This is a genomic window from Yoonia maritima, assembly GCF_003003285.1.
In the GTDB taxonomy this organism is placed as follows: Bacteria; Pseudomonadota; Alphaproteobacteria; order Rhodobacterales; family Rhodobacteraceae; genus Yoonia; species Yoonia maritima.
Genome location: NZ_PVTP01000003.1, coordinates 341,961 through 392,399, shown reverse-complemented (window position 1 = coordinate 392,399; position 50,439 = coordinate 341,961). Strand labels below are relative to the sequence as shown.

The 50,439-nt window shown below is 54.2% G+C and carries 51 protein-coding genes, 3 tRNA genes and 2 pseudogenes; 28 read left to right on the top strand and 28 right to left on the bottom strand.

The annotated features are described in order from the left end of the window. A pseudogene (locus tag CLV80_RS06630) lies at positions 1 to 227 on the bottom strand (IS66 family transposase); the annotation flags it as partial. On the opposite strand from CLV80_RS06630, the gene CLV80_RS06625 reads away from it, so the two are divergent. Next, on the top strand, positions 201 to 479 hold the full coding sequence (locus CLV80_RS06625) for a recombinase family protein (protein WP_243394451.1): 279 nt from the start codon (positions 201 to 203) through the stop codon (positions 477 to 479). The pseudogene CLV80_RS06630 and the gene CLV80_RS06625 overlap by 27 nt on opposite strands. Here CLV80_RS06625 and CLV80_RS18425 read toward each other — a convergent pair. The 3 genes from CLV80_RS18425 to CLV80_RS06615 all read right to left on the bottom strand — a co-directional run bounded on the left by CLV80_RS18425 (position 403) and on the right by CLV80_RS06615 (position 2,764). Next, entirely contained in the window at positions 403 to 588 is a 186-nt protein-coding gene (locus CLV80_RS18425; RefSeq protein ID WP_165793323.1) for a hypothetical protein, read from the bottom strand. The two genes, CLV80_RS06625 and CLV80_RS18425, sit on opposite strands and share 77 nt — an antisense overlap. Positions 589 to 772: 184 nt before the next feature. Further along, the gene (locus tag CLV80_RS06620) at positions 773 to 1,462 is read right to left on the bottom strand and encodes a hypothetical protein (protein ID WP_106356121.1); all 690 of its coding nucleotides are present in this window, start codon (positions 1,460 to 1,462) and stop codon (positions 773 to 775) included. Positions 1,463 to 1,828: 366 nt separating this feature from the next. After that, a complete protein-coding gene (locus CLV80_RS06615; protein WP_106356119.1) occupies positions 1,829 to 2,764 on the bottom strand; it encodes an alpha/beta fold hydrolase in 936 nt (311 codons plus the stop codon). A gap of 87 nt (positions 2,765 to 2,851) precedes the next feature. Here CLV80_RS06615 and CLV80_RS06610 point away from each other — a divergent pair, with 87 nt between their 5' ends. The 3 genes from CLV80_RS06610 to CLV80_RS06600 all read left to right on the top strand — a co-directional run bounded on the left by CLV80_RS06610 (position 2,852) and on the right by CLV80_RS06600 (position 7,017). Next, positions 2,852 to 3,565, top strand: coding sequence for a helix-turn-helix transcriptional regulator (locus CLV80_RS06610; protein WP_106356117.1), 714 nt, complete (start codon positions 2,852 to 2,854; stop codon positions 3,563 to 3,565). Positions 3,566 to 3,891: 326 nt separating this feature from the next. After that, positions 3,892 to 5,841 carry an RNA ligase family protein gene (locus CLV80_RS18640; protein WP_106356115.1) on the top strand — a complete coding sequence of 650 codons (1,950 nt, stop codon included), beginning with the start codon at positions 3,892 to 3,894 and terminating at the stop codon, positions 5,839 to 5,841. A gap of 156 nt (positions 5,842 to 5,997) precedes the next feature. Beyond that, positions 5,998 to 7,017 carry a tyrosine-type recombinase/integrase gene (locus tag CLV80_RS06600; RefSeq protein WP_106356113.1) on the top strand — a complete coding sequence of 340 codons (1,020 nt, stop codon included), beginning with the start codon at positions 5,998 to 6,000 and terminating at the stop codon, positions 7,015 to 7,017. 100 nt (positions 7,018 to 7,117) lie between these two features. Here CLV80_RS06600 and CLV80_RS18420 read toward each other — a convergent pair. Further along, positions 7,118 to 7,201 (bottom strand) — tRNA-Tyr (locus CLV80_RS18420). A gap of 132 nt (positions 7,202 to 7,333) precedes the next feature. On the opposite strand from CLV80_RS18420, the gene rlmB reads away from it, so the two are divergent. From rlmB to CLV80_RS06585, 3 genes are all read left to right on the top strand, one after another. Next, positions 7,334 to 8,110, top strand: a complete 777-nt coding sequence (rlmB, locus tag CLV80_RS06595) for a 23S rRNA (guanosine(2251)-2'-O)-methyltransferase RlmB (protein ID WP_106356111.1) — start codon at positions 7,334 to 7,336, stop codon at positions 8,108 to 8,110. A gap of 9 nt (positions 8,111 to 8,119) precedes the next feature. Further along, on the top strand, positions 8,120 to 8,419 hold the full coding sequence (locus CLV80_RS06590; protein ID WP_106356109.1) for a hypothetical protein: 300 nt from the start codon (positions 8,120 to 8,122) through the stop codon (positions 8,417 to 8,419). Positions 8,420 to 8,600: 181 nt separating this feature from the next. Continuing rightward, a complete protein-coding gene (locus CLV80_RS06585) occupies positions 8,601 to 9,020 on the top strand; it encodes a CoA-binding protein (protein ID WP_106356107.1) in 420 nt (139 codons plus the stop codon). Between the two features lie 12 nt (positions 9,021 to 9,032). Here CLV80_RS06585 and CLV80_RS06580 read toward each other — a convergent pair whose 3' ends face one another. Together CLV80_RS06580 and hisF are read right to left on the bottom strand one after the other, a co-directional pair. Then, positions 9,033 to 9,341 carry a phosphoribosyl-ATP diphosphatase gene (locus CLV80_RS06580; protein WP_106356105.1) on the bottom strand — a complete coding sequence of 103 codons (309 nt, stop codon included), beginning with the start codon at positions 9,339 to 9,341 and terminating at the stop codon, positions 9,033 to 9,035. Further along, complete coding sequence (hisF, locus tag CLV80_RS06575) at positions 9,338 to 10,096, bottom strand: imidazole glycerol phosphate synthase subunit HisF (protein WP_106356103.1); 759 nt, start codon at positions 10,094 to 10,096, stop codon at positions 9,338 to 9,340. The genes CLV80_RS06580 and hisF overlap by 4 nt, the downstream gene beginning before the upstream one ends. 102 nt (positions 10,097 to 10,198) lie before the next feature. Here hisF and CLV80_RS06570 point away from each other — a divergent pair, with 102 nt between their 5' ends. Further along, complete coding sequence (locus CLV80_RS06570; protein ID WP_106356181.1) at positions 10,199 to 10,642, top strand: DUF302 domain-containing protein; 444 nt, start codon at positions 10,199 to 10,201, stop codon at positions 10,640 to 10,642. A 1-nt stretch (position 10,643) separates the two neighbouring features. Here CLV80_RS06570 and hisA read toward each other — a convergent pair whose 3' ends face one another. Continuing rightward, entirely contained in the window at positions 10,644 to 11,363 is a 720-nt protein-coding gene (hisA, locus tag CLV80_RS06565) for a 1-(5-phosphoribosyl)-5-[(5-phosphoribosylamino)methylideneamino]imidazole-4-carboxamide isomerase (RefSeq protein WP_106356101.1), read from the bottom strand. 137 nt (positions 11,364 to 11,500) lie between these two features. Here hisA and CLV80_RS06560 point away from each other — a divergent pair, with 137 nt between their 5' ends. After that, on the top strand, positions 11,501 to 11,890 hold the full coding sequence (locus tag CLV80_RS06560; RefSeq protein WP_106356099.1) for a DUF2147 domain-containing protein: 390 nt from the start codon (positions 11,501 to 11,503) through the stop codon (positions 11,888 to 11,890). Positions 11,891 to 11,944: 54 nt separating this feature from the next. Here CLV80_RS06560 and CLV80_RS06555 read toward each other — a convergent pair whose 3' ends face one another. From CLV80_RS06555 to hisB, 3 genes are read right to left on the bottom strand one after another with little or no spacing between them, the layout of a single operon-like run. Then, the gene (locus CLV80_RS06555) at positions 11,945 to 12,415 is read right to left on the bottom strand and encodes a lytic transglycosylase domain-containing protein (RefSeq protein ID WP_106356097.1); all 471 of its coding nucleotides are present in this window, start codon (positions 12,413 to 12,415) and stop codon (positions 11,945 to 11,947) included. Positions 12,416 to 12,431: 16 nt separating this feature from the next. Further along, complete coding sequence (gene hisH / locus CLV80_RS06550) at positions 12,432 to 13,070, bottom strand: imidazole glycerol phosphate synthase subunit HisH (RefSeq protein WP_106356095.1); 639 nt, start codon at positions 13,068 to 13,070, stop codon at positions 12,432 to 12,434. Next, on the bottom strand, positions 13,067 to 13,654 hold the full coding sequence (gene hisB, locus CLV80_RS06545) for an imidazoleglycerol-phosphate dehydratase HisB (RefSeq protein ID WP_106356093.1): 588 nt from the start codon (positions 13,652 to 13,654) through the stop codon (positions 13,067 to 13,069). The genes hisH and hisB overlap by 4 nt, the downstream gene beginning before the upstream one ends. 147 nt (positions 13,655 to 13,801) lie before the next feature. Here hisB and CLV80_RS06540 point away from each other — a divergent pair, with 147 nt between their 5' ends. Next, on the top strand, positions 13,802 to 14,476 hold the full coding sequence (locus tag CLV80_RS06540) for an imidazoleglycerol-phosphate dehydratase (RefSeq protein WP_106356091.1): 675 nt from the start codon (positions 13,802 to 13,804) through the stop codon (positions 14,474 to 14,476). Positions 14,477 to 14,548: 72 nt separating this feature from the next. Here the strand turns inward: CLV80_RS06540 and CLV80_RS06535 are convergent. The 3 genes from CLV80_RS06535 to CLV80_RS06525 all read right to left on the bottom strand — a co-directional run bounded on the left by CLV80_RS06535 (position 14,549) and on the right by CLV80_RS06525 (position 15,392). Beyond that, positions 14,549 to 14,623: transfer RNA gene (locus CLV80_RS06535), tRNA-Gly, on the bottom strand. A gap of 134 nt (positions 14,624 to 14,757) precedes the next feature. Continuing rightward, positions 14,758 to 14,832 (bottom strand) — tRNA-Gly (locus CLV80_RS06530). A 101-nt stretch (positions 14,833 to 14,933) separates the two neighbouring features. Next, positions 14,934 to 15,392: an Lrp/AsnC family transcriptional regulator gene (locus tag CLV80_RS06525; protein WP_106356089.1), complete on the bottom strand. Its 459-nt coding sequence runs from the start codon at positions 15,390 to 15,392 to the stop codon at positions 14,934 to 14,936. A 116-nt stretch (positions 15,393 to 15,508) separates the two neighbouring features. On the opposite strand from CLV80_RS06525, the gene doeA reads away from it, so the two are divergent. From doeA to CLV80_RS06510, 3 genes are read left to right on the top strand one after another with little or no spacing between them, the layout of a single operon-like run. Then, positions 15,509 to 16,684 carry an ectoine hydrolase DoeA gene (gene doeA / locus CLV80_RS06520; protein WP_106356087.1) on the top strand — a complete coding sequence of 392 codons (1,176 nt, stop codon included), beginning with the start codon at positions 15,509 to 15,511 and terminating at the stop codon, positions 16,682 to 16,684. Between the two features lie 3 nt (positions 16,685 to 16,687). Then, on the top strand, positions 16,688 to 17,683 hold the full coding sequence (doeB, locus tag CLV80_RS06515) for a N(2)-acetyl-L-2,4-diaminobutanoate deacetylase DoeB (RefSeq protein ID WP_106356085.1): 996 nt from the start codon (positions 16,688 to 16,690) through the stop codon (positions 17,681 to 17,683). Positions 17,684 to 17,703: 20 nt separating this feature from the next. Next, positions 17,704 to 19,074, top strand: coding sequence for an aspartate aminotransferase family protein (locus tag CLV80_RS06510; RefSeq protein WP_106356083.1), 1,371 nt, complete (start codon positions 17,704 to 17,706; stop codon positions 19,072 to 19,074). Here CLV80_RS06510 and CLV80_RS06505 read toward each other — a convergent pair. The 5 genes and pseudogenes from CLV80_RS06505 to CLV80_RS06485 all read right to left on the bottom strand — a co-directional run bounded on the left by CLV80_RS06505 (position 19,055) and on the right by CLV80_RS06485 (position 25,264). Further along, a pseudogene (locus CLV80_RS06505) lies at positions 19,055 to 19,449 on the bottom strand (VOC family protein). The gene CLV80_RS06510 and the pseudogene CLV80_RS06505 overlap by 20 nt on opposite strands. Beyond that, positions 19,450 to 19,836, bottom strand: a complete 387-nt coding sequence (locus CLV80_RS06500; protein WP_106356081.1) for an MAPEG family protein — start codon at positions 19,834 to 19,836, stop codon at positions 19,450 to 19,452. A 66-nt stretch (positions 19,837 to 19,902) separates the two neighbouring features. Beyond that, complete coding sequence (gene pyc, locus CLV80_RS06495) at positions 19,903 to 23,346, bottom strand: pyruvate carboxylase (protein ID WP_106356079.1); 3,444 nt, start codon at positions 23,344 to 23,346, stop codon at positions 19,903 to 19,905. An 81-nt stretch (positions 23,347 to 23,427) separates the two neighbouring features. After that, on the bottom strand, positions 23,428 to 24,558 hold the full coding sequence (locus tag CLV80_RS06490) for an alpha-hydroxy acid oxidase (RefSeq protein ID WP_106356077.1): 1,131 nt from the start codon (positions 24,556 to 24,558) through the stop codon (positions 23,428 to 23,430). A gap of 4 nt (positions 24,559 to 24,562) precedes the next feature. After that, entirely contained in the window at positions 24,563 to 25,264 is a 702-nt protein-coding gene (locus tag CLV80_RS06485; RefSeq protein ID WP_106356075.1) for a ZIP family metal transporter, read from the bottom strand. A 96-nt stretch (positions 25,265 to 25,360) separates the two neighbouring features. On the opposite strand from CLV80_RS06485, the gene CLV80_RS06480 reads away from it, so the two are divergent. Next, the gene (locus tag CLV80_RS06480) at positions 25,361 to 27,829 is read left to right on the top strand and encodes an ATP-dependent helicase (RefSeq protein ID WP_106356179.1); all 2,469 of its coding nucleotides are present in this window, start codon (positions 25,361 to 25,363) and stop codon (positions 27,827 to 27,829) included. Here CLV80_RS06480 and CLV80_RS06475 read toward each other — a convergent pair. Then, complete coding sequence (locus CLV80_RS06475; protein WP_106356073.1) at positions 27,826 to 28,425, bottom strand: LysE family translocator; 600 nt, start codon at positions 28,423 to 28,425, stop codon at positions 27,826 to 27,828. The two genes, CLV80_RS06480 and CLV80_RS06475, sit on opposite strands and share 4 nt — an antisense overlap. An 81-nt stretch (positions 28,426 to 28,506) precedes the next feature. On the opposite strand from CLV80_RS06475, the gene CLV80_RS06470 reads away from it, so the two are divergent. Continuing rightward, on the top strand, positions 28,507 to 28,950 hold the full coding sequence (locus CLV80_RS06470) for an Lrp/AsnC family transcriptional regulator (protein ID WP_106356071.1): 444 nt from the start codon (positions 28,507 to 28,509) through the stop codon (positions 28,948 to 28,950). On the opposite strand, the gene CLV80_RS06465 is transcribed toward CLV80_RS06470, so the two are convergent. After that, positions 28,947 to 29,339 carry a group III truncated hemoglobin gene (locus tag CLV80_RS06465; protein WP_106356069.1) on the bottom strand — a complete coding sequence of 131 codons (393 nt, stop codon included), beginning with the start codon at positions 29,337 to 29,339 and terminating at the stop codon, positions 28,947 to 28,949. The two genes, CLV80_RS06470 and CLV80_RS06465, sit on opposite strands and share 4 nt — an antisense overlap. 365 nt (positions 29,340 to 29,704) lie before the next feature. Then, entirely contained in the window at positions 29,705 to 29,920 is a 216-nt protein-coding gene (locus tag CLV80_RS06460; RefSeq protein ID WP_106356067.1) for a DUF1127 domain-containing protein, read from the bottom strand. 253 nt (positions 29,921 to 30,173) lie between these two features. On the opposite strand from CLV80_RS06460, the gene CLV80_RS06455 reads away from it, so the two are divergent. The 8 genes from CLV80_RS06455 to mraY all read left to right on the top strand — a co-directional run bounded on the left by CLV80_RS06455 (position 30,174) and on the right by mraY (position 39,602). Next, positions 30,174 to 31,247 (top strand): Mrp/NBP35 family ATP-binding protein, encoded by a 1,074-nt coding sequence (locus CLV80_RS06455; RefSeq protein WP_106356065.1) that lies wholly within the window; start codon positions 30,174 to 30,176, stop codon positions 31,245 to 31,247. Between the two features lie 710 nt (positions 31,248 to 31,957). After that, positions 31,958 to 32,452 carry a division/cell wall cluster transcriptional repressor MraZ gene (locus CLV80_RS06450; RefSeq protein ID WP_106356064.1) on the top strand — a complete coding sequence of 165 codons (495 nt, stop codon included), beginning with the start codon at positions 31,958 to 31,960 and terminating at the stop codon, positions 32,450 to 32,452. Between the two features lie 9 nt (positions 32,453 to 32,461). Further along, positions 32,462 to 33,445: a 16S rRNA (cytosine(1402)-N(4))-methyltransferase RsmH gene (gene rsmH / locus CLV80_RS06445; protein ID WP_106356062.1), complete on the top strand. Its 984-nt coding sequence runs from the start codon at positions 32,462 to 32,464 to the stop codon at positions 33,443 to 33,445. Then, positions 33,446 to 33,805, top strand: a complete 360-nt coding sequence (ftsL, locus tag CLV80_RS06440) for a cell division protein FtsL (RefSeq protein ID WP_106356060.1) — start codon at positions 33,446 to 33,448, stop codon at positions 33,803 to 33,805. Beyond that, the gene (locus tag CLV80_RS06435; protein ID WP_106356058.1) at positions 33,802 to 35,586 is read left to right on the top strand and encodes a peptidoglycan D,D-transpeptidase FtsI family protein; all 1,785 of its coding nucleotides are present in this window, start codon (positions 33,802 to 33,804) and stop codon (positions 35,584 to 35,586) included. Before ftsL ends, CLV80_RS06435 begins: the two co-directional genes overlap by 4 nt. Before the next feature lie 12 nt (positions 35,587 to 35,598). After that, positions 35,599 to 37,086 carry a UDP-N-acetylmuramoyl-L-alanyl-D-glutamate--2,6-diaminopimelate ligase gene (locus tag CLV80_RS06430; RefSeq protein ID WP_106356055.1) on the top strand — a complete coding sequence of 496 codons (1,488 nt, stop codon included), beginning with the start codon at positions 35,599 to 35,601 and terminating at the stop codon, positions 37,084 to 37,086. Next, complete coding sequence (locus tag CLV80_RS06425) at positions 37,083 to 38,510, top strand: UDP-N-acetylmuramoyl-tripeptide--D-alanyl-D-alanine ligase (RefSeq protein ID WP_106356052.1); 1,428 nt, start codon at positions 37,083 to 37,085, stop codon at positions 38,508 to 38,510. The genes CLV80_RS06430 and CLV80_RS06425 overlap by 4 nt, the downstream gene beginning before the upstream one ends. 9 nt (positions 38,511 to 38,519) lie before the next feature. After that, a complete protein-coding gene (mraY, locus tag CLV80_RS06420; protein ID WP_106356050.1) occupies positions 38,520 to 39,602 on the top strand; it encodes a phospho-N-acetylmuramoyl-pentapeptide-transferase in 1,083 nt (360 codons plus the stop codon). A 409-nt stretch (positions 39,603 to 40,011) separates the two neighbouring features. On the opposite strand, the gene CLV80_RS06410 is transcribed toward mraY, so the two are convergent. The 4 genes from CLV80_RS06410 to CLV80_RS06395 form a co-directional block, all read right to left on the bottom strand. Beyond that, a complete protein-coding gene (locus tag CLV80_RS06410; RefSeq protein ID WP_106356046.1) occupies positions 40,012 to 40,494 on the bottom strand; it encodes a GNAT family N-acetyltransferase in 483 nt (160 codons plus the stop codon). Then, a complete protein-coding gene (locus tag CLV80_RS06405) occupies positions 40,491 to 42,308 on the bottom strand; it encodes a M3 family oligoendopeptidase (RefSeq protein WP_106356044.1) in 1,818 nt (605 codons plus the stop codon). Before CLV80_RS06405 ends, CLV80_RS06410 begins: the two co-directional genes overlap by 4 nt. An 86-nt stretch (positions 42,309 to 42,394) precedes the next feature. Beyond that, a complete protein-coding gene (locus CLV80_RS06400; RefSeq protein WP_106356042.1) occupies positions 42,395 to 43,351 on the bottom strand; it encodes an alpha/beta hydrolase in 957 nt (318 codons plus the stop codon). 2 nt (positions 43,352 to 43,353) lie between these two features. Further along, a complete protein-coding gene (locus tag CLV80_RS06395) occupies positions 43,354 to 43,644 on the bottom strand; it encodes an SCP2 sterol-binding domain-containing protein (RefSeq protein ID WP_106356039.1) in 291 nt (96 codons plus the stop codon). 167 nt (positions 43,645 to 43,811) lie between these two features. On the opposite strand from CLV80_RS06395, the gene CLV80_RS06390 reads away from it, so the two are divergent. From CLV80_RS06390 to CLV80_RS06370, 5 genes are all read left to right on the top strand, one after another. Continuing rightward, complete coding sequence (locus CLV80_RS06390) at positions 43,812 to 44,279, top strand: tetratricopeptide repeat protein (protein ID WP_243394448.1); 468 nt, start codon at positions 43,812 to 43,814, stop codon at positions 44,277 to 44,279. 26 nt (positions 44,280 to 44,305) lie between these two features. Further along, positions 44,306 to 46,999, top strand: a complete 2,694-nt coding sequence (locus CLV80_RS06385) for a helicase-related protein (protein ID WP_106356035.1) — start codon at positions 44,306 to 44,308, stop codon at positions 46,997 to 46,999. Further along, complete coding sequence (locus tag CLV80_RS06380; protein ID WP_106356033.1) at positions 46,996 to 47,385, top strand: Hsp15 family ribosome-associated heat shock protein; 390 nt, start codon at positions 46,996 to 46,998, stop codon at positions 47,383 to 47,385. Before CLV80_RS06385 ends, CLV80_RS06380 begins: the two co-directional genes overlap by 4 nt. A gap of 49 nt (positions 47,386 to 47,434) precedes the next feature. Beyond that, a complete protein-coding gene (fdxA, locus tag CLV80_RS06375; RefSeq protein WP_106356031.1) occupies positions 47,435 to 47,770 on the top strand; it encodes a ferredoxin FdxA in 336 nt (111 codons plus the stop codon). A 215-nt stretch (positions 47,771 to 47,985) separates the two neighbouring features. Continuing rightward, positions 47,986 to 48,492, top strand: a complete 507-nt coding sequence (locus CLV80_RS06370) for a CarD family transcriptional regulator (RefSeq protein ID WP_106356029.1) — start codon at positions 47,986 to 47,988, stop codon at positions 48,490 to 48,492. A 48-nt stretch (positions 48,493 to 48,540) separates the two neighbouring features. Here CLV80_RS06370 and CLV80_RS06365 read toward each other — a convergent pair whose 3' ends face one another. Both CLV80_RS06365 and purD read right to left on the bottom strand, forming a co-directional pair. Continuing rightward, positions 48,541 to 49,005: a hypothetical protein gene (locus CLV80_RS06365; protein WP_207766524.1), complete on the bottom strand. Its 465-nt coding sequence runs from the start codon at positions 49,003 to 49,005 to the stop codon at positions 48,541 to 48,543. A gap of 154 nt (positions 49,006 to 49,159) precedes the next feature. After that, on the bottom strand, positions 49,160 to 50,422 hold the full coding sequence (gene purD / locus CLV80_RS06360) for a phosphoribosylamine--glycine ligase (RefSeq protein ID WP_106356025.1): 1,263 nt from the start codon (positions 50,420 to 50,422) through the stop codon (positions 49,160 to 49,162). Between the last annotated feature and the right edge of the window lie 17 nt (positions 50,423 to 50,439).

The window sequence follows — 50,439 nt, the reverse complement described above, 5'->3', positions numbered from 1 at the left end:
AGGGCAGCGATCTGCTTGAGGCCCTCCTCGGCGATGGGTGCCACATTGTTATGGGTCAGCTCATAAAGTTTACGTCGTGCATGTGCCCAGCAATATGCCAGTTGGATCGGGGCATTGTCCCGCAAATCAAGCACGCGGTTGTATCCGGCATAGCCGTCGACCTGCAGGATGCCCTCAAAGCCCTGTAAAATCTCAACCGCATGTTTGCCCGACCGACCCGGCGCGTATCCACTGATGACCAAGCAACCGCGGTCCAACTCGAAGCGTTACGCACGGCTGATTGTGGTCGCGTTTTCGAGGAACGCGCTTCTGGCGGTCGGTGGGATCGACCGGAACTACACCGCATGCTCGACCAACTCCGCAATGGCGACGTTGTGATCGTCTGGAAACTCGATCGGCTATTCACGTCGTGGCGAGCAATTTTCTTAGTGCTGCTACGATCTCGTCCTCAACCTGCGCAAGAGGCAAACCCCGGTTGAGGGTCAGTTCTCGGACCAAGTTTTCAATATCTGCGTTTTTAGGCCCATAAAGAAACCAATCGTCTACGGCACGTTGATCAGGATGCCCCACATCCTTGTCCGATTTCACATGTCTTCTCCCACGCTTGCTCTGCAACCATCCAAGTCAAACTCTGTCCTGCTGTAAACCCGGACCAGCGCGCCCCCACAGGGGATTTCTGACCCAGACCGGACCTCCATCGCTGGCTACGCCAAAGATCAAGTCGCAGGACTTAGCCGACCATGCCGTTCGGGTGGCCAACGACCGCTTCCGATCAATACGGGAAGATTGTGCTAAACGCCGCTGCGAAAACCAAGCTTACACTATGGCTATATCGCGTCTCGATTGTTTCGGGCTCTATCAACACACAGCTCGAATAATAGCGTTTAGGTGTTGGCATAAACGGCAACAGGCCGAGAAACTCAACAAGTTCACTCCTGCCATCCTGATCCGACATATAGGTGATACCGTTGGTGGCATATTGATCGCCATTGCTTGGTGGAACAGCCATAAATCGCGATCCGTCAAAGGGTACTGCAGTCAAAAGAATTTCGCAGGACCAAAACCCATCAGGCTCAGACGTCAACACCACAAAGCCGGACCTATCTGGGTCCTGAAATGCACGAACTTTGGCTGTCGCATGCTCATATGGATCAAGGTGCAATATTTCGGACAACTCGTCGATACGCGCGTCCCAGTCACCTTTTGTATCTTCACCAAAGGCAACCGAGTTCCCAAAATTATTCATGACACTGTGATCTTGGCCAAGCTTTTTTAGTTCGGGTGTCGGGCTTGTTTCCGCCCACCCTACCGCCAGAATTCGATCTGCTACAACCTCACCACTGACGTTCATATCTACAGCACAGGCTTTAAAAATCGGAAGGTCTGGATGTGCCAACGTCATCGCCATTGCCGGGCTTGCGCCAAACAATGCGGCCAGAATCCCCAAAATCCGTGATGACATTACAGCAATGTTCCTTTTGTCGGTTGAATGAATAAGTGCCTTAGTAATCGTCGGTGCAAAACTGCATTGATCGCGCCGCAAAAACAATGGTCTCGATCATCAAATTGTTCGGATGAAATCGGCAAAGCGGACACTAGCTGCAACGCAGAAAATTGGTAAAGTGGGCTCACTCTGGCCATTCGCTGCACCGAACGCAAAGGTCGGCTGTGCGGACGGAGCCGGCGTCCACGGAATTCAATTGAAGGTCTGCTATCGCGTTTATGGTGCGCTTTCATGCCGATTATACCACTAACGTTGAGCCGGCATCAGCGAAGCATGCGGCCCTCCAAGACCATCGGAGAGCCCTACTAGGCAAGCCTATGCAACCTAAAGAACCTTTAGCCAATCTAAGATCGCATGAGTGGTCTCATGCGGCTTTTCCTGCTGAATCCAATGGCCGCAGTCGAGGCTCAGCACCTCCACATTCGGGACATAGTCCGCGAGATTTTCCGAAGGTGGGATTATGTCCCGGGTACCATATACCATCAGCGTAGGTTGCTGGACGACAGGATCGACATCCGCCAAGATATGCCAGTTGCGATCCATGTTCCGGTACCAATTGATACTCCCGGTGAACCCGGTCTTCTCGAATGACGCAGTGAAGACGGCAAGATCGTCGTCGCCCATGATAGGGTGGCCCAAAGGCGCCGGAGCTGTGGCTACATTGATCATCATCATCCCAGGCTCCTGTGGTACGGGCGGCACATTCTTTCGGAACAGGTTCCGCAGGAAACGGCCCGTTTGCGCGTCTAAAACCGCGTCCGCGACACCAGGCTTCCGATTGAAATGGACGAAATAGTTGTCCTCTCCGAACAAAGCTTCCATGAACTCAATCCAAGGGACAGGCGTGCGGGCTTGATAGGGAAGCGCGAGGTTGATTATCTTCTTCACGCGGGTCGGATGCAAAAGCGCCATGCTCCACACGACATTTGCGCCCCAGTCATGGCCGACAAATACCGCATCATCATAGCCGAAGTGATCCAGAAGCGCAGCAAGATCACCTGTCAGATGGGCGATGTCGTACTCTGCCACTACCTCCGGGCAGGAAGAGTTTCCATACCCCCGCTGGTTTGGAACGATGACGTGGTAACCCGCCTCCGCGAGGGCGGGCATCTGATGGCGCCAGGAATACGCGTGCTCGGGCCATCCGTGGCACAGCACAATCGGGTTGCCTTTGTTCTCCTGCCCCGCCTCAAAAACCTCTAGTTCGATGCCATTGAGCGCAATGAGCCTAGGTGTAGGAAAATTGGCGATGGTGGTCATATCAGTGTCTCCTGTTTGGTTGGTTCGACACTCACCTATGTCGAAAAGGTATCAAAATATGATACCTTTGTGTGTTAGGATCGAAAAATGAACAGCCGGTCCCGCCAAGACGCCATCATCCGAAGCCTCCGCCGCAACGGAGCGATCACCATCAGATCCTTGAGTGGAGAGGTGGGCGCATCGCGCAGTACAGTCCTGCGCGACCTTTCTGCCCTACGTGATCAGGGCTACGTGATCCATGCCGAACAAGGCCGCGGTGGCGGGCTCTATCTAGACCCAGGCTCAGTGCAAACGACCGCCAAACTCTCTGTCGCCGAAGTCTTTGCATTGATACTTGGCATATCGAGCATGCGGGCCGCCGGATCGCTCCCGTTCTCGGGCCTCGCCGATAGTGGGCTCGCCAAGATCGAGAAGGCGTTGCCATCCGACAAGCTGCGCGACCTTCGTCGGCTGTTGGAATGCCTCTACGTTGGGCCACTGGCCCCGCAAGTTGATGTCTCCAATGTCGGAGAAATGGACGACGAACTGCTCCCCGCTTTTGAGCGGGCGTTTCTCGAACGCCTGCGGCTGACATTTGACTACTGCGACGCAAAGGGCGTCAATTCAAAACGCCGTGTCGAACCTCAGGCCATGTTGATTTTGCCCCCGCTTTGGTACTTGGTCGCATGGGACCCAAGTCGCGAGAACTTCCGGCATTTTCGAATGGACAGGATCCGCCGCCCCGAAGTCATTGAAGGTCAGGCATTTCGACAGCGGCGTATTGTATTCGAAGCGGGCGTGCAAGCCGCACGATACGCTTAGCGGGCATTCAAGCTAGGTGAAGAAATAGACACATTGGGCTCTTCTGGGTCCTTCGCTGCGTTGGTCACCGATGACCGGTTCAGGAGTGCCCGCCGTTCGCTGCAACACGCCTGAACTGATACACTGCGGGACAAACCGGACAATTCAAAAACGCCTTTAAAAGTCCGCTGTTGATTTTTTTGCTTGTCAACGTTAATTGGGACTCCTGTCTCAATCCTGAACCCCACGGAAGTCCGATGTAATCGCAGCGCACATAATCAATCCAACACCTCGGTAAATCCTACCGAGTGTTTTTGTGCGACCAATAGATACATCATGAGACTGTTATGAATATCCAGAAATACCCGCGTACGCGGCACATTGAAGGTTCTCGCCTTCAGGTGGGCGATATGGCGGATGACAAACTGATCAAAGATCTTTCAGGCCAGCCCCTTATTGTCGAAGAAAAGCTCGACGGGGCCAACTCCGCCGTGTCCTTCGACGTGGATGGCAACCTGCTGCTGCAAAGCCGTGGGCACTATCTGACGGGCGGTGGCCGCGAACGTCACTTCTCTTTGCTCAAGACCTGGGCTGCGGCTCATGCACATGTCCTGCACCGAGTGCTGGGCCATCGTTTCATCATGTATGGCGAATGGATGTATGCTAAACACACTGTGTTCTATGACCGGCTGCCTCACTACTTCATGGAGTTTGACATTCTGGATCGAGACAATGGTGTGTTTCTCAGCACAGCGGCCCGTCGGGCCTTGCTGACAGGATTGCCGATCATGCCGGTGCCGGTCGTTCATACTGGAGAGATCAAGTCAGTTGACCAACTGGTCAACCTGACCCGGCCATCGCCGTACAAATCGAAAGAATGGCGCGATGTGTTGTCAGTGGCGGCAAACCGGTCTGGCAGTCGCCCTGATTTGGTAGACCAGCAGACCGAGGATAGTGATCTGGCCGAAGGGCTGTATCTGAAACAGGAAAACGCAGACCACGTAGAAGATCGGTTCAAGTTCGTCCGTGCAGATTTCTTACAGGCGATTGAGGCAGCTGACGGGCATTGGCACGACCGTCCGATCCTGCCGAATGGTTTGCTGATGGTGTCGATATCTTTGCACCTACGTTGGGTGTGGAGGGGGCCTACGATGCGTAAGCCCATCAACCACGCCGCCACACATGAAAACCTGCTTGCCTTGGTACCAACTGGTCCAGATTGGCGGGTAGGCTGGGACGCGATTTGGTCGCTTTGGCCGGAGCTTGCTACCCTCGATACATGCCCGCAGGACCCGATCCATCATGCTGAGGGCGATGTCGGGACGCACACGCGAATGGTCGTCGAGTCTCTGGTGGCGGACCCAGACTGGCAAGGTCTTCCCGATCTGGACCGAACGAACCTGTTCTGGGCCGCTGTCTTGCATGATGTCGGCAAGCCCGCCGTCACAAAGCAAGAGGATGACGGACGCATATCTTCCCGTGGTCATTCCCGTGTCGGTGCATCCATTGCACGGGAACTGCTGTGGAATGCAGGGTCTCCGTTTGCCTGGCGTGAAGCCCTGTGCAGGATCATCGCCCACCATCAACTGCCGTTTTGGCTGATCGAGCGACCTGATCCCAATCGCTTGGCCATTGAAACATCGTGGCGGTGCAGGCCGGATCACCTATGCATTCACGCCAAAGCCGACGCGTTGGGTCGGACATGTCAGGACCAGCGGGCTATCCTGGAAAGTGTCAGCCTCGCTGCACTAACCTTCAAAGAGGCCGGTTGCTGGGATCATCCATTCGCCTTCGCCAACGATGAAAGCCGGGTAGCCTTTTTTGAACTGGAGGATCGTGATCCGCACTATGCGGCTCATGAGGCGTTCCCATGCACGGTCACCGTCATGTCCGGCCTCCCTGGTGCAGGGAAGGATACATGGATAGCCAAGCACCGCCCGGAACATCCCGTGGTCAGCTTGGATGTCATCCGGGGCGATCTAGGTGTTTGTGCCACCGATAACCAGGGCCAGCTCATCCAGGCGGCACATGAACGGGCAAGAGAGCACCTGAGGGCCAAACGTGATTTTGTTTGGAATACGACCAATGTGACACGGCAGAACCGATCTCGGGTTCTGCGGCTCTTGCGTGACTACGGTGCTCGGCTCGAGATCGTCTATCTCGAGCCAAGCCCAGACCAACTGCGCCGTCAAAATCGGGATCGACCAGATGCTGTCCCCGATGCTGTGATTACGCATCTGTCCAAAAAGCTAGAGCCGCCGCTGTTGTGGGAGGCTCATGGGGTAAATCTGGTATAGCAACACTTCGCGAATGCGGACATTCAAGCGTGACGCAGCATTGGTGAGTCTGGGCTTATTTTGTTGAAAAACTCCAATACCGGGCGTTCCATGCAAAATTATCGGAATAATATTCTGAATTTATAAAATTTTTCCGACATTTCTGGACGTGATTTGATGAACAGAGAACAACTTCCTAGTTTCATAAAATTTGCAGACGCAGCAAAGAGTTTTTCAACAAAATCGGCTCTTTCCAGTCCTTCGCTGCATGTTAGACGAGCGGCAGCTATGATCCACTTATCGATCATGCAAATGAGACGCGGTTATTGGAAATGTGAAGCCGGACGGCATCTTGGGCAAATTGTTCCGAATAAATACACATGGCGCGACTGTATCGAGGCATGGCGTGCAGACGCACAAATTCAGATCCGTCTGGCTGAAAGCACCAAAAAATCATACCGCCCCCCCATGGATTACATTCTATTGAAGAATGGAGCCATGGCGATGAAAGCTACCGGACGACAAGACCTGCGCGCCGCCCATCAGTCGCATGCTGCTACACCCAAAAAGGCCGACCGCTTTTTACAAACAGTCTCATTGCTCTGGAACTTCGCGGCCGAACAACTTGACTGGCCGTTGGGGCCGAATCCGGCCAAGGGTATCAAGCACTTCGGGAAACAACGCGAATTCGAGCCATGGCCAGAATGGATGGTTGCGGCGCTTCAGGAAGCCCCGTTTAGAGTAAAGGTGCTGGCGAACCTGATTTTGGGAACCGGGCAGAGACCTGGGGCTGCTGTCGCCATGCGGCATGATCAATTTCGGGGAGAGTGGATGACTGTTCGAGACGAGAAGGGCAAGCAGGACCTGGAGGTCTATTGTCCTCACCAGCTTCGTGATTTCATTGCTGGCATCCCGAAAAAAGGTCAGCACTTGTTGTCGAAGAATCTAACAGAGCCGCTGACTTATCACGCGGCCGAGAAGTCATTCAGCGAATGGCGGCGCTCTTTGGGGCGAGATGCGAAGGCATATACCCTTCATGGACTTCGCAAGCTCTCCATTATTCAACTTGCCGAAGCTGGCGCGAGTGACGCAGAAATCCAAGCAATCACCGGTCAAAGTGCTGAGATGGTTGCTTACTACCGAAGGAAGGCAAACCGTAAAATGCTTTCAAAGTCTGGCCAAGAACGTAGAGAATAGAACAAGAACCGAATAGGTATTGGGACCAGGCATTGGGACCAGCCTGTTTTCTGGCCTAGCCCAAGTCTGTCGCTGTCACCGTAAGTGTCTGATAAATAAGTGGTGGGCGACCCTGGAATCGAACCAGGCGTGCGTCTCCGCGAGGGAGTTACAGTCCCCTGCCACACCTTGCGGCCTGTCGCCCACTGGGGGGCTGATTACCTGTGGCCCCATGCCCCGTCAACCGCAAAAGTGTCGGTTTTTGCGACAAGTCTTCACAGAGTTCATTTTGTCGGGTATCGCCCCTTTGAAACAGTGTCAGGAACGGAAAAATAAAATGAAAAAGCCAAAGTGGGTCATTGCGAAAGAGCAGGGTAAGCGCGCTGCCGCAAACGAAACCGTTTGGCTATTTGGCCTGCATGCGGTTCGGGATGCCCTAGAGAATCCTAATCGCGTCAAACTTCGCCTTGTTGTGACGCGTAACGCGGTTGAGCGTTTGGGCGAAGCCGTAGGGAAGGGGGGCATTGAGCCCGAAATCTCCGATCCACGTAAATTTGCAGCGCCGCTTGATCCACAATCTGTGCACCAAGGGGCCGCGCTTGAGGTGAAACCACTGGATTGGGGATCGCTTGAAGACGTCGCGTTGGGGGATGGTCCACAGCCGCCACGCATCGTTTTGCTGGATCGCGTGACAGATCCGCATAACGTCGGTGCGATTCTACGTTCTGCCGAAGTCTTTGGTGCGCGTGCCGTTGTCGCCATGCAGCGTCATGCGGCCCCTGAAACAGGTGCGCTCGCGAAAACGGCGAGCGGTGCGCTTGAGCGCCAGCCTTACTTGCGCGTGCGCAATCTGGCAGACGCGATCGTCGCATTGCAGGGGATGGGTTATCTTGTGCTGGGGTTAGACGGCGAAGCACAAGACACCATCGAGACTGCCGTCGAAGGCAAACGCGACCGCGCGGTGGCGCTGGTCATGGGGGCCGAAGGGCCGGGATTGCGCGAGAAGACCCGCGAAACCTGTGATCAATTGGTAAAGATTGATGCGGCGGCTGAATTTGGGTCGCTGAACGTTTCTAATGCTGCCGCTGTAGCACTTTATGCGGCCAAAGCCTAAGTAACACTTATGCCCGCGAATAAGATTGCGACCTGTTGTTATTGTGGAACCCGCGCAGCATTGCGTCTGCGCGGCAAGCAGCGGCATGAGCTGAGCTGTTCAAACTGTGGGGCGCCATTGCGAGCGCTTAAGAACATGCCAGTTGCTGCGGTCCAGTCGACCGCGCCTACGGCGACGCCCGCCCGCCCCACCAAACGCGCCATTGCGCCTAAACGCAAAGACAAGCGCAGAGCTGCATCGTTTGTTCGTAAGATGATTGCAGAGCTGTGGGATGAGATCGAAGACGTTTTCGACGATCTATTCGACTAATCGCGATGTGATCACATTATGCGGAGCACCCCTTTTAGGGGGAGTAATCGGACATATGTTGATATGCGAAGGCGCGTTCTTGGAACCGACGTGCCTCTTATCACTGTCCCTCGTTCCAAACTTTGCGCCCGGGTCATTCCGGGCGCTTTTTTTCTGACAAATGGCTGGGTAGGGTGGCTTTATGGAATATTCTGATGAACATCTGCGCGCGGTTCTGACGCGCACCAAGACAATTGCTTTGGTCGGAGCCTCTGCCAACCCCGCGCGCCCTAGTCGCCGCGTTGGTGAGTATCTGGCAGCCCAGGGCTATCGCGTGATTGGCGTTAACCCAGGGCTGGCTGGGCAAATGCTATTTGGTGAGATGGTCTATGCCGATCTGACCTCTATCCCCTTCGACGTGGACATGGTGGATATTTTCCGCGCGAGCGATGCTGTACCGGGTATTGTCGATGCAGCGCTTGCTCGTTGGCCAGGTCTACAGACGATTTGGATGCAATTGGGTGTTCACAGTCCCGATGCTGCGGCAAAGGCAGAAGCACGCGGCGTTGATGTCATTCAGGATCGCTGTCCAAAGATTGAAATGCCGCGGTTGGGACTTTGAAGCGCGAATAGATCAGTCGCGGTTTGCTTTTTCGGTGATTCCCGATGTGCCTTGGCGACGAGAGAGCTCTGCTACCACGTCGTTCAGGCTTACGTCACGCGCAGCAAGCATAACCAGCAAGTGATAGATCACGTCTGCGGCTTCTGAGGTTAGCTTTTCTTTGTCGCCTTTGACGGCCTCAATAATGGCTTCAATCGCCTCTTCACCGAATTTTTCAGCGCATTTTTCAGGGCCTTTTGCGAACAGCTTTGCTGTCCAGCTGGTTTCAGGGTCAGCCCCTTTGCGCGAGGCGATCAATGTTGCGAGATCATCAAGTTTCATAGTCGTACCGGAATGCCTGCGGCAGCCATATGAGATTTGGCTTCGACGATTGTGTAAGTACCAAAGTGAAAGATCGAAGCGGCAAGAACTGCCGATGCACCGCCCTCTGTCACGCCTTCGACAAGGTGATCCAATGTGCCAACGCCCCCAGAGGCGATGACGGGAACATGCACCGCGTCTGATATCGCGCGTGTCAGTGGCAGGTTGAACCCTGCTTTCGTGCCGTCGCGGTCCATTGAGGTTAGTAGAATTTCCCCGGCACCTTTTTCAACGACAGTCCGCGCAAATTCGACGGCGTCGATGCCGGTAGATTTGCGTCCGCCGTGCGTAAAAATTTCCCATTTGCCGGGTGCGACTGTTTTGGCATCAATTGCCACGACAATGCATTGGCTGCCAAAACGCAATGCTGCTTCGGCGACGACATTGGGATCAGCGACAGCGGCAGAGTTAAAGCTGACCTTGTCTGCACCAGCAAGCAACAGATCACGCACATCGTGGTGTGTACGTACACCGCCGCCAATTGTCAGCGGCATAAAGCACTGTTCAGCCGTACGCGTAGCGAGGTCAAACATCGTGCCACGGTTTTCGTGGGTTGCTTTGATATCAAGAAACACCAGCTCGTCTGCGCCGGCGGCGTTATAAGCTATGGCCTGTTCAACGGGGTCGCCCGCGTCAATCAGATCGACAAAGTTCACGCCTTTCACTGTGCGCCCTTCGGCGACATCGAGGCAGGGGATGATCCGTGTTTTCAACATGCTGTGATCTCTAGGAGGATTTAGGCGAAATTGGAAGAGGGAGGTGATAGCAATACGCAAGCCGTGCCCGTGAAGGCGGTGATCCTGAATCAGGAGAATTTCATGAAGACATTTATCGCCGCCGCCCTGATCGGGCTTTCGACAACAGCAATGGCCGAAGACATGATGAAAACGTCACCACTTTCTGTCACCGAAACAATTGACGCATTGGAGGCTGCCGTAACCGGGGCCGGGGCGACAGTATTTGCACGTATTGATCATGCTGCCGGGGCGCAAAGCGTTGGAAAGTCGCTGCCCGATGCGCAGCTTCTTATATTCGGGAATCCTGCCTTGGGTTCACTGGCAATGGAGGAAGACATTCGGGCGGGGCTGGTGCTGCCCTTGCGTGTGCTTGCCTATGCAGACGCTGACGGAACAACACAGCTGACGTGGACGCCAGCTGAGGATTTGTTTGCAGGGCTTGATATCAGCGCTGACGCCGAAGTTATCGCCAAGATGAATGGTGCCTTGGCGGCACTGACAGCTAAGGCTGTTGGCGCAGAGTGACCTAGGCCTTGAGGTGCTTGAGCGCCGCAGCAAGATCAATTGCACCATCATAAAGCGCACGTCCAGAGATCGCACCCGAGATGACACCAGTGTCCTTGAGCGCGGTCAGGTCAGCCATCGAAGATACACCGCCGGAGGCAATGACCGGAATATCGACGGCGCGCGCCAGCGCTGCGGTAGCGTCGATGTTCGGCCCCTTCATCGCGCCATCGCGTAGGATGTCGGTGTAGATGATTGCAGCGATCCCGGCATCTTCAAACGATTTGGCAAGGTCGGTCACCATCACGTCTGTTTCTTCGGCCCAGCCGCGTGTTGCGACGCGGCCATTGCGGGCATCAAGCCCGACGGCGACTTTGCCAGGGAATGCTTTGGCTGCTTCGCGTACCAAATCAGGGTTTTCGACAGCGACAGTTCCTAGAATTACGCGGGCAAGGCCCTTGTCCAGCCAGCGTTCAATCGTGGCCATGTCACGGATACCGCCACCCAGTTGGGCAGGGACCGGGCAGGCCTTGAGGATTGCCTCAACCGGGGCGGCGTTAACAGGTTCGCCTGCGAATGCGCCGTTCAGATCGACAAGGTGCAACCATTCGCAGCCAGCCTCTACAAAGGTGCGGGCTTGGGCCGCAGGATCGTCGTTGAAAACCGTTGTCTGATCCATGTCCCCATGCACCAATCGCACAGCATTACCGTCTTTGAGGTCGATAGCAGGGTAGAGGATCATCGGGCGGCCTTTCATAACTGTTGGCGCGTTTATGCACGGCGCTTGCGGAAATGCAACGCGTGGCGCAACCTTACGTCATGCTTGATCGGAATCACGGATCGCAGGCATGCTCACTGCAGATCTAGGGAGGAATAGATATGAAAACTCGGATTATCGCGATTGCGGCTGCTTTGGCATTTGGTAGCGCGGCACAAGCCCAAGATGCGGCTGTTGGCGTTTGGCAGACAGAAGTCGACGACGGCGCATACGCGCATGTGACTGTTGCGCCATGTGGGGCGGCTGTTTGCGGCACGATTAGCCGCACCTTCAATGGCAGCGGTGAATACCAGTCACCCAACCTTGGCCGTCAGATCGTGATCGATATGGTGCCACAGGGTGGTGGTGCTTATGAGGGCCAAGTTTGGCGTCCGTCGAACAACAAGATGTACATCGGCAAGATGGACGTTTCCGGTAATGCACTGCGTCTGCGTGGTTGCGTCGCAGGTGGCCTGATTTGCGCAAGCCAAAACTGGACACGCGTGAACTAAAGCGGGCAACAAGCTAATGAATAAGGCCCTCGCATTTGCGGGGGCCTTTCGTGTTTAGCCACGGCGCAATCCCGTTTCGACTAACATGCCGCGCTTTTTGGCTTCGTAATAATATCCGCGGGCGTACCAGCCTACTGCGGTTTCTTCGTCGCCGTAGGACAATAGCCAAGCCCCACGCAGGTATTTGCCCGCATATCTGAGGTTTGTTTCCGCATCCAATAATTCGGTCGCCGGGCCTTTGTGGCCCATCGTGCGTGCGGTCTGTGGTAGGATTTGCATCAACCCGTAGTAGGGGCCATTTCGTGCGGCCGGGTTATGGGTGCTTTCACGGACGATAACCCGGTGCAATAGGGTGACTGGAATGTCGTGAACATCAGCGTATTTGTTGATCAACCGCCGTAGTTCAGGCGTTTCATTCGGGTAAAGCGGGATAGATCGCGATGACGTTTCATCCCTGCGATTTCGGCGACCGCAGCCAGCAAGGCTGCTTGCTGCCGCGATTATCAACGTACGACGTGTGAGCATGAGGGGATTCCGTTTGTTACGGGGTCCACGTTAGGAAATTGCCGATCATACGCAAGCCCGCGTCTTGGCTTTTTTCGGGGTGGAACTGCATTCCGATGATCGTATCTCGCCCGATAATCGCGGTGACATCGCCGCCGTAATCGACGTGGGCCAATCGTTCGTTCGGGTTTGCGACGTCCATCGCGTAGGAGTGTACGAAATAAGCGTGGTCGCCCGTTTTGATCCCAGCCAACACGGGGTGTGGATGGTCGATCACAAGATCATTCCAGCCCATATGTGGCACCTTCAGCGCAGGGTCCGCAGGTTTGATTTTGCGGATGTCGCCTGCAATCCAGCCAAAGCCGGGTGTTTCTTCGTATTCGTGGCCAGTCGTTGCCAGCATTTGCATGCCGACGCAGATACCCAAGAATGGGCGCGCGTTGACTGTAACCGCCTCAACAATCGCCTCAGCAAGACCCGTGCGCGCGAAAAGCTCTGCACGGCAATGTGGGAACGCGCCATCGCCGGGCAGAACAATACGATCAGCTTGGGCCACGACGCCAGGGTCAGCGGTCACGATAATCTCGCCACCGTTGACTTCTTTTGCCATGCGTTCGAACGCCTTTTGCGCCGAGTGCAGGTTGCCGCTGTCGTAATCAATAAGGGCGGTGATCATAGGCTGCCCTTGGTTGACGGGATTGCATCAGTCTTGCGTGGGTCGGTTTCAACCGCATCACGAAGCGCACGTGCGACTGCTTTGAACGCCGCTTCTGCGATGTGGTGAGCGTTAAAGCCGTGTAGCTTATCGATGTGCAGCGTGATGCCGCCATGTGTGCTAAGTGCCTGAAAGAACTCGCGTACCAGTTCGGTATCGAATGCGCCGATTTTGCCGAACGGCAGATCGAGGTTGCAGATCAGGTAGGGACGCGCGGACAGGTCAAGCGCACAGCGCACCTGTGCGTCATCCATCGCAAGGTGGCAGCTGCCGTAACGGCGGATGCCGCGTTTGTCGCCCAAGGCTTCGGTCAGTGCCTGACCTAAAGCAATACCCACATCTTCTACAGTATGGTGATCATCAATGTGCAGATCGCCGGTTGCCCGAACGGTCATATCAATCAACGCGTGACGCGAAAGCTGGTCCAGCATGTGGTCAAAAAAACCAACGCCGGTCTGATTATCATAAACCCCTGAACCATCAAGGTTCACGGTAACCGAGATGTCAGTCTCGGCGGTTTTGCGTGTGATCGTTGCTGTCCGCATAATGCGCGTCCTTCATTGTTTGGGTGTTTCTATAGGGTGAACGGGGGCAGGGGCCAAGCCTATGCAAGAAATGTTGCCCGTTTTCAGCAATATTTAAGGGTTCGATTCGTAACTTGATGGAAATTGCTCATATGTCAGGAGAATCCGATGAAAGCTTTAATTATGCGCAGCGATCCCGCTGCGGCAGCGGCAACTGCCCGCGTGTTTGTTGATAAAGGATTTCAAATCCTCTGTATGGACCGTCATGATGTTGCCTGTGCACTCGTGAAGATGGACTTGATCGATTTATTGGTGATGGATGAGGAGGTTGAAGGGAAACTGACCCATTCGGTTGCCCTATCGGGGGAACGGCATAACCCGTTTATTAGCACCATCTTGCTAACTGATCGTGTCGGTTCTGACATGGATGAATTGTACGAACTCATCCCTTGCCTTCACGCACTGGTTGGTCAGCAAACACCGGCAACATTGCTCGGGCAGCTCGCTGTCGCTTCCGTGAGCAACAAGGACTTTCTTGCTGTGCGCGCTGCAAGAAGCGCGCAGCTGGATGTTGCTGAACAGGCCGAGCCCGAATTGACGTGGGCGGAGTTTGATTTGGATACGCAAGACGTTGCCATAAACGACGCTGATATCCCGACATTTGCTGATGTCGCTGCATTTACGCCCGCATTAGCAGATCCCGCCATCGTGCTGGACGGCGACCACTTGCCCCGGTTCAGTAGATTTGAACAGTTCGATAACAGCATTACCCTGCCGGCACATGTTGCTCATGTCAGCATCATCGGAGGTGGTCGCCCGTCTACGGGTGCTGGGATTCAATAGATGTAATGTCTGTTCGTAGTCTATGAGATAACAAAAGGCCGCCTTAACAGGCGGCCTTTTCGTTTGACTAACTGGAGCGGGCGAAGAGATTCGAACTCTCGACCCTAACCTTGGCAAGGTTATGCTCTACCCCTGAGCTACGCCCGCATCCGTTAGTGAGCCGTGATCTACAAAGAGTCGGCGCGGGGCGCAAGGGCTGAAATTAGAAAAATGTAAGTCATTTGATTTATTGGGTGCTAAAAACAAACAAGGCCCCTCGTTGCCGAGAGGCCTTGTTTTGTTGGAGCGGGCGAAGAGATTCGAACTCTCGACCCTAACCTTGGCAAGGTTATGCTCTACCCCTGAGCTACGCCCGCACTCCGTTAGTGGGCGTGATCTATAAAGCAATCGGTCAGGGCGCAAGTGAAAAAAGACATGCCCTTACGTATTTTTGCGATTTCAGTACGGCGCGTAATTATCACTCAATGGGGAGTTCGAAAGATGCTTTGATACGATCCATCACAACGGTCGTTTTGAACCCTTTAATATCTTGGTTGTTGTAAAAGAAATCGCGTGTGAATGCCTCGTAATCGGCCATGTCTATTGCTGTGACCGTCAGAACAAAGTCAGTCTCGCCGGTTACGTAGTAGGCGCTTTGGACTTTGGAGCAGTCACGGACCGATTTTTTGAACCGATCAATAATATCCGAACGCTCGCGTTCTAATTCTACAGACACCAGCATTGTTAACGGGCGCCCGATTGCTGCTGTTGAAACAACGGCAATGTCACGTTCAATGATTTTTTGGTCGCGTAGCCGGTGTAACCGACGCTGCACCGATGTTGGCGATAGCCCGACGCGCTCTGATAGCTCTGCGCTTGTCAGTTGGTTGTTGCGCTGTACATGTTGCAGTATTTTTTTGTCAATTTCGTCAATCATGGTTTATTTCTTAGGCAGTTTCTAAATTTCGCGAAATTTATGCGAATAATTTATATGTTTGCAGATAAACGGCTTAAGATAAAGCTAATATCACCCCTGAGATACTGGAGATCTGAATGCCTCAATTGCCCTTTGGTGCGGATGAATACGCTGTACGTGTACGTAAAACGCGTCAGGAAATGTCGGCGCGCGGGCTTGATGCGATATTTGTTACGGACCCGTCGAATATGGCGTGGCTTACCGGCTATGATGGTTGGTCATTTTATGTACACCAAGGGGTGTTACTAACCCTTGAGGGTGAACCTGTATGGTGGGGTCGGGCTATGGATGCCATAGGTGCACAGCGTACGACCTACCTACAGCATGATAATATTGTCGGGTACGACGATACATATGTGCAAAACCCAAGCAAACACCCGATGGAGACGCTTGTCAGTATGATGGCTGATCGCGGCGTTGTGGCCGGCCGAATCGGGTTTGAGTTGGACAACTACTATTTCACGGCTGCGGCGTTCATGGCGCTTCAATCTGGATTGAAACAGGCTGATCTGGTGGACGTGACGGGGCTGGTAAACTGGCAGCGGGCGGTGAAGTCTGAGACTGAGATCAGTTATATACGTGCGGCGGCACGGATTGTGGAAAAGATGCATACCGTGGTGCGTGAAACTGCGGAACCGGGGATGCGCAAGAACGATCTGATTGCAGATTTATATCATGCGTCGATTACGGGGGTGGATGAGTATTGGGGGGACTATCCCGCGATTGTACCGATGGCGCCATCTGGCATGGATGCGACTGCTCCACATCTGTCGTGGGATGATAGCCCCTTGAAAACAGGTGAAAGCACGTTTTTCGAAATTGCGGGGGCGTATCGCCGCTATCAGTGTCCGCAATCACGCACACTGTTCCTTGGGAAGGTACCACAAAAGTACATTGATGCAGAAAAAGCCGTTCTAGAAGCAGTAGAAGCGGGGCTCGCGCAGGCCCGGCCGGGAAATCTGTGCGAAGATATTGCCACCGCGTTTAACGGCACGTTGAACAAACTAGGCTTCGAAAAGGATAGCCGCTGTGGCTATGCCATCGGGCTTTCTTATCCGCCTGATTGGGGGGAACGTACGATGTCATTCCGCGCTGGTGATAAAACAGTATTGGAACCGGGTATGACGTTCCATTTCATGCCCGCGCTTTGGCTGGACGACGGCGGATTAGAGATTACAGAACCGATCTTGATCACTGAAACAGGCGCTGAATGCCTATGTACGACCCCCCGTGAACTTGTGATTAAAGACTGACCCATGCGTGACAATCCAATATCCCCGACCGTGAATTTTGGTGCTGATGGTGTGCAGCATGGATATCTACGGCTGCCTTATAGCCGAAACGATAGTGCATGGGGTTCGATACAGATCCCAATCACCGTGGTTAAAAATGGCGAAGGCCCGCGTGCTTTGCTGACAGGTGCCAATCATGGGGATGAATACGAAGGGCCGCTTGCTCTTGTTTCATTGGCACAGACGCTCAGGGCCGACGATGTTACGGGGACTGTGATAATCGTGCCGTTTATGAACCACCCCGCATTTCTGGCGGGTGCGCGCGTGTCGCCATTGGATGATGTGAACATGAACCGGGTGTTTCCGGGCAAGCCTGATGGTAGCCCCACGGAAAAGATCGCTGATTACTTTCAACGTGTGCTGCTGCCGATGGCTGATATCGTTGTTGATTTTCATTCGGGGGGCAAGACGTTGGATTTCTTGCCATTCGCGGCTTCGCATGTCTTAGATGATGTTGAACAGCAGGCGCGGTGCAGTGCGGCGCGCGATGCGTTCAATGCGCCCTTTAGTATTGAAATGCGTGAAATAGATGCGCTGGGCATGTATGACGATGCGGCTGAAACGCTGGGCAAAACATTTGTCACCACCGAACTAGGTGGAGGTGGCACGACAACCCCAAAAACCGTGCAAATCGCCCGCAAAGGCATTCGCAATGTGCTTATTCATGCAGGCATCATGCAAGGGGAGCTTGATGTTTCACCTACACGTATGCTGACCCAACCAGATGATACATGTTTTCATTTTGCCGATGATGGCGGGCTGGTCGCATTCACCGCTGCGCTTGGTGACATGGTCCGCGAGGGCGATGACCTCGCGCAGATCTGGGACACCCAACATACGGGACGTGCCCCTCAGGCTGTCAAAGCACAGATGGATGGCATTCTGACTGCGCGACACTTTCCCGGTTTGATCCAGCCGGGCGATTGTCTGGCTGTGCTGGCCGTTGAAATCACGGCTTAGGCCACAACAAAGGAAGTACGATGTTAAAGAACGACCCGCTTGAACAATGGGACCGCGACAATTTTTTTCACGCCTCGACGCATCTGGCGATGCATGCGCGGGGTGAAACACCAACGCGCGTGATCTCTGGTGCCAAAGGCGTTCATATACAAGATCGTGACGGAAATCAGTTTTTGGACGCATTTGCGGGGCTTTACTGCGTGAACGTTGGATACGGTCATCCCGAAATTGCGGATGCAATCGCGGCCCAGGCCAAAGAATTGGCCTATTACCATTCATACGTGGGTCATGGGACAGAGGCATCAATTACGCTTTCTAAGATGATCATGGACCGTGCGCCGGATCATATGTCGAAGGTGTATTTTGGGCTGTCTGGGTCGGACGCCAATGAGACCAACATCAAGCTGATTTGGTATTACAACAATATTCTTGGTCGGCCCGAGAAGAAAAAGATCATCTCGCGGTGGCGGGGGTATCATGGGTCGGGTTTGATGACTGGGTCTCTGACCGGGCTAGAGCTGTTTCATAAGAAATTTGACCTTCCGCTCGCGCAGGTGATCCACACCGAGGCACCATATTATTTCCGCCGTACCGATCAGAGTATGACTGAAGAACAGTTTTCAGCACATTGCGCTGTAGAACTTGAGGCGCAAATCGAACGCGAAGGTGCAGATACGATTGCTGCGTTTATCGGTGAGCCTGTGTTGGGAACCGGTGGTATCGTGCCTCCGCCTGCGGGTTACTGGGCCGCCATCCAAGCCGTTTTGGATAAGCACGATATTCTTTTGGTCGCGGATGAAGTGGTAACTGGCTTTGGGCGCTTGGGCACGATGTTTGGTTCTGAATATTATGGAATGAAGCCGGATCTGATCACGATCGCCAAGGGCCTGACATCTGCCTATGCGCCACTGTCCGGGTCAATCGTGTCTGACAAAATGTGGAAGGTGTTAGAGCAAGGCGCCGATGAGAACGGCCCCATTGGACACGGCTGGACCTATTCGGCGCATCCTATCTGTGCGGCTGCTGGTGTTGCAAACCTAAAGCTAATTGATGATTTGAATTTGGTCGCAAATGCGGGGCGGATGGGTACCTATTTGAATGCAGCGATGCGTGATGCGCTGGGCGATCATGTGAACATGGGCGAAATACGCGGTGACGGTTTGTTGTGCGGGGTGGAGTTGGTAAAAAACCAAGACACTAAACAGGCTTTTGAGGCTGCTGATAAGATATGCCCAACGATTGTGGGCGCGATGGCCGAGCAGGGCGTTATTGCACGTGCGATGCCACAAGGCGATATCATCGGCTTTGCACCGCCGTTCTGCATCTCTGAGGCTGAGATCGACAAAGTTGTCGATGTCACTAAAAAGGCAATTACGCAGGTTCTGGGTTAAACTGAACGAGGTCCCATCGGTTGCCGAAGGGATCGTTAATACTGCCACGCGGCCATATGGTTCGCCGCGTGGCTGTTCTTCGAAATACACGCCTTTGGCCAGCATGTGGGCATGGTCACGATCAAAGTCGTCAGTCTGCAAAAACAGCCAAACGCGCCCACCGCCTTGATTGCCTATGGCAGCGACCTGTTTGTCGCCGACTGCACGGGCCAAAAGAAACGCAGTTTCCGCACCCTTCGGGGCAACCCGCACCCAGCGCTTGCCGCCGCCTAGATCGGTGTCTTCTAGTAGCTCAAATCCCATGACATCAACGAAAAATGCAATTCCCGCGTCGTAGTCGGGGACCACCAACGATAGCAGGGCCAGGCGCTGCAATTAGAATAACGCGCTGATAAGGATTACAAGTGAAGCGAGCGCAAGTTGCACCATAGTCAGCAACATCCCCAGTTGGCGCAGTGGAAAGCTCATCGGGTGTTTCCAGAATGCGGCTGCGTGTGCAACGCGGCCCAAGATGACCATCAATCCCAACAGATGGACAAGCCAAGTTGCGCCGCCATTCAGTTCGACAAGGCCAAGAAGGATAATCCCCATCGGCGCATATTCCGCGCAGTTTGCGTGGGCACGAATGTGCTGGCGCATTGCGGGGTTGTCTTTGTCACCCAGTGAAATTTTCAATGTCCGTCGTTGACCGATCACGCGGATCGTCAAGGTTAGGTAAACCAGTGCAGTCAAAGCACCGTAGATCGCCGTAATGGGTAACATGGTGTCTCCAAAATTACTGCTCTGGTTTATCCTTTGGGCGACGCTTGCCGCCCAAAGGAGTGTGGCTTACTCAAGCTCGATCAACAGATCCTTGGCGTCGATCTGGCTGCCAGCGTGCACATGCACTGCCTTAATCACGGCATCGCGTTCTGCGTGGATGCCAGTTTCCATTTTCATCGCTTCAATCGTCAAAAGTAGATCGCCTTCTTTGACTTCTTTCCCGGCGACAGCAGCAACAGTTGCCACGACGCCCGGCATGGGCGCGCCAATGTGGTCAGGGTTACCAGCTTCGGCTTTGGGGCGTGAAACCTTTTCGGCGGCGGCTAGGCGGTTCATCACACGGATCGCACGTGGCTGGCCGTTAAGTTCAAAGAACACTTTTACCTCACCATCTTCGTTCATTTCAGACACGGCTTGGAGACGAATTTCCAGCGTTTTGCCGGGGTCTATTTCGGCTGAAATCTCTTCACCGGGTTCCATGCCATAAAAGAACGTCCGCGTGGGCAGGGTACGCACAGGGCCATAGTTTTTGTGACGGCCCATGTAATCAAGGAACACCTTAGGATACATCAGGTAACCGTTCAGGTCTTCATCATCGACGCTGGCACCATCAAGTTGCTTTGACAGGTCCGCACGCGTCGCTTCCAGATCAACAGGGGGCAAGGATTTACCCGGGCGCTCTGTGATTGGCTTTTCACCTTTCAGGATCTTCTTTTGAATGCCTTCGGGCCATCCACCCGGAGGCTGGCCAAGGCTACCGCGCATCATGTCCACAACGCTGTCAGGAAAGACGACGTCAACCTTTGGATCTTCGACTTGGGCGCGTGTCAGGTTTTGTGAAACCATCATCAGGGCCATATCGCCGACAACTTTGGATGAAGGCGTCACTTTGACGATATCACCAAACATCTGGTTCACATCTGCATAGGTCTGCGCGACCTCGTGCCAACGCTCTTCTAGGCCAAGGCTACGTGCTTGGGCCTTGAGGTTGGTAAACTGCCCGCCGGGCATTTCGTGCAGGTAGACTTCGGAGGCAGGGGCCTGAAGACCGGATTCGAACGCAGTATAGTGTTCGCGGACCTGCTCAAAATAGTTGCTGATCTCACGGATCGCTTTGATGTTCAGGCCGGTGTCACGGGCATCGCCGCGCAGCGATTCAACAATAGAACCAAGCGTCGGCTGTGATGTATTCCCCGAGAATGAATCCATCGCTGCATCCACACAATCCACGCCAGCAGCCGAAGCCGCCAGTACAGTCGCGATTGATGCGCCTGATGTGTCATGTGTGTGGAAGTGGATCGGCAGGCCGACTTCTTCTTTGAGTGCAAGGATCAACGTCTTGGCCGCGGCTGGCTTCATCAAGCCAGCCATGTCTTTAAGACCCAGTACATGTGCACCAGCCGCTTCGAGCTCACGTGCCATGCCGACATAGTATTTCAAGTCGTATTTTGCGCGATTTGGATCACGTACATCGCCCGTATAACAAATCGTACCTTCGATCACTTTGCCTGCGTTGCCAACGGCATCCATTGCGACACGCATGTTTTCAACCCAGTTTAGGCTGTCGAACACGCGGAACACGTCGACGCCGGACTCGGCGGCTTGCGCAACAAAGCTTTGAACGACGTTGTCAGGATAGTTGGTGTAGCCCACGCCGTTTGATGCACGGAGCAACATCTGTGTCATGATGTTTGGCATAGCCGCCCGAATGTCGCGCAGGCGTTGCCATGGGCATTCCTGCAAGAAACGATAGGCCACATCGAATGTCGCGCCGCCCCAGCATTCAACGCTGAACAATTGGTTCATCTTCGCCGCATATGCAGGGGCCGCATTGATCATATCAATTGACCGCATCCGCGTTGCCAGCAACGACTGGTGACCGTCACGCATTGTGGTGTCGGTGATCAGCAGTTGTTTTTGATCGCGCATCCAATCGGCCACTGCCTCTGGTCCGAAATCATCAAGGATATTGCGTGTGCCGGGGGTTACATCTGTGGTTGGTTTCACCGGTGGTTTCGGTGGCTTCACATCCGCTGCAGGACGCGCACGACCAGCTGTTTCTGGGTGACCGTTCACGGTGATGTCTGCGATATAGGTCAGGATCTTTGTGGCACGGTCCCGACGCTTAGAAAAGTTAAACAGATCAGGTGTCTGGTCGATGAATTTTGTGTGGTATTCGTTGTTCAGGAACGTCGGGTGCTTAAGCAGGTTTTCCACAAACGCGATGTTGGTGGAGACGCCGCGAATACGGAATTCGCGCAAGGCGCGGTCCATACGTGCGATTGCCATTTCTGGTGTAGGTGCACGCGCAGTAACTTTCGTCAGCAAACTATCGTAATAACGCGTAATGACCGCACCGGAATAGGCGGTGCCGCCGTCGAGACGGATGCCCGGGCCTGTCGCCGAGCGGTACATCTGGATGCGACCGTAATCGGGGATAAAGTTGTTTTGCGGGTCTTCTGTGGTGACACGACACTGCAGTGCGTGACCGTCCAGTTTGACGTCGTACTGGGATGCGCAGCCTGTTGCCTCGACCAATGATTTACCTTCGGCGATCAGGATTTGCGCACGTACGATGTCGATACCTGTGACCTCTTCGGTGACAGTGTGTTCGACCTGAACGCGGGGGTTAACTTCGATGAAATAGAATTCACCGCTGTCCATATCCATCAGGAATTCGACAGTACCGGCACACTCATAATTCACATGCTGGCAGATTTTCTTGCCCAAATTACACAGTTGTTCACGCTGTGTGCCTGACAGATATGGGGCAGGGGCGCGTTCAACGACCTTTTGGTTACGTCGTTGCACAGAACAATCGCGTTCCCATAGGTGGTACATTTGACCATGTGTATCGCCCAAAATTTGCACTTCGACGTGGCGAGCTTTGATGATCATCTTTTCCAGATAACCTTCGCCGTTACCAAAAGCAGCTTCGGCTTCGCGGCGGCCTTCAAGCACTTTTTCCTCAAGTTCGTCTTCGGACATGATCGGGCGCATACCGCGACCACCACCACCCCATGACGCCTTGAGCATCAGCGGATAGCCGACTTCGGCTGCTTGTTTCTTGATCTTGGCCATATCGTCGCCAAGAACTTCGGTTGCTGGGATGACGGGCACGCCAGCTTCGATCGCAACCCGACGGGCGCTGGCCTTGTCGCCCAGCTGGCGCATGGTTGCGGCCTTGGGGCCGATGAACGTGATGCCGTTTGCTTCGCAAGCATCTACAAATTCAGGGTTTTCGGACAAAAGCCCGTAACCGGGGTGGATCGCGTCAGCGCCAGACATTTTGGCGACGCGAATGATTTCTTCGATGGAAAGGTAAGCAGCAACCGGCCCCATGCCTTCACCGATACGGTAAGCTTCGTCCGCTTTGAAGCGGTGCAGGCCAAGTTTGTCTTCTTCGGCGTAGACCGCGACGGTCTTTTTGCCCATCTCGTTTGCTGCCCGCATGATCCGGATGGCGATTTCACCACGGTTTGCGATCAAAATCTTGTTAAACTCAGCCATTGCTCTCCCCTTCGCAGTTGCAGCATTGTCGGGTGCGGATCAGGAATTGTCCAGCCCTAATGTTAGCGCTAACGTGTTGTATTAAAGTCTTGCCCGGTGAATTTCCGTAAGGTTACGCGCACTGATCTGTCCCATGTTGCTGATCATATCCTGACGCAAAATGTCCAACACATGCGCCGCGCCAGGTTCACCTAGTGCGGCCAACCCATAATGGAACGCGCGTCCCAGCATCACGAAGTCAGCGCCAAGTGCGAGGGCGCGCAATACATCAAGACCGCCCTCGATGCCGCTGTCAAAGATAAGCGGCAAGGTGGTTGCAGCGCGGATGCCGGGAAGGACATCGATCGTTGCAGGTGCGCCGTCAAATTGGCGGCCCGCGTGATTGCTGACCCAGATTGCATCGACGCCTTCATCGGCCAGCCGTGCCGCATCGTCCGGGTTTCCGACACCTTTTACGATCAGTGGTCCATCCCAATGATCGCGCAGCCATTTTAGATAGTCCCAATCAGGCGAGGTCCGTAGCAAATACCCGATATGCTGGGTCGACGGCAGGGCGGTCTTGATGTTGGAATAGCTTTCCATCAAGCGCAAACGCGGCATCCCCGTTTTGCGAATGCCGTTCAACCATGCAGGGCATTGGGCCGCTTGCATTGCCAGACGCGGTGTTAGCTTAGGCGGGTTTGTCATGCCGCCGCGTGTCTGTCGCTCGCGCCGAGATGCGACGGGCACGTCAACGGTTAGAACCAGCGTGTGGAAGCCGGAGTTTTCGGCGCGGTTCAAGATGTCTTTGCGGATTTCTGGATCGCGGGGCGGGTATAGCTGAAACCATCCCTGATCGCCCGCATGTGGGCCAACGTCTTCGGGCAGTTGGCTGGCGACCGTAGATAGTGTGTAGGGAATACCCTCTTTCGCTGCGGTGCGGGCGAGCATTTGTTCTGCGCCGGGCCAAACCAAGCCAGACATGCCCACCGGCGCAATCCCGATCGGCAATGGATACTCTTTGCCAAGAAACGTGGTGCGAAGGTCGGGTTCGAACTCGCCGTGTAGGATTGAGGGTTTGAGTAGGACTTGATCAAGCGATGACCGATTGCGCTTTTGCGTCGCTTCAGTTCCCGTCGCGCTATCCAGATATTCCCATACAAAATGCGGGATACGTTTTCTTGCTCGCGTCTTTAGATCGGCAATGGCTGGGTATTTCGTATGTAGTGACAATTAGCTATCCAATCAACAGGTGGCCGGTCAGGCCCAGTAGAAAACCCGCAACAGCCCCAAGCGCGGGACCGTGCCGGTTTGCCAGTTTTGCTTGCGGCGCGATGTCCTGAAAAATCAGGTACAAAATAGCGCCAGCCGCAGTCAGCATAATTGCCCCTGTGACTTGGGGGAAATCAGCAAGAAGCAGAAAGCCAGCAAGCGCAGCGATTGGGCCTATCAGTGAGAGGCCGACAAAATTACGCAATATTCGCCCCGTTTTTGCACCTGAATCACGCTGTTCACGAAACGCGTTAAAGCCTTCGGGCAGGTTTTGCAGGGCGATCATCATGGCGAGCAGTAGGCCCGAACTCTCTCCGCTTGCGATTACGGCCCCGAGTGCCACGGCTTCCGGGATAAAATCCGACAGCATCGCGACAAGCTGTGCACGGTGCGATCCACGGCGTGAAAGGCGCGCGTCGACAGCCGCCATCAATATCGCACCTGCGGCAATCCAGCCAATGACAGCGAATGTGTTAAGCGCCTTTTCACCGTCGGGGATCAGTACAAAGGCCACGGCACTCAGCAGCGCACCGCCGCCAAAGGCAACAACGCTGTGCCGAAATTCGTTGCGCAGCCAGTAACGCTGAATGTTTTCATTGGCGGCGATCAGGCCCCCAAGGGGGATCATCGCGCCTGCAAGGCTTCCGAGAAGAATGACCTGAAACATATGCAATGCGTAGCCGAACAATTTCGGCAAGGGAAGCTGGGAACATTATGTGAACAAGGCTTTTCCTGCCTGCGGTTTGCGGGTATCGTGTCCAGCATGAATGATTTTTCCGAAGAAGACGCCTTTGAGGCTGCTGCCGTCCCGCTTAGCCAACGTGCAATGTCTGCGCGTCCGATGCCATATTTGGACAGCTTGAACCCAGCACAGCGCGAAGCGGTCGAGACGTTGAACGGTCCTGTCTTGATGTTGGCGGGTGCTGGCACGGGGAAGACAAAGGCGCTGACGACACGGATTGCGCATCTTTTGGCGACCGGAACGGCGCGGCCGCATGAAATCCTCGCGGTGACATTCACCAATAAGGCGGCCCGCGAAATGAAGTCGCGGATTGGGTCATTGATGGGCGAGGCTGTTGAGGGCATGCCTTGGCTTGGCACGTTCCACTCTGTCTGTGCAAAACTGCTGCGCCGTCATGCGGAATTAGTTGGGTTAAAGTCGAACTTTACCATTCTTGATACTGACGATCAGATTCGCCTGATGAAGCAGTTAATCGAGGCCGCTGGCATTGACGCAAAGCGTTGGCCGCCCCGCATGCTGTCCGGCATTATCGACAATTGGAAAAACAAGGCATGGACGCCTGATAACGTGCCTGTCGCAGATAGCGCTGCTTTTGATCATCAGGGTATCGCGCTTTACACGGCCTATCAGAAGCGCTTGCGCGACCTGAATGCTGTCGATTTCGGCGACATTCTTTTGCACATGGTCACGATCTTCCAAAAACACGAAGACGTGCTGGATCAATACCAACGCTGGTTCCGCTATATTCTGGTGGACGAGTATCAAGATACGAACGTTGCCCAATACCTGTGGCTGCGCCTGCTCGCGAGCAAGCATAAAAACATTTGCTGCGTCGGTGATGATGACCAGTCGATCTATGGTTGGCGCGGTGCCGAGGTGGGAAACATCCTACGGTTTGAAACTGACTTTCCGGGCGCGCATGTTGTGCGGCTTGAAGAAAATTATCGGTCTACGCCGCATATTCTGGCTGCTGCCTCTGGTGTGATTGCAGCAAACAAGGGGCGTCTGGGTAAGACGCTGTTTACGTCTCGTGAAGATGGAGAAAAGGTTCGCCTGATAGGTCATTGGGACGGCGAAGAAGAATCCCGCTGGGTTGGCGAAGAGATTGAAGCGATGCAGCGCGGCACGCGTGGCATGTCGCCACTCGGTTTGGATAGTATGGCGATCCTTGTCCGTGCGTCGCACCAGATGCGCGCCTTTGAGGATCGTTTTCTAAGCATCGGTTTGCCGTACCGCGTCATCGGTGGCCCGCGTTTCTATGAACGTATGGAGATCCGCGATGCGATGGCCTATTTCCGGCTCGCGGTCAGTCACGATGATGATCTCGCGTTTGAGCGGATCGTGAACACCCCAAAACGTGGACTAGGCGATAAGGCTGTTCAGACCATCCAACGCACGGCACGCGACAATGACGTGTCTTTGGTCGAAGGTGCGCGGCTTGTTTGCCAAGGTAAATTGCTGGGCGGCAAGGGCCTGAAAGAATTGACGATTTTGGTCGATGGGCTTGACCGTTGGCGTTCCGTCACGCGTGGGCCTGCGATGCCTGTGATCGATGACGATGCGGTTCTGGATGACGGTCTGGTTGATGCCGGGTTTGGCACGGAAGCTGCCGATTATAACCACGTTGAACTGGCCGAGATGATTTTGGACGAATCTGGCTACACCGGGTTTTGGCAAAACGATAAAACGCCAGAGGCGCCGGGGCGGCTCGAAAACCTAAAAGAATTGGTTAAAGCGCTTGAGAATTTTGAGAACCTGCAAGGGTTCCTCGAACATGTCAGCCTGATCATGGACAATGAAACAGAAGAACAGGGCGAGAAGGTCAGCATCATGACGCTTCACGCGGCTAAGGGTCTTGAGTTTCCAGCGGTGTTTTTGCCCGGTTGGGAAGACGGATTGTTCCCGTCCCAGCGGTCAATGGATGAAAGCGGGCTAAAGGGATTAGAGGAAGAACGGCGGCTAGCCTATGTCGGTATCACGCGGGCCGAGGAATTATGCACGATTTCCTTCGCCGCTAACCGACGGGTCTACGGGCAGTGGCAATCGCAGCTGCCGTCGCGCTTCATCGACGAATTACCAGAGCAACATGTAGAGGTGCTGACGCCTCCGGGGTTGTACGGTGGGAATTATGGTGCGGCGGGCATGTCTGCCAGCGCGTCCCCGGCAATTGCTGGCGCGGCGAAGTCGACGCTGCACGAGAAAGCCCATTCCGCTGACGTCTACGATTCGCCCGGTTGGAAGCGCCTTCAAAGCCGCAGCCAACAGCGCGGAACGTCCGCGACGCCGCGGGCGCAAAGCGTCACCATTGATCTTGAGGCTGTCAGTGCCTTTACGGTCGGTGATCGCGTGTTCCATCAGAAATTCGGCTATGGTGAATTGATGGGGATCGAGGGCGATAAGCTGGTGATCGAATTCGATAAGGCCGGGTCAAAGCACGTCGTCGCACGTTTTATCGTGGCGGCTGATCAGGCGGATGACATTCCGTTTTAATGGGTCAGAATCGGATAGAGCGACGCGACCAGTAACAGTGCCATCGTGATGTTAAAGAAACGGAGTCTGGTTGAGGTGCCGAGCCAGCGTCTGACCTGAACGCCCATCCATGCCCAGACCGAAACCGAGGGTAGGTTGGTTGCCGCAAAAACGCAGGCTACAATGAGCGAGCCAAAGAAAATGCCGCGATCTTGTGGTGCGTACCCGCTGATTGCGGTGATCGCCATCGACCATGCCTTTGGGTTTACCCATTGAAATGCTGCGGCTTGCAGGAAGGTAAAGGGCTTACCAGTAGGGGCTTTGTCGCTTGGCGGTGCCGCGTTCGCGATTTTCCATGCCAGCCAAAGCATATAGCCCACGCTCAGCACCTTTAGAATCGTATTGAGCACAGGGAATTGTTCAAAAAGCTGCAAAAGAACCAGCCCAACGACCACGACCATAAACGCATGACCCAGCGAAATGCCGAACATATGCGGTAAGGTGCGCCGCAAGCCGTAATTTGCGCCTGACGCCATCAGCATCAGGTTGTTTGGACCGGGGGTGATTGACGTCGCAAAGGCAAAGCCAATCAGGGCTGTTAAGATTTCGTAATTCATCGCACAATAATGCACGAAGAATCACGCAATGAAATTTCTTATTGTTTGTAGTTTGCATATTTGCAGCAATGAATGGCGTAGATGGATCCGATTAACGACAAGATATTGCGCGTATTGTCCCGCGATGGTCGCATTAGCAATCTGCAGCTCGCTGATCAGGTCGGGCGGTCGCCTTCTGCTTGCTTGCGGCGCGTACAAGAATTGGAGCGTACCGGCGTGATTCAGGGATACCGCGCCAGATTCGATCCGGCCCAAACCGGGCGGGCCTATGTGGTTTATGTCGCCGTTGGATTGGCCGAGCATACGAAGGCCGCGCAAGATGGGTTTGAGCAGGCCATGGAAAACGCAGATCAGGTGGTTGAATGCCACAATGTCGCTGGTGCGTTTGAATATATGCTGCGTGTCGAGGTCGCCGATTTGCCTGCCTATAAGGCGTTTCACACGGAAATCTTGGGAACTGTGCCGCATGTGCGTTCGATCACGAGCTATATGGTGATGGGCTCGCCAAAGGATACGCGCGCCTAGGTCAGGGTGGGCGGTCCTTCGGTTGGCTCAACGCCGTAACGCAACCCGCGGCCGATACGGTGGGCTAGTGTCGACCATGATGCAGCTGTGTCGGTGGGTAGATTTTTGGCCAGAATCGTATCGAACAGTCCCAACCAAATATCAAAATGTTCGGGGCGCACATTTCCTGCACGCATATGTGCCTGCATCGGATTGCCGTCATAGCTCCGTTCAAACAGAATCGCATTGCGCCAAAAGCCCGCGATTTTTGATTCGTGGCTGGGCCAATCGGTGACGTGTTTCGCAAAGATTGGGCCAATCTCTGGGTTCGTGCGGACGGCGGTATAGAACTGTTTCACGACCAGGGTGATTTGATCTGCAGTGATTGGAAATCTTGGCGGCATGCTCATGTTGCATGTCTATCGGGCAAAACCGTTGCGCTGCAATTGCGGAATACCGTTTGTACATAAAAAAACGGTCATGCCCGGGAGGAGGTGGGCATGACCGTCTCTATGATCAGCGCCTGCCTGCTCTGGGAGGAGAAGAGCGAGGCGCTTCCTCGCGGGCGTTGCTCGGGAGGAGGTGAGCGCGGCCTGCGGTATGATCGGTTCCGCCGGGAGGAGGTGGCGGTTCCGAAACTGGTGTAAAGTGGCGACATCCGGGAGGAGGTGAATGTCGCCACCTTATGTGTGACCCAAGCTCAGGGAGGAGGAGGAGCGTTGGGTCGTTTCAGAACTGTCTTTTCAGGGAGGAAGCGACAGTTCCGATCTCGTTATTAGTTGCCGTATGCAGCTTCTAGAGCGATACGTTTGATTTCTGAACGACCCAGGCCAAGATCAGCCAGTTCGCGGTTGCTAAGAGCCTGCAGCTCGTTAACTGTTGTTGTGTACACTTTGCGGTTTGCCAGTTTCTGAGCGATCTCAGCGCGGAAAGCGGAGAAGCGTGCTGCAAAAGAAGCGCCAGCGAATTGTGTTTGTGTTTGGTATGTCATGTTACTTACTCGTCTATCTCATTACGTCGTTGCGACCCGTGTCGCTTTGGTTGTCCTCCTTATGAAGGATTATGCTGCAGCTGCACAACGGACGATTGGTCATTGCTGCTATGCAGAAAATGCATAAGCATCGCTGACCTAACGTCATCAATCTGTAGTATTCTTATGCAGATCGGCCCTAGGGCTTGTGGTTTGCATAAAACGTGCCAGATGTTGGTCACGAAATAGACGCTTTATAAACAAGGGGCCTGCTATGGCGATTACGCGTGATGAAATTCTAAGCGAACTTGCGCGGCTGACGTTGCCGGGCGGTGAGAATCTGGTTTCGCGCGATATGATCCGGGCGTTGACCATCGAATCTGGTGCCGTCCGTTTTGTTATTGAGGCCGCAGATCCGGCAGAGGCCGCCAAGATGGACGCGATCCGTGTCGCAGCTGAAGAACTTGTGCGGGGTATGGACGGTGTCGATTCCGTGTCTGTCGTTCTTACAGCACATGGCCCGGCACCCAAGGCGCCAGAAGCCCCATCGTTGAAGGTAGGTCGTCACCCGACACCGCAGGCCGGTCCGGCACCTGTCGCTGGCGTAGACCGCATTTTGGCGATCGGGTCCGGTAAGGGTGGCGTTGGTAAGTCGACAGTATCTTCTAACCTTGCCGTGGCATTGGCGCGCGAGGGGCGTCGTGTGGGTTTGTTGGATGCTGATATATATGGTCCCAGTCAGCCGCGCATGATGGGCGTCAATAAGCGCCCAGCCAGCCCAGATGGTAAAACCATTATTCCGCTACAAGCACATGGCGTCACTATGATGTCGATTGGTTTAATGGTGGACCCGGACAAGGCGGTCGTGTGGCGTGGCCCTATGTTGATGGGTGCACTTCAGCAAATGCTGGGGCAGGTTGAGTGGGGTGAATTAGACGTTCTTATCGTCGATCTGCCGCCCGGTACGGGTGATGTGCAGCTCACATTATGTCAAAAGACTAATCTGACTGGCGCAGTCGTGGTGAGCACCCCGCAAGATGTCGCACTCATTGATGCGCGAAAGGCGATTGATATGTTCAACACGCTAAAGACGCCTGTCCTTGGTCTGATCGAAAACATGTCGACGTTCCATTGCCCGAATTGCGGTCATGAGTCCCATATCTTTGGTCACGGCGGTGTTGCGGCAGAGGCGGACAGGATGGGTGTGCCTTTGCTGGGGGCTTTGCCGATTGATCTTGATACGCGGCTGGCAGGTGACGCTGGTACGCCAATCGCAGCAGGGGATGGACCAATGGCCGACGCTTACCGCCAGCTTGCCCGGCGGTTCATTGACGGCGGGATGGCTTAGAGCCAACACAAAGACACTATATCTGTCAGTTTGGGCGGCGAGCATTTGCTTTGCCGCCCTTTTTGTTGGCGGGGTGGCCCTGTGGCCGGAATGCCACGGCCGTTGCGACGTTCTGGTGGGTATGGTTGGGAAACTATGGAACCCCAATGTGATTCGACGCTAGGGGCGCCTCTGAGCGGGTCGAAATGAATTATTTATCCAAATATTCATTTTTAGAATCTGTTCGGGCGTCAAGTGACGCCAATAATGTGGAAATTTCTGGAACTTTTTTTGGGCGAGCTAGTGGCACAACATGTTGTGCCTTGTTTTGTCTTGTTCGCTACAATTTCTGTAAAAATTGCGTGATTCGTCTTGGGGTGTAATCCTGTGTCGGCGGAATTCCCCATCAGGTTCCATGAATTCCCAGAAAACTGTTGATCGCATCGCGTTCTGCTGTCAAAACAGTTGCACGGTAACGGCGAACACGACTTCAAACGGGGCGCAAAAGAACCCCAACCGGCAAAAGCAGGTTTCATACAGGCTTCGTCTTTACTCAAAACAGATCCGGCGCGTGAGCGAGCAGACATCCCCCCAGGTGGCACGCGCAGTCGGACTTTTCCCCCAACGTGGGGCAAGGCGGCGGATTGTGCAGTGGCAGCAGCGCAATTCGCCGTTTCTACATTCAGGGCCGCAAGTTGCGGCGTAAGTGCAAGGTAAAGGGCCGAGGGACAGTGGTTCTAAGTTTCACAGGCGAACACACCCAAAAGGTGGACAGCAAGGGGCGCATGTCGATCCCGGCTGATTTTCGTCGTGTGCTTGAAGCTGGTGACCCCGAATGGACGACAGGTCTGTTCCCGCGTATGTACCTTTTGTACGGTGACCACCTGAAAAACGAACTTCACGGTTATACTGTTAACGAATTCACCGCTTTGGTCGATCAGATCAATGCGATGCCGCGGGGTTCCGCGAACAAGAAGAAACTGTCGCGTTTGATTATCGGTCAGTCCATCAAATTGGACGTCGACAAGGATGGTCGCACGGTTATGCCGATCAAGCAGCGTCAAAAGCTTGGCTTGACTGATGGTGAACTTAAGTTCAGTGGCCTTGGCGATCACTTTGAAATTTGGAAAGCCGAAACATACGCCGAAGAGATCGTGGATGATTTGACTGGCTGGCTGGATGAGCAGGGCGAGGACTTTGATCCGCTAAGCCTTTTGGACGATTAGGGGATTACGATGTCAGCTGCCTCCGACGATAAACCTCATATTCCTGTTCTGATTAGACCGCTGATTGCAGCGGTCTCTCCTGTTTCTGGTGTCTGGCTTGATGGGACCTTTGGTGCTGGCGGTTATACCCGAGAATTGTTGGCGGCCGGCGCTGATCAGGTCATCGCTGTAGACCGTGATCCACTGGCATTTGAAATGGCCGCAGAGTGGGCCGATGCCTATGGTGACCGGATCAAAATGCAGCTTGGTACGTTTTCAAAGCTAGATGAATATGCATCCGATTTGGATGGCGTGGTGCTGGACCTTGGCGTCAGCTCTATGCAGCTTGATCTGGCAGAGCGCGGGTTTTCGTTCATGCGTGACGGGCCGCTGGATATGCGGATGTCGCAGGACGGGCCTTCGGCTGCTGATCTTGTGAACACTGCTGACGAATCTGAACTTGCTAATATTATCTTTCTGTATGGTGAAGAGCGTGCATCCCGGCGTATCGCGCGTGCGATTGTTGCTGCGCGTCCGCTGACGACGACTTTGCAATTGGCGAAGGTGGTCGAAAGCTGTTTGCCGCGTGCAAAGCCAAATCAGTCACACCCGGCGACACGTACCTTTCAGGCGCTTCGCATTGCGGTGAACAATGAATATGGCGAATTGGCCGAAGGGTTGATGGCCGCTGAACGCGCGCTGAAGCCCGGTGGTAAGTTGGCTGTCGTGACATTCCATTCCGTCGAAGATCGTATGGTTAAACGTTTCTTGCAGGCGCGTTCTGGTAACACGGCAAATGCAAACCGTTATGCGCCCGAGGTCGAACAAATTACTCCGGCGTTCCGTATCGAAAAGCGCAAAGCAATCGGTCCGGACGCCGAAGAATTGGCGGAAAACCCGCGTTCGCGTTCCGCCAAATTGCGTGTTGCAATCCGTACTGATGCACCGGCGCAGAATATTGATCCTGCTGACCTTGGCATGCCAATGAAAAAGAACAAAAAGGGGGGCAGGTAAGTGCGTGGTATTTTATTTGTTGTCGCCGCTCTTGCAGTGATGGGGTTGGCCTTTTGGGCCTATCAGGAAAACTACAAAACGCAGGCGACTATCCGCGAAGTCCGTGAGCTGCACGCGCAAATTGGCGCGTCACATGAACGGCTAAGCATGTTGCGGGCGGAGTGGGCCTATTTGAATCGCCCGGATCGTCTAGCGGATTTGGCTGAACTGAACTTTGACCGCTTGGGTCTATTGCCAATCATGCCTGATGCGTTTGGTCGTGTTGATCAGATTATCTATCCTCTGCCACCAATCCTACCGATTACGAACCCGATTGAACTATCGAGCGATGCGTTTCAAAGCGTGGAGAACCCGCTATGACCCGCACGCCGCTCAGACCGCTGGCTCGGATTTTGAAAGCGCGGGAAACCGGCGAAAACCCTGATGTGATCGAAGCCGAAATTCGTGCCAAGCGTCACGAGGAAATGCACGACAAGTCCCGCCAGCGCGCCGAAGGGCGGCTGTTGGTGTTGGGGCTTGCTTTCTTTTGCGCGTTTACAACCATCGGCGCACGCATGGGCACGCTTGCTTCGTCAGTGCCGGAAGAGCCGCGCGCGACGACAGTCGGCAACCCGATTATCGGGCAGCGGTCTGATATTGTTGATAGAAATGGACGCATCCTAGCGACCAACCTTGCGACCCATTCGCTATACGCACACCCACGCGACATGGTTGATCCGGCGAATGCCGCCAAAGGCCTTGCCGCAATTTTTCCTGAACTGGACGAAGCTGAACTGCTTGCCGATTTTATAGGCGAGCGGAAATTCCTATGGATTCGCCGCCAGATCAGCCCAGAGCAGATGCAAGCGGTGCACGACATTGGTAGCCCGGGCTTGCTGTTTGGTCCGCGTGAAATGCGCCTATATCCAAACGGTTCAGTTGCGGCTCATATTTTAGGTGGCGCCAGCTATGGTCGCGAAGGCGTAGCAAGCGCCGAGGTGATCGGCGTAGCGGGTGTTGAGCGTCAATTCGATGGTTTCTTGCGTGATCCCGCGAACGAGGGAGCACCGCTTGAGCTATCCTTGGATTTGACCGTGCAGGCGGCATCTGAACAGGTGCTTGCTGGCGGTATGTCTATCATGTCGGCCAAAGGTGCTGCGTCCGTCTTGATGGATGTGCACACCGGCGAGATCATTTCGATGGTGTCGCTGCCAGACTTTGATCCCAACAACCGGCCACGCGTGCTAACAAGTGGTGATCAGTCTGACAGCCCGTTGTTTAACCGTGCGGTGCAGGGTGTTTACGAGCTTGGTTCCACCTTCAAGATTTTCGCGGTCGCGCAAGCGATGGAGTTGGGCCTAATCAACGCCAACACAATGATCGATACTCAGGGCCCGCTGACATGGGGCCGATTCCGTATTCGCGATTTCCACGACTATGGTCCCGAGCTTACGTCAACTGATGTGATCGTCGAATCGTCGAACGTTGGAACTGCCCGTATCGCAATGCAAATCGGTGCAGATCGTCAGCGTGATTTCTTGGGCTCACTCGGGTTTCTTGAGGCTACGTCGGTTGAAATGGGCGAAGCCGCGTCTGGTAAGCCATTGCTGCCCGCCAATTGGTCCGAGATATCGGCCATGACAATTTCATATGGTCACGGGCTGTCATCATCCCCTGTGCACCTTGCAACGGCCTATGCCTCGATCGCGAACGGCGGTCATCGGGTGGAACCAACATTGCTGCGTGTTGAGACACCTGAAGTGGGACCGCGCATCTTAAGTGATGCTGTAAGCCAAAGCGCGATTCACATGCTACGTCAGGTAGTTGTACGCGGTACCGCGTCACTGGGCGAGGTTGCCGGATACGAGGTCGCCGGCAAAACCGGGACTGCGGATAAGCCGCGTGAAAACGGTGGCGGCTATTACGATGATAAGGTCATCGCGACATTTGCGTCTGTCTTTCCTGCAAGCGATCCAAAGTATGTTTTGATCGTGACGCTGGATGAACCTTCGGTTTACACGCTTGGTGAAACACGCCGTACCGCAGGCTGGACAGCGGTGCCTGTTGCCGCGGAAATGATACGCCGCGTTGCACCGCTTTTGGGGCTGCGACCACACGTGGACACGCCCCAATCCATCGGTGTAACACTCACCTCAAACTGATCGGGGTAGACGATGAAAACACTGGCTGAACTGGGGCTGACGGCGGCAAACGGGCGCGAGGTCCAGATCACGGGGCTGACTGTAGATAGTCGTAACGTGAAACCCGGTAACCTGTTCGCGGCTTTGCCCGGCGCCACGGTCCACGGCGGTAATTTTATTGCAAAAGCGATTGAGCTGGGCGCAAGCGCCGTGCTGACGGATGCCGCTGGCGCAAAGATTGCGGCTGATGTTTTGGCTGCGTTAAATGTTGCAACCATCGTCGCCCAAGACCCACGCCAAACGCTAGCGCAAACTGCATCGCTTTGGTTTGGGGCCCATCCCGGTACGGTCGTCGCCGTGACAGGCACCAATGGTAAAACTTCGGTTTCGACTTTTTGTCGTCAAATCTGGGAAGAGCTGGGGCTGTTTGGTGTGAACCTAGGCACGACAGGCGTTGAAGGCGCTTGGACCCATCCGCTCAAACACACGACACCAGAACCGATCACATTGCATCGCGTGATGTCCGAGGCTGTTCAACATGGCGTCACTCATGTCGCGATGGAGGCATCTTCGCATGGCTTAGATCAACGCCGTTTGGACGGCGTGGTTCTTGCTGCCGCTGGATTTACGAATTTCACCCAAGACCACCTCGATTATCACGAAACGTTTGAAGCCTATTTCGAAGCAAAAATGGGTCTATTCACGCGTGTGCTGTCAGATGATGGTGTGGCTGTTGTGAATCTTGATGATCCCAAAGGGCCAGAGGTCGCTGAAATTTGCACGGAACGCGGCCAAGAGGTGATTGGTGTCGGGCGTCATCCCAGCGCGCGCCTGCGTCTGACGGGACAACGGTTCGATGCAACCGGACAAGATTTGCTGTTTGAATGGCAAGGCAAGGCGCAGCAAGTGCGGCTTGGTCTGATTGGCGGATTTCAGGCGGACAACGTGTTACTTGCTGCTGGCTTGGTTATAGCTGCTGGTGCTGAACCTGCGGACGTTTTTGATACCTTGCCGCACCTTGGTACGGTGCATGGCCGGATGGAGCTTGCTGCGACACGCGAAAACGGCGCAGCTGTGTTCGTTGATTATGCCCACACGCCTGATGCGGTGAAAACTGCGCTGACCGCGATGCGCCCGCATGTCATGGGCCGCATTATTGCGATTGTTGGTGCCGGTGGGGACCGTGATACAACCAAGCGCCCATTGATGGGGGCGGCTGCCGCGCAAAACGCTGATGTTGTAATCGTTACTGACGACAACCCACGCTCAGAAGATCCTGCGAAAATTCGTGCGGCGGTCATGGCTGGTGCGTTAGAGGCCGGCGGCGCAGACCACGTGACTGAGGTCGGCGACCGTGCCGAGGCGATTTTGCGTGCTGTTGATATGTTGCGTCCCGGTGATGCGCTCTTGGTTGCCGGTAAGGGACACGAGACAGGTCAAACCATCGGGGATTCTGTTCTTCCATTTGATGATGTCGAACAAGCAAGCATGGCAGTTGCAGTACTCGAAGGCAAAATATGATCAAGCTTTGGACCGGCGAAGATGTCGTGGCCGCGATAGGCGGTCATGGCCCTGATGATTGGTCCGCTACGGGTGTTTCTGTTGATACGCGCACGTTGCGCAAGGGCGATCTATTCGTCGCCCTGAAACATATCGCTGATGGGCACGATTACGTTGCCGAGGCCTTTGAAAAAGGCGCTGTTGCCGCGATCGTTTGCCAAGCCCCGACAGGTGTGTCCGATGACATGCGCCTTGTCACTGTGCCTGATACTCTCCGGGCGCTTCGTGATCTGGCGCGTGCGGCGCGGTTCCGGGCCAAGGCGCAGATCGTTGCGGTCACCGGGTCGGTCGGCAAAGCTTCTACCATTGGAATGCTGCGCATCATGCTTTCTGGACAAGGCACATGCCATGCGTCGCAGGCGTCTTATGTAAATCAATGGGATGTTCCGCTTAGCCTCGCGACGTTACCGCCAGACGCCGACTTTGCAGTGATCAAGATTGGCGCACGTCGACCCGGCGACATTGGCCCGCTTTCGCAGCTTGTTCAGCCGCATGTGGCTATCGTGACGCGAGTTGCCCCCGAACACCTAGAGGCATTCGGAAGCATCACCGCAATCGCACATGAAAAGGCATCGATCTTTGATGGGTTAGGCAAAGACGGCGTCGCAATCTTTCACGGTGATGATGAGACTGCCGTGCATTTGCGTGCAGGCACAGGCGAAGGCCTGCCCACCAGTTTTGGCAAGGCAGGCAATGATTGGGCGCTACGAAATGTGCGGCTTAGCCGGGACGTGACCGTGATTTTGGCGAACGGGCAGGGACAGGACTATTTGTTCAAGCTTTCGGTGCCGGGGCGGCACTTCGCGGTAAACGCGCTTGGTGCGCTCGCGGCTGTGACGGCGATGGGTGTTGATACTGTTACGGCTACGCTTGATCTTGCGCATTGGGCCCCGTCGACCGGGCGCGGTACGCGTGAACGGATTGTGCTCGACCCCGCAAATGATGGGGAAACGATTGAACTGTTGGATGATGCGTTCAACGCTAACCCGACATCTGTCGATACCTCGCTAGAAGTCATCGCAGCCTCTGAACCTCATGACAACGTAGGCCGGATCATCAAAGGACGGCGCGTTGTGATCCTTGGGGATATGGGCGGTTTGGGAGCAGGTGCCGCACAATTACATGGTGCCTTGGCACAAAACTGTCATTTGCAGAAAATGGATCAGGTCCATTGTGCCGGTCCGCTGATGTATCACTTGTGGCGCGCCTTGCCACAGCACCAGCGCGGGCAGTGGGCCGAAAGCCCCGCCGACCTTGTTCCCCAAGTTTCACGCATGTTGGACGCAGGCGATGTTGTGCTGGTTAAAGGGTCGGCTGGCAGTAAAATTAGTCTGGTCGTTGACGCCATCCGTAAACTGGGGCATCGCCGCCCCCAAGAAGAATAGGATTCCCTCATGCTTTATTGGCTTACGTCACTTTCCGATGGCGGCGACTTTTTCAACTTGTTCCGCTATATCACCTTCCGCGCGGGCGGGGCGTTCATGACGTCACTGCTGTTCGGTTTCATCTTTGGGCCGCCCCTAATCAACGTTCTGCGTCGCAAGCAGGGCAAAGGTCAGCCAATTCGCGACGATGGCCCCGAGGGACATTTTGCAAAGGCAGGCACCCCTACAATGGGTGGGCTGCTGATCGTTGGCGCGCTGACAACATCGACACTGCTTTGGGCGCGGCTTGATAACCCATTCGTATGGATGGTTCTGTTCGTGACGCTGTCATTTGCGGCGATCGGTTTCGCCGATGACTACGCCAAAGTATCAAAACAGAATACCGCAGGTGTATCCGGTAAGGTGCGTATTTTGCTGGGTATTTTGATTGCGGGCGTTGCTGGATATTGGGCCGCCGCTTACCACCCAGATGACCTAAGCAACCAGCTTGCCATGCCAGTATTCAAAGACACGCTGATCAACCTGGGCATTTTGTTTGTACCGTTTTCGGTTGTTGTGATCGTCGGCGCTGCGAATGCGGTGAACCTGACTGATGGGCTTGATGGATTGGCAATTATGCCTGTGATGATCGCCGCCGCGACCTTTGGGATCATCGCCTATGCAGTTGGCCGGACCGACTTTACAGAATATCTGGACGTTCACTACGTACCGCGTACGGGTGAAATCCTGATTTTCTGTGCCGGACTTATTGGCGGTGGACTTGGTTTCTTGTGGTATAATGCGCCACCTGCGGCTGTCTTTATGGGCGACACTGGGTCGCTTGCATTGGGCGGTGCACTTGGTGCCATTGCCGTTGCAACCAAGCACGAGATCGTCCTAGCCGTGGTCGGTGGTCTGTTCGTCGTCGAAGCCCTAAGCGTGATTATCCAAGTGCTGTACTTTAAACGTACCGGCAAACGCGTGTTCTTGATGGCGCCGATCCACCACCACTACGAGAAAAAGGGTTGGGCCGAACCGCAGATCGTCATCCGCTTCTGGATCATCTCATTGATCCTCGCGATGATCGGGCTGGCGACGCTGAAAGTCCGGTAAAGACAACAAAAAGATACGAATAGGGGCCAGCGCGGCCCCTATTTTACGTTCGCTACCGCGCTTCGATGAGGCTTATATGGTCCGAACTGCCGTAACCAACATTGACCATAACAAGAACACGCATAGTTTCGTGACGCATATTGGCCAGGGGTCGTCCGTGACTTGCTTCCCGGTGGCATACCGGAAGTAATAGCCCAAAATCGAATGGTCTTTACCATAGTGGCGTTTCCATTTGATGAATCCCAAAACGCCGAAGATGATTAGTGGCGAGGTGTAAAAGATCACCAGTCCAATGAATTTAATGATGGCAGTATAAACCTCCAAATTGAGTTCCTAGATCGGTTCGCTACTACTTGTATGGCAAAAGTGATCTGTTGGTAATTCAATAGCAATCAGGCTTATTAGGCATTCACAGAGTATGGAGCGGTAGTTTCAGGATTTTCTGCGGTCCTGCGCCGCCGTCCATGTACTGGGCGCCTGTATCGATAAACCCACCGCTGACATAGGCGCGATACGCGCCGGGATTACGTAGGTTGACCGTAAGCATGATCGCCTCGGCCTTTGGGTATGCAGCAGACAGATATGAATGGAGCTGCTGGCAACACGCCTTAGCAATGCCACGGCCTTGCTTGTGCTGATCAACCAGAAACGTCCGCAGGCCAAAGATACTGCGCGCGGCAAACTGGTGGTGGTTGTGAAACCCGCGATCGATGCGAAACATGCCCACGGTCGCGCCGTCAGACAAAATCACATGGACATCAATTGCGGGATCGTTCAGGTCGATGAATTCGGTGGGTTGCCCCGAAAACACGACCTGATCAGGTGCCACTGTAACCTGCCTCAGCTTGTCAGCTAGGGCAGGTGTGAGCGGCGTCAGCGTGACGGATGTCACTCTTCCATGGCCTCAAGTTCGTCTATGAAGCCTTCGATCATGGCTAGGCCCTTGTCCCAGAATTTTGGGTCGGACGCATCAAGGCCGAACGGCGCAAGTAGGTCTTTGTGGTGTTTGGATCCGCCCGCGCGCAGCATTTCGAAATACTTGGCTTGGAAATCAGCATCGCCTTCTGCGTATACGGCGTACAATGCGTTCACCAGCCCGTCGCCAAACGCATAGGCGTAGACGTAGAACGGGGAATGCACAAAGTGCGGGATGTAGGCCCAGAAGGTTTCATAGCCGGGTGCAAAGTCGAATACTTCACCTAATGATTCCGCCTGCACTGACATCCAAAGCGCGTTGATGTCGTCTGGCGTCAGCTCGCCTTCGGCGCGGGCTGCGTGCAGTTTGCATTCGAAATCGTAGAACGCGATCTGACGCACAACCGTATTGATCATGTCTTCGACTTTGCCTGCTAGCAGGACTTTGCGTTCTTCTTTGGTTTTTGCCCCGTCCAGAAGCTTCTGGAACGTTAGCATTTCACCAAACACAGATGCCGTTTCCGCGAGTGTCAGCGGGGTGGACGAGAGCAGTTCACCTTGTTCTGCTGCCAGAACTTGGTGCACGCCATGACCGAGTTCATGCGCAAGTGTCATGACATCGCGGGGTTTGCCCAGATAGTTCAGCATGACATAGGGGTGTACGGGTGTGACGGTAGGATGCGCGAATGCGCCGGGGGCCTTGCCGGGTTTAACAGCGGCGTCGATCCAGCCTTTGTCAAAGAACGGCTGTGCGATTTCGGCCATCTTTGGATCAAAGCTCGCGTAGGCATCCAACACGGTTTTTGTCGCCTCATCCCAATCAACGGTACGTGTCGTTTCCATCGGGAGGGGGGCGTTGCGGTCCCACGTCTGCATTCGATCAAGCCCAAGCCATTTGGCTTTCAGCGCGTAGTAACGGTGCGACAGGCGCGGGTAGGCAGCGACGACGGCGTTGCGCAGCGCTTCGACGACTTCAGGTTCGACATGGTTAGACAGGTGCCGGCCTGTTTGCGGGGTCGGCATCTTGCGCCAGCGGTCTTCGATCTCTTTTTCTTTGGCAAGCGTGTTGTGCACGCGAGAAAAGATTTTGATGTTGTCTTGAAAAACCTTCGCCAAAGCATGTGTCGCTGCTTCGCGTTTGCTGCGGTCTTGTTCGGTGAGCAGGTTTAGCGTCGCTTCAAGGTTTAGCGTTTCGCCATCGACGTCGAATTCAAGCCCGGCCATCGTTTCGTCAAACAACCGATTCCATGCGGCTGACCCAACAGTGGATTGGTCGTGCAGGAATTTCTCTAGCTCATCGGAAAGCTGATGCGGTTTCATCGCACGCATCCGGTCGAACACAGGTTTGTAACGGGCGAGGTCGTCGTTTGTGGCCAATAGCCCGGCAAGGTGGTCATCATCCAAGCGGTTAAATTCAAGGCCATAGAACACCAGCGGGGTAGTGAAGTTTGTAATCTTGTCTTGGCAGTCCGCCATGAATTTGGCGCGGTCACTATCTGTTGTGATTTGATAATAACGCAGCCCAGCAAAAGACATGATGCGCCCAGCGATCACGTCGATCTGTTCGTACCGCTGAACGGCTGCCAGAAGCCCTGCAGCGTCTAGCCTATCCAGTTTACCTTCATAATCACTCGCAAATGCGGCGCATTCGGTTTCGAGCCAGCCCATATCGCGCGTCAGTTCGGGGGCGTCTTCGCTTGTGTAAAGATCGCTCAAATCCCACTCAGGCAGATTGCCCAAGTCTTTTCCGCCACTGGCGTTTGCGTCGAATACGGGCTGTGGAAACTTCATATCATACCTCTGAACGGTTGTTTGCGCACAACATAGGTATGTGCCGGGGCAGTTGAAAGCCCCCAACATGTTCAAAGGTTTGATCGTTAGGCGATGACTTTGGCGTTCGATGTCGCTTCAAAGTGGGATGCTGTCGCATCAAAGATGCTGGCCTGAATAGCAGGGCTGTCCATCATCATCTCGTGTTGGCCGCCGGCAATGACACGCAATTGGCCGTTGGGCCAATTTGCCATGCGGTCGCGGATGCGCACCGGGTCAACGATAGCTTCGTTACTTCCAAGGAAGGTGAGGCACGGGATGTTCGTAGGCGACGGAAGCGCGCTAAGGCGGTGCATCTCACGCAGGGATGTATTTAGCCAACGCAATGACGGACCACCAAGCGCTAGGTCCGGATGACAGCGGAGCTGTTGTCCCAGTGTTTCGTACATGTCGCGGTCATTCGTTAGCGTATTGCCCTCGAACGAGGCGCGCAAAACGTAAGGTTTTTCAAATTGTCCGGGTGCAAGAGTTTCATCAAACCCAAGATGCCTACTTACTGTCGAAAGCCCCCATGCAATAGGGCGCAGGGCAACAGACATCTGAATGCCCCACATCGGCGCCGAGAACATTGCAGCTTTGATATCAAGTCCATTGATCAAAGAGCGGAGGCCAATGCAGCCACCCATTGAATGGGCAATCATATAATAAGGTTTTGGTAGGTTTTGGGCCTTTGCATAGGCCACAAGTGCCGCGACATCGTGTTGAAAGTCAGGAAAACGAGCGACGTGGCCAATTGCCCGGTTCGCCGTCATGCGATCAGAAATGCCCTGGCCACGCCAGTCGACGACAACGCTAGCAAAGCCGCGATCGTGCAATGCCTTTGCCGCGCGTCCGTATTTTTCGATAAATTCGGTGCGACCAGGAAAGATCAGAACGGTGCCCTTGGCATCCGTCTTCTTCCAATGGCCCGCGCGGATGCGCAGCCCATCAGTTGTTCTTAGCCAATGGGCAGCACCCCCCGCAGGACCATTTGCAATGTCGTCAAAAAGAGGTGCCGATTCCATCGTTAACCCAGTACGCTAGAAAGCTTCATCGCCTGACCCATGTCGCCATCGACGGTCAGTTTTCCGGTCATGAACGCCGTTGTTGGGTTCAGTTCGCCGTCAAGAATTGCTTTGAATGTTTCGGTGTCAGCGGTCAAAGAAACGTCTGCGTCGTCGTCGCTTGCGCGCGCGCCGTCTGCATCGATGATGATTGAACCTTCACCTTCAATTACAAATTTAGCAGAGCCGTCAAAGCCTGCGCCGTCCATTTTCGCGTTCAGGGCAGCTACGGCCTCGGTCACAACATCGCTCATGTTTTTTCGTCCTTCTTCGTTGATGTGGCGGCCGACCTCTGGTGTTGGCCGCGTTCTGCGTTACATTAGTTGTTATGGTTACGCTGACACATCGCATCAAACGTATCGTTACGGCACTTTATTTGGCAGTCGGGATTTCCTTACCTGCCAGTGCGCAGGAAACGACGTTGCACAACTTATATCAAGAGCTGCTCGACGCAGATGACGGTTCTTATGCGCGTATAGAGCAGCAAATTGTCACACAGTGGGACAAAAGCGGATCGCCCGCGATGGATTTGCTTTTGCGACGTGGTCAGGACGCTTTGCGTGATGGACAGGTTGACGCCGCAGTTGAACATTTCACGGCGCTTGTGGATCATGCCCCGCATTTTGCCGGTGGCTACTTCGGGCGTGCGACCTCTTATTACCTGCTCGGCATGACCGGCCCAGCGTTGGATGATGTGCAGCGCGTTTTGCAAATTGAACCGCGTCACTTTCAGGCCATCGATGGTCTGGCAGTCATCATGGAGGAGCTCAATCGCCCCGAAGACGCGTTAGAACTTTACCAAATGATTCTTGCGATTAACCCGCAGTCCGTTGTGACAAAGGATTCTATTGTACGTTTACAGTTGCAACTTGAGGGTCAAGCGCTTTAAGGCGCGGACTAGTCCTGAGGAAAACCATGACCACTGCGCGGATCACGGCCGTTCTCGGCCCGACGAATACTGGTAAAACGCATTATGCGATTCAGCGGATGCTATCCTATCGGACGGGCGTTATCGGATTGCCTCTGCGGCTACTTGCACGAGAGGTATATGATCGTATCGTCGCAGTCCGAGGGCCCGGAGTTGTTGCGCTTATCACTGGGGAAGAACGTATCGTGCCGCCCCGCGCGGCCTACTGGGTCTGCACAGTCGAGGCGATGCCCGAAGGTATGGGCTGCGATTTTCTTGCCATTGATGAAATCCAGCTTTGCGCCGATCCTGAACGTGGGCATGTTTTTACCGACCGTTTGCTGAATGCGCGTGGATTGCATGAAACGCTGTTTTTGGGTGCCGACACCATGCGTGGTGCGATTTCTGCGATGGTTCCCTCCGCGCAGTTTATGTACCGCGAACGTATGTCGCAGCTTACCTATACAGGTTCGAAAAAGATAAGCAGAATGCCGGCTCGGGCCGCAATTGTTGGGTTTTCTGTTGAAAACGTCTATGCGATTGCTGAGCTTTTACGGCGTACTAAAGGTGGGGCTGCCGTGGTTATGGGCGCGTTGTCGCCCCGGACGCGGAACGCGCAGGTGGAAATGTACCAAAACGGCGATGTCGACTATCTGGTCGCCACCGACGCCATTGGGATGGGGTTAAACCTCGATATCTCGCATGTCGCGTTTTCATCGTTAATCAAGTTTGATGGCCAACGCATGCGCCATTTGCAGCCTCAAGAGTTGGCGCAAATTGCAGGCCGGGCAGGGCGGCATATCGAAAACGGGACATTTGGTGTCACTGGTGAGGCCCCACCATTGGACGATGAAATCGCTGAAGCAATCACGGAGCATCAATTCAGCCCTGTGAATAAATTGCATTGGCGCAACAGCCGGCTGCAATTTGGGTCTGTCAAGCGCCTGATCGCGACGCTTGAGGAGCGCACCGATGACCGCTGGCTTACCCGTGTCCGAGAAAGCGACGATTTGAAGGCTTTGAAAGCGCTCGGCGGGGACGCGGAAGTTGCGGCGCGGGCCACTGACGGCCCTTCAGTGAAGTTGCTATGGGAAGTCTGCCGGGTGCCTGATTTTCGGGGCATTTCATCTGGCGAACACGCGAGCCTTTTAACCCATATTTATAACGACCTGCACCAACTTGGGCATGTGTCCGCCAACTGGTTTGGTCTGCAGGTCAGACGCATTGACCGCACGGACGGGGACATTGATACCCTGTCAAAACGACTGGCCTATATACGTACGTGGACATATGTTGCACAGCGCAACGGTTGGTTGCGTGACGAAAACCATTGGCGCGACGAGACGCGCGCTGTAGAAGACCGACTATCAGACGCGCTTCACGGCGCGCTAACGCAAAGATTTGTGGACCGGCGGACAAGCATTTTGCTTCGGCGGCTCAAACAGAAGGAGAGCCTTTTGGCTGACGTAAACGACAAAGGTGAAGTAACCGTAGAGGGCGAATTCGTCGGACGGTTGGAAGGATTCCGCTTTCGGATGGATAAGGCTGGTAGCCCAGATGAGGCCAAGACATTGCGTCAGGCGTCAGTACAGGCGCTGGTTCCACAGTTCCACCTGCTAGCAGACCGGTTTTATAACGCACCAGACCCCGAGATTGATTTTACCGAACAGGGCGGCCTTATGTGGGGCGACCATGCGGTAGGTAAGCTTGTCGCGGGATCTGATCCGTTCAAACCGGGTGTCACTGCTTTTGTTGATGACGAGGCCGGCGAAGACGTTGCTGCAAAGGTGCAGCGCCGTCTACAGCATTTCATTGATCGTAAAATCGCAGCGGGCTTCGAGGGTCTGCTTGCGTTGAAAAACGACGAGACGCTGACAGGCGCTGCCAAAGGCTTTGCTTACCGGATGGCCGAAGGATTTGGCATCATCCCACGTGGTGAAGTTGCCGATGAAGTCAAAGCGCTTGATCAAGATGCACGCGGTTCGCTGCGCAAGCATGGCGTTCGCTTTGGTCAGTTCACGATCTTCCAGCCGCTTTTGCTAAAGCCAGCGCCGACACGTCTGCGTTTGGTTCTTTGGTCACTGGCCAAAGGTCTGCAGGAATTTCCAGAAAGCCCTCCACCGGGTCTGGTGACTGTACCTGCCGCCAAAGATGCGGTGCCGGGTTACTATGCGATGTCAGGCTACCGTGCTGCGGGCGAGCGTGCGATTCGTATCGATATGCTGGAACGTCTGGCCGATATGCTGCGTGACAAAGACAGCCGTGGCGGGTTTGAAGCAAACCCTGACATGTTGTCGATCACAGGCATGACGCTTGAACAGTTCGCTGATCTGATGAGCGGACTTGGCTACAAAGCCGAAAAAGCTGAGCGCGAAAAAGTAAAAGCAGCACCTGCCGCTGATTCCGCTGACGCAGAGGCTGCGCCAGCTGCTACAGCAGAAGCAGAACCTGCCGCACCTGCCGAAGAAACCGGCCCAGAGCTGGAGGTGTTCTACACCTTCACGTGGGGTGGCCGTGCTGCACGCCCTGCGCGTCCGCAAAACGACCGTCCGCGCGGTAAAGGCAAGCCCAAGGGTAAGGGCAAAGGTAAGCCGCAGGGTGGTAACAAGCCGCAAACCTTTGCAGCTAAGCCAAAACGCGAAAAAGCGATTGATCCTGACAACCCGTTTGCAGCCGCACTGGCAGGGTTCAAAAAGGATTGACAGACCAACCCCGGCAAACGATCCGGCTAGACAAATGGCTGTGGCATGCGCGGTTTTTCAAATCGCGCAGCCTTGCTGCCGGGGTGGTTACTTCTGGAAAAGTACGTGTTGACGGAACACCCGTCAGCAAACCGGCCCGCGCCGTTGGTCCGGGTGATGTTTTGACATTTATTCAGGCCGACGCGACCAAGGTCGTGCGAATCCTTGGGTGTGGTGAACGCCGTGGCCCTGCACCTGAGGCCCAATCTTTGTACGAAGACCTGTCACCTGTGGTAGAACGCCGTCCCTATAATCCGGGCGGTGATAGGAAAGGACGTCCAACAAAGAAGCAACGCCGGGATATGATGACGCATCGCAGCATTGACGGTTCAATTGACCTTGAATGATCCGTCGCACTGTCCTAGCTAGGCCTTTGATACAAAGTGGAACGTGCCTATGACCTATGTTGTCACCGAAAATTGCATTGCGTGTAAGTATACCGATTGCGTCGAAGTTTGCCCCGTAGATTGTTTTTACGAGGGTGAGAATACATTGGTCATCCATCCTGATGAATGCATCGACTGTGGCGTTTGCGAACCTGAATGTCCTGCGGATGCTATTCGTCCGGATACAGAGCCAGACATGGAAAAATGGGTCGAGTTTAACCGCAAATATTCCGAGATGTGGCCTGTGATCGTTACCAAAAAAGATCCACTGCCAACAGCAGAGGAAATGGATGGTAAAGAAGGCAAGCTTGAATTGCTTTCTGAAGCGCCCGGCGAAGGCGGCTGATTCGGGGCTTTTACACCCCGAAGGCACCTGATTTTATTGGTTTTTCAGCGTGCTGCAATGCGGCGCTTTTCGATGCGACATTTTTATGATATGATTACTGTGATGCTGCGAACAAGTTGATCCAATCACTTAGACGATATTGCCGACGGTGACGAAAGTCTCCGCCGGATTTTTTGTCGTTCAAACCTGTGATGGATCGCTATGAAAGGACGACCATGAGTAAGAAGAAAAGTGAATTTAGCCCAGAGCAATTTGTTGTCTATCCTGCGCATGGGGTTGGCAAAATTGTAACTGTTGAGACACAAGAAGTCGCAGGGTTTGAGCTGGAGCTATTTGTTATTTCCTTCGAGAAAGACAAAATGACGTTGCGGGTTCCGACACATAAGGCAACCGAGGTTGGTATGCGCGCTTTGGCGACGCCTGATGTCGTATCTCATGCGATGAAGACGCTGCGCGGTAAAGCCAAGGTTAAAAAAGCGATGTGGTCCCGCCGGGCGCAAGAATACGAACAGAAGATTAATTCTGGCGATTTGATTGCGATTGCAGAAGTTGTACGCGACTTGCACCGCCAAGACGATCAGCGCGAGCAAAGCTATTCAGAGCGTCAGCTGTATGAAGCTGCACTTGAACGGCTGACACGCGAATTTGCTGCGGTTGCAGGAAGCGAAGAATCTGTCGCTGGCGAAGAAATAACGTCTGTGTTGGTGGGCCGCGCAGCTTAAATCGGATAATTATGTTAGGGGGCCGCGTCTATTGTGACGCGGCCTTTTTTAGTTCAGTTCAAAGCGAAGCCCGGCAGTAATTAGCATATCAAACTGGTTTTCCACACCGGGAATGAATTGCATAAAGATATTCTTATAATTTGTCTGCAGCCCGACAAGTGGGACGTAGTGACTTGAGTATTCTAAGTCCAATCCGTCGGTTTCTGGAAAGTAACTAATTCCAGCAAATGCACTAAGCGAAAAATCTTGATATTCGTATATTTCGTATGAAACCAGAGCCGAGGGGGACGGATCCCCGAGGCTGTTTTCATATATGCCTGCGGTTAACATTATGTTGTTACAATCCCACGACAAAAATACGCCAGGGTTGAGCTCGGTGAATTCCTTTGATGCATTAACATGTTCGGATCCAATTAAAATGGAAACCCGATCCGGGCTCCGCGTGCAATCAGCCAGCACGCTGGTGCCAATAAGAATTGTTCCGATGGTAAGAAGTACTTTCTTTAAAAGCAACACAACCTCCCAATAATAATCGATACGCCACGTCATAATTGAGTGGTATATCAACTGTAACCTTAGGGTTGTGGTTATTGGAAGGCTGAAATGTACTGCCCTAGCGTCAAGCTATCGTTGTTCTGACGTTCTGACTTAAGGTGAGCGTGTTGACTTACAGCGCCCGCCACCCAATATCGGAACGGTAAAAACCCTGATCCCAATCGACGTTTTGCGCCATTGCATATGCTTTTTCATGGGCTTCAGCTAATGTGTCACCGCGTGCGGTGACGCTCAGAACCCGCCCCCCGACTGCGACGATATTACCGTCTTTTTCAGCCGTGCCAGCATGGAACACCATATGAGAGCTATCTTCTGGTTGCGTATCAAGGCCTTTGATTGCTGTGCCTTTTTCGTAAGAACCGGGATAGCCCTTTGCAGCCATCACGATCGTTAATGCGTGATCGTTAGCCCAATTTGCCTTCACTTCATGTAGACGTTCTTCGGCGCAAGCTTGAAGAATATCCAAAATTTGACCGCCTAGGCGCATCATTAGACATTGGCATTCTGGGTCGCCAAAGCGCACGTTGTATTCTACCAGCCTTGGTTGGCCGTCTTTGATCATAAGCCCAACAAACAAGACACCTTGGAACGGTGTGCCGCGTTTGTTCATTTCATCCATCGTAGGTTGAATGATTTCATCCAACGCCTTTTGTGTAACGTCATCGGTCATCACGGGGGCGGGGGAGTAAGCGCCCATGCCGCCAGTGTTAGGACCCGTATCACCGTCATAGGCACGTTTATGGTCTTGTGCCGTGCCTACGGGCAGGATCGTTCTGCCGTCGCATAGAACAAAGAACGATGCCTCTTCGCCTTCCATGAATTCTTCGATCACGACTTCTGCACCGGCATCACCAAAGCTGCCGTCGAACATGTCATCAATTGCGGCAAGCGCCTCGTCCTCGGTCATAGCAACGATCACGCCTTTACCTGCCGCTAGACCATCCGCCTTTACGACGATTGGAGCGCCTTGAGCACGGATGTAGTTGCGGGCGGCGTCACCATCGGTGAAATGGGCATAGGCGGCAGTTGGGGCGTCGGCCGCGTCACAGATCGCCTTTGTGAATGATTTTGATGCTTCAAGTTGTGCAGCTTCTTGGCTTGGGCCAAATACCAGCAGTCCAGCAGACCGCAGGCGGTCGGCTACGCCGGCGGCGAGCGGTGCTTCAGGTCCGACAATGACAAAGCTGATCGCGTTTTCTTCCGCAAACGTTGCAACAGCATCCCCATCAAGGATGTTGATATCCGCGCATTCGGCGATTGCCGCGATACCGGCATTTCCCGGCGAGACAATCAAGCGATCACATTTTGGGTTTTGTTTGACAGCCCAAGCCAAGCTATGTTCACGTCCGCCGCTGCCCAAAATTAGAATGTTCATACTTGCCCCATTTGCGT

Coding starts and splice junctions, on each gene's coding strand:
- CLV80_RS06470 (WP_106356071.1), top strand. CDS start 28,507: ATGGATCCGATTAACGACAAGATATTGCGCGTATTGTCCCGCGATGGT.
- CLV80_RS06585 (WP_106356107.1), top strand. CDS start 8,601: ATGGAATATTCTGATGAACATCTGCGCGCGGTTCTGACGCGCACCAAG.
- CLV80_RS06385 (WP_106356035.1), top strand. CDS start 44,306: ATGACCACTGCGCGGATCACGGCCGTTCTCGGCCCGACGAATACTGGT.
- CLV80_RS06525 (WP_106356089.1), bottom strand. CDS start 15,392: ATGATTGACGAAATTGACAAAAAAATACTGCAACATGTACAGCGCAAC.
- CLV80_RS06480 (WP_106356179.1), top strand. CDS start 25,361: ATGAATGATTTTTCCGAAGAAGACGCCTTTGAGGCTGCTGCCGTCCCG.
- CLV80_RS06435 (WP_106356058.1), top strand. CDS start 33,802: ATGACCCGCACGCCGCTCAGACCGCTGGCTCGGATTTTGAAAGCGCGG.
- rsmH (WP_106356062.1), top strand. CDS start 32,462: ATGTCAGCTGCCTCCGACGATAAACCTCATATTCCTGTTCTGATTAGA.
- CLV80_RS06485 (WP_106356075.1), bottom strand. CDS start 25,264: ATGTTTCAGGTCATTCTTCTCGGAAGCCTTGCAGGCGCGATGATCCCC.
- CLV80_RS06590 (WP_106356109.1), top strand. CDS start 8,120: ATGCCCGCGAATAAGATTGCGACCTGTTGTTATTGTGGAACCCGCGCA.
- purD (WP_106356025.1), bottom strand. CDS start 50,422: ATGAACATTCTAATTTTGGGCAGCGGCGGACGTGAACATAGCTTGGCT.
- CLV80_RS06555 (WP_106356097.1), bottom strand. CDS start 12,415: ATGCTCACACGTCGTACGTTGATAATCGCGGCAGCAAGCAGCCTTGCT.
- hisB (WP_106356093.1), bottom strand. CDS start 13,654: ATGCGGACAGCAACGATCACACGCAAAACCGCCGAGACTGACATCTCG.
- CLV80_RS06430 (WP_106356055.1), top strand. CDS start 35,599: ATGAAAACACTGGCTGAACTGGGGCTGACGGCGGCAAACGGGCGCGAG.
- CLV80_RS06500 (WP_106356081.1), bottom strand. CDS start 19,836: ATGTTACCCATTACGGCGATCTACGGTGCTTTGACTGCACTGGTTTAC.
- hisH (WP_106356095.1), bottom strand. CDS start 13,070: ATGATCACCGCCCTTATTGATTACGACAGCGGCAACCTGCACTCGGCG.
- CLV80_RS06405 (WP_106356044.1), bottom strand. CDS start 42,308: ATGAAGTTTCCACAGCCCGTATTCGACGCAAACGCCAGTGGCGGAAAA.
- CLV80_RS06570 (WP_106356181.1), top strand. CDS start 10,199: ATGAAGACATTTATCGCCGCCGCCCTGATCGGGCTTTCGACAACAGCA.
- fdxA (WP_106356031.1), top strand. CDS start 47,435: ATGACCTATGTTGTCACCGAAAATTGCATTGCGTGTAAGTATACCGAT.
- CLV80_RS06610 (WP_106356117.1), top strand. CDS start 2,852: ATGAACAGCCGGTCCCGCCAAGACGCCATCATCCGAAGCCTCCGCCGC.
- hisA (WP_106356101.1), bottom strand. CDS start 11,363: ATGATCCTCTACCCTGCTATCGACCTCAAAGACGGTAATGCTGTGCGA.
- doeA (WP_106356087.1), top strand. CDS start 15,509: ATGCCTCAATTGCCCTTTGGTGCGGATGAATACGCTGTACGTGTACGT.
- CLV80_RS06475 (WP_106356073.1), bottom strand. CDS start 28,425: ATGAATTACGAAATCTTAACAGCCCTGATTGGCTTTGCCTTTGCGACG.
- hisF (WP_106356103.1), bottom strand. CDS start 10,096: ATGTTGAAAACACGGATCATCCCCTGCCTCGATGTCGCCGAAGGGCGC.
- CLV80_RS06465 (WP_106356069.1), bottom strand. CDS start 29,339: ATGAGCATGCCGCCAAGATTTCCAATCACTGCAGATCAAATCACCCTG.
- CLV80_RS06370 (WP_106356029.1), top strand. CDS start 47,986: ATGAGTAAGAAGAAAAGTGAATTTAGCCCAGAGCAATTTGTTGTCTAT.
- doeB (WP_106356085.1), top strand. CDS start 16,688: ATGCGTGACAATCCAATATCCCCGACCGTGAATTTTGGTGCTGATGGT.
- CLV80_RS18640 (WP_106356115.1), top strand. CDS start 3,892: ATGAATATCCAGAAATACCCGCGTACGCGGCACATTGAAGGTTCTCGC.
- CLV80_RS06540 (WP_106356091.1), top strand. CDS start 13,802: ATGAAAGCTTTAATTATGCGCAGCGATCCCGCTGCGGCAGCGGCAACT.
- CLV80_RS06510 (WP_106356083.1), top strand. CDS start 17,704: ATGTTAAAGAACGACCCGCTTGAACAATGGGACCGCGACAATTTTTTT.
- mraY (WP_106356050.1), top strand. CDS start 38,520: ATGCTTTATTGGCTTACGTCACTTTCCGATGGCGGCGACTTTTTCAAC.
- rlmB (WP_106356111.1), top strand. CDS start 7,334: ATGAAAAAGCCAAAGTGGGTCATTGCGAAAGAGCAGGGTAAGCGCGCT.
- CLV80_RS06455 (WP_106356065.1), top strand. CDS start 30,174: ATGGCGATTACGCGTGATGAAATTCTAAGCGAACTTGCGCGGCTGACG.
- CLV80_RS06395 (WP_106356039.1), bottom strand. CDS start 43,644: ATGAGCGATGTTGTGACCGAGGCCGTAGCTGCCCTGAACGCGAAAATG.
- CLV80_RS06560 (WP_106356099.1), top strand. CDS start 11,501: ATGAAAACTCGGATTATCGCGATTGCGGCTGCTTTGGCATTTGGTAGC.
- CLV80_RS06600 (WP_106356113.1), top strand. CDS start 5,998: ATGAACAGAGAACAACTTCCTAGTTTCATAAAATTTGCAGACGCAGCA.
- CLV80_RS06460 (WP_106356067.1), bottom strand. CDS start 29,920: ATGACATACCAAACACAAACACAATTCGCTGGCGCTTCTTTTGCAGCA.
- CLV80_RS06625 (WP_243394451.1), top strand. CDS start 201: ATGTTTGCCCGACCGACCCGGCGCGTATCCACTGATGACCAAGCAACC.
- pyc (WP_106356079.1), bottom strand. CDS start 23,346: ATGGCTGAGTTTAACAAGATTTTGATCGCAAACCGTGGTGAAATCGCC.
- CLV80_RS06400 (WP_106356042.1), bottom strand. CDS start 43,351: ATGGAATCGGCACCTCTTTTTGACGACATTGCAAATGGTCCTGCGGGG.
- CLV80_RS06425 (WP_106356052.1), top strand. CDS start 37,083: ATGATCAAGCTTTGGACCGGCGAAGATGTCGTGGCCGCGATAGGCGGT.
- CLV80_RS06580 (WP_106356105.1), bottom strand. CDS start 9,341: ATGAAACTTGATGATCTCGCAACATTGATCGCCTCGCGCAAAGGGGCT.
- CLV80_RS06620 (WP_106356121.1), bottom strand. CDS start 1,462: ATGTCATCACGGATTTTGGGGATTCTGGCCGCATTGTTTGGCGCAAGC.
- CLV80_RS06615 (WP_106356119.1), bottom strand. CDS start 2,764: ATGACCACCATCGCCAATTTTCCTACACCTAGGCTCATTGCGCTCAAT.